We start from the raw sequence: 57,671 nt of genomic DNA, 5'->3' as shown, positions 1-57,671 counted from the left end.
ATGCTGATATTGATTGGGGTCTATACAAATATCGTCATCTAGTTGAAAACGTATTTGCGCGACTTAAACATTTTCGAGCTGTTGCCACAAGATATGATAAATTGAAGAGAAATGATGCGTCAATGCTCGCAATGGCTTGTTCCTATATTTGGCTACCAATGTAATCCGTGAAATTTAGGTGATATCATCGCATTGAGTCCAACACTCTGATCAAAACAAGGAAGCAAAATGAAGTCATTTTATGTCTATATTATGGCAAGCAAGCGAAATGGTACACTATACGCTGGTTCAACATCAGATTTAATTAAACGAGTCTGGGAACATAAAAACAACCTGATTCCGGGATTTACAGCTAAGTACAATGTACATATATTGGTTTATTATGAGGTTCATGAAACCTATATAGAAGCTGCTCGACGTGAAAAGCGATTCAAAAATTGGCCCAGGCAGTGGAAGTTACATTTGATTGAGAACCTAAATACAGAATGGCATGATCTTTATGAAGAAATTTGCCACTGATTAAGATCGGCTGGTTGCCGCGAACACGTCGCGGCACGTAGGCGGTGGGGATGAATTGTCAACACGCCCTAATATTTTACATTTAATTTTCAAAAAAAATTCTTTATAGTCATCTACCCAGGGCAGCCCCGGGGACGTATCATAGGGGATAGCCAGTTGTAAAAGCTAACGCAGAATCCACTCAATTTGTTGCTTTAAATCAATAGAAATTTCAGAAAGCTCCTCAAGTTCGTAATCCATATAAGGATTTTCAACTGTATTCGTCTCTTGATGCTGCCGTATTTTCTTATCGCGCTCCTGGTGTAACCATAAAATCTGCGGCTTAAATAAATGAAGTATCCCTTCAACCCAGTTGTCCAGTGCTTGCCAATAAGGATCATCCTGTAAGCTCATTTTGTAGCGTTTAAGCAAACGCGCACTGTGATCAGCAGGATACCAAATTTCGGAGGTTACCCAGCGATTAACAGTGAATAAGCGTATGGGTTGTCCTAATTGATTCATACCAATAGCGACTAAATGAGTCATTGGATTATCAATATATCTGTCCCAATCGGCTAAAGGTGCTGGTTTGATACTTTTAGGAATCTGTTTGTACCGTAAAAAACAATGAAAATGGCCGTGCTCAGTACTTTCATAGTTTTCTCTGTGGCAGTGATAAAAATATTGAGCCCCCGTTTTATGATCGATGCGATCTCCCTTAGGGTAATGACTCATTCGTTCGAAACGACGTTTTTTATTTAGGGCGTAATGAAGAATGTTTTTACCCTTATTTGTCGTCATCATTTGTTGTGATTCTAAAATTTGTTTGGCGTAATTCAAATAAATATTCTTATGCCACTTACTTAGTTCGGGTAAGGTAAAATCTGAATGGGTAATCATATTTCTTACTTCATGAAGGAATAATACGAAGAGGTAGTAAAAACTACCTCTTTTAGAGAATAAAGATTACAGATTACTCGCCAGAGCAACCACCGCAACCTTTACAACCTTTGCAGCCTTTACAACCTTTGCAGCCTGCACAACCTTTGCAACCTTTGCAGCCTTTGCAAGTGCTAGTAGTTGTAGAAGCGTCATCTGCATAAGCAACAGAAACTACAGGAGCTGCTAATACAGTTAATAGAGCAGCTACAGCTATTGTTGATTTTTTCATAATTTTACTTCCTTGATAGTTAATGATTTTTAACCCAATTAGATATTAGCAAAGAAATTGGAGTTTTTCTTCCTTTTTTTGAAAAAAGTTTATTTTTTCAGGCATTTTTATCGCATTCAATATGCTTAAATCAAGATAGCTCTTTTTTCGAAACCATTAAAAAGAATTTATCCAACATTCTTGCACTTAAAATCCATTTAAGAAAAATCATGAGATGAGCCGGAAATGTAACTGGATACTTGATCCTAGGTCTTTTAGATTCAATTGCATGAATAAATTTACTAATTACTGCATCGGGTTTGCGAGTAAAAACAGAGTCCGATTTTTTTTGTTTAAAACTTGTCAGCATTTTTTCATATTGTTTGGAGAAATAACTATTGTGCACATTAATATGACTTAATGATTTATCAACACTGTTATCTCGAAAATGGCTTTCTATTGGACCAGGCTCTATTGTAATGACATCAATACCTGATGATTTCAATTCAAGCCTCAACGTATCACTAATCCCCTCTACGGCATACTTTGAGGCATTATACGCGCCACGAAAGGGCAAACTAATAATACCTAAAATTGAACTTAAATTAATAATGCGGCCATACCCCTGCTGACGCATCACGGGAATGGCAAGATTTGTGAGCTCGACCAAGCCAAAAACGTTGGTTTCAAATTGTGCTCGTAATACATCGCGTGAAATATCTTCTAAAGCCCCTGCTTGACCATAACCCGCATTGTTGATTAAAACATCTAAACGTCCTTTTGTGATAGCAAGGACTTCAGTAAACGCACTTTGAATTGAAGATGAATCAGAAACATCCAGAACAACCGCTTCTATTCCCATATCCAATAATTTTTGAACATCATCTTTATTTCTGCAGGAGCCTATCACTCTGTGCCCTCTTTTTTTCAGAGCAAAAACAGCATCAAAGCCTATACCACTGGAACAACCAGTAATTAAAATGATTCTTTCCTTCATATATGAAATCCAAAAATTGCTCATGAAAATGATTTATAATCTATAATTCATAATGTAACAACAAAAAGATGGGGTTGCATGATGGAAAAGGTTAGCATCCAAAGTTACAAAATGGTTACGCGTATTCTACTCTCCGTTACCCTCCTTATAGGTTTTTTCTACAGCAGCCTGGTTAAAGCAGATTCGCCACCTTCACAACTACCCGGCCAGCAGCTTGCTTATTTTATTGGATATCATTCTGGCGGCTATTATGAACCACCTCCATATTATTATCATCGTCATCATAGGAATCTGGTCTGGACCCCCTGGAGATATGTAGGACATGGCTGTCGCAGAAGTTGTCTTATTGATCGCTGGAGTGGTCGTGTTATTCGTTGTAGAAGAATGTGCCGATAATAAAACGTTTTTATAAAAACAAGGTGTGCACAGAGCACATCGCCCCGAGAGTTAGCGTCCGCCATCATCCAGTGGCAGTGTTCTCATTCCTGGCATCCCGAGGGATCTCCATGCAGTAGCACCATGTTACGATAGTGGGTCTCTTCGCTACACTCGTGATCACGTGAATTCTTAGGCAAAATAATCGACTAATCCCTTAAGTCTTTCTTTACTTCTTAAGGGGGTTACTCCAACTTCCTCCTCAAATGGGTGATTTAGTTGCTCTTGGTCTTTATTATTTTGCTGAGAAAACTGACGTGGATTGGCTTCAGAATCAATTTGCACCTCAGATAAATTTAAACCTTGCTCAGCCATCATCGCCTGTAATCTAGGCAATGATTGATCAACAATGTCTCGAATATGATCATTATGGGTGATTATATTTACCGTAGCTGTATCATTTATCACCTTAATATTAATTTCTAGCGGACCTAAATCCTCAGGATGTATTTTAATTACAGCACTCTTAATTTCTTGTTGACCAAGCCAAATAATATGCTCGGAAAATTGTTTTGACCATTCGGGTTTATCTATTTCCATGGGTATCGTTAATGATTGAGGTGTCTTCTCGAGAGGGGCTTCCCTGTTTTCTATCTCCCTGGGTAGAGCAAAATGTACTTCATTTGTTAAGTTATGAGCAATGGATTGGTATTCCGTCCCAACAGCATTTTCACTTGTCAGTTTCGGTATAAGAAGAGGTAGTGTTTCTTCCTTTTCTTTAATTAGTGGTTGAAATGAAAAGAATTCCTCCGTTTTTTTAAGTTCTACTGGGTTTTCTAAATAGGTGAATTTAGCTTCTAACGGTAAATTTGATTTCATTAATTCTATATTTTTAAGATGAGATAGCGGAATACTTGAAGTATCTACTCCGTTTTCAACAGGTTCTTGAGACTTTAACATTGTATTTTTAATAAATGGATCACGGTCAGCATTTAAAATCTGATCGGTATCATTCAGTAGATTATCCTTAACTTCAACCAAAATGGGTCGTTGTTGCTGGATGTCACTTTCATGTTTATCTTGTTGTTTTATCTCTTCGAACAAAACATTATTTTTAGAACCGATTTCATCATGCAGTGTTTCAGTTTCTATAACTGGTACTAACTTGGGTAAGGTTTTTTCATCATCTTGCTTTGTGAGTGATGCGCTATTTAACAAATCCAATGGATTATCTTTCGGTTCTGCATTGCTCTGATTTATTTCAATTTCCTGCCGATAATAGTGAGAATTAATCCAAGAAACAGCAACATTATTTTCCATTTCAGTTATTGTTTCCTGTACATTTTTATCTTCGGAAACATCGTCTGATTCCGAATTAATTGTTTCTGATGGAGGCAGCTGAAGTTCTTCTGGAGTTGAAGAATTTTCCTGATAATTAGATATTTTTTCTACAACATGTGTTAATAATAAAATAAAGGCATTCGAATCATTGAAATCGATGGTTGACAGAGGATTTTGATTATCATTTTGATATGTTCCTACTGATTCTGCCAATATTTCGCCATTTATCGCAGTTTCACTTGACTCATTATTAGAGAAAAGGTCAGCAACACCAGATAAATTGGATAGTACATTATTCAAGTCGGTCATTCTAACGCTCTCCATAATTTTGATTATTGGAAAGCAATATTCGTACCAATTGATAACTTAAATTGTAATCATCAAAATTTTGTAAAAAAATATTTCTTGAGTGTAAATTCACCTAAAAGGTCTATTTTGGAACAAATCAATAATGCTAATCTACGCTCACTAATATTTAAAGGACAATGAACATGTATTCTAAGTCATTTTTTTCTAAAAAATACACGCATGAATTAGTTATGTTGGAAATCAAACAGGCGAAAGACTTATTGAAGAACAAAGCAAACACAGATAAAGAGGCTTTTTTTATCCTGCTAGAGGATCGAATCGTGGATTTTGAGAAGGCCCTCAGAGAAACTTCTGATCCTTATGAACAACAAAGAATAATCGATCAATATCATCGGTTTGCTAAAACGTTACTCGATTGTCTCTCCAAACCAAAAGAAACGCCTAATCATTTAAGAATTTACTTTGACTCTAAAAATTATTACATCGTAGGTGTTACTGAGGTAACTCAAGAGCCTATTCGGCACAACATATCACTTGCTGCGACCATTTTAGGTGCTGCGCTGATCTTGGCATCCATTGCAACACTTTTTGTGAATCCCCTGTTTACAGCTATCTTGCTCCCTATTGGTATTAGTATTTTGGCTCCTGGATTATTTTCTTTATTAAATCCAAATTCTCTTGACCCATCAACCAAAAAAGAGGAAGAGAAAGTAATTTTTGAAGCTGGAGCTCGAGTAATTGATCCAAAGTTTGATGAGGATCAACAATATACTCCTCAGTTGAGCACTATGGCGTTCTAAAAAGTTCAGGCCTAATTTCATCAGATCTCATGGAATTTTCTTAAAATTGAGCTATCATTCAGTTTTTGATTTTAGGAGCTCCTTAAATGAAAGTAGGTCGTGACAGCTTATCAACAAAATCTCAATTGCATGTAGATGGAAAAACATATCATTATTATAGCCTTAAAGAAGTCGAACAAAAAAACTTCAAGGGAATAAGTCGACTTCCTTACTCGCTTAAAGTCCTTCTTGAAAATTTATTACGTTTTGAGGACGATAACACAGTAACAACTAAAGATATTAAAGCGATCGCAGACTGGCTAGAAAATAAAACTTCCCAACACGAAATTGCCTTTAGACCCGCGCGTGTATTGATGCAGGACTTCACAGGAGTTCCAGCGGTAGTTGATTTGGCAGCAATGCGCAATGCCATCGCGCAACTGGGTGGAAACCCTGATAAAATCTCTCCTTTATCCCCTGTTGATTTAGTGATTGATCACTCAGTGATGGTTGACAAATTTGGAAGCACCGATGCGTTAACAGTGAATACTGAAATTGAGATGAAGCGAAATAACGAACGCTATGAATTTTTACGCTGGGGTCAAAAAGCTTTTGATAATTTTCAAGTCGTGCCTCCTGGAACAGGTATTTGTCACCAAGTAAATCTTGAGTATTTGGGAAAAACTGTATGGAGCAGTAGCGATAACGGAACTTTATATGCGTATCCAGATACTTTAGTTGGTACAGACTCTCATACAACGATGATTAATGGTCTAGGTGTACTGGGATGGGGAGTTGGTGGTATTGAGGCAGAAGCAGCGATGTTGGGTCAGCCGGTCTCCATGTTGATTCCTGAAGTGATTGGCTTCAAATTGCATGGCAAGATGAAAGAAGGCATTACCGCAACGGACCTGGTGCTTACAGTGACCCAGATGCTTAGAAAAAAAGGCGTTGTAGGTAAATTTGTTGAATTTTATGGCCCCGGTTTAAGTGATTTACCGCTTGCTGATCGCGCCACAATCTCTAATATGGCACCTGAATATGGAGCTACATGTGGATTTTTCCCAGTCGACAAAGAAACAATACGGTATCTTGAGCTAACTGGACGTGACAAACATACCGTTGCCTTGGTTGAAGCTTATGCTAAAGCGCAAGGAATGTGGTATGAAAAAGACAGCGAAGATCCTATATTCACTGACACTTTAGAACTTGATTTAAGTACCATCGTCCCCTCATTAGCGGGTCCTAAACGCCCTCAAGATAAAGTCACTTTAAGTACTTTACCTATTGAGTTTAATACGTTTCTCAAAGAAGCTGGAAAAGAACAAGAAAAAGACTCTTCTTTTGCAGTTAAAAATCATGATTTTAAAATGAAACACGGTCATGTAGTTATTGCTGCGATAACCAGTTGCACGAATACATCGAATCCGAGCGTCCTTATGGCTGCAGGATTAGTGGCTAAAAAAGCAATTGAAAAGGGGTTACAACGCAAGCCTTGGGTAAAATCTTCTTTAGCACCTGGTTCAAAAGTAGTAACAGATTATCTCAAACAAGCCGGGTTACAATCTTATTTAGATCAATTAGGGTTTAATTTGGTAGGTTACGGTTGTACTACATGTATTGGTAATTCTGGCCCGCTTCCTGATGCAATTTCTCACAGTGTTAGTGATAATGATCTCGTTGTTTCCGCTGTTTTATCAGGAAACCGTAATTTTGAAGGACGTGTACATCCTCAAGTTAGAGCAAACTGGTTAGCGTCACCTCCGCTAGTAGTTGCTTATGCTCTTTGCGGTACCACGACCATTGATTTAAGCAAAGATCCTATAGGTAAAGACAATAAGGGCAATGATGTGTATTTGAAGGATATTTGGCCTTCTAATGCCGAAATTGCGGCTGAAGTATCTAAAGTAACTGGTGGAATGTTCCGCAAAGAATATGCAGAAGTCTTTCTTGGTGATGAACACTGGCAAGCGATTAAAACAAGCAGTGGAAAAACTTATGAATGGGACGCTCATTCAACCTACATTCAGCATCCACCCTTTTTTGATAACTTAAAAATAAAGCCAGAACCAATTAAGCCGATTAAACAAGCGTATATTCTTGCTTTATTTGGTGACTCGATTACAACGGATCACATCTCTCCAGCTGGTTCAATTAAGGCTAACTCTCCTGCAGGACTTTATTTAAAATCCAAAGGAGTTGATGAAAAAGAATTTAACTCTTATGGCTCTCGCCGCGGGAACCATGAAGTAATGATGCGCGGTACTTTTGCTAATATCCGTATCCGTAATGAAATGACTCCAGGCCAAGAAGGCGGTATCACACGTTATATTCCTTCAGGTGAGGTAATGCCCATTTATGATGCAGCAATGCTTTATCAAAACGATCATCATGATCTTGTGGTCATTGCAGGTAAAGAATATGGTACAGGATCTTCAAGAGATTGGGCGGCAAAAGGAACCAATTTACTTGGCGTCAAAGCAGTAATTACTGAAAGTTTTGAACGTATTCACCGTTCGAATTTAATTGGCATGGGGGTTTTACCATTACAGTTTTGTGATGGGATGACACGTAAAACATTGGAGTTAAAGGGAGATGAGCGTATTAGTATTGATGTATCTGATTCTTTAAAACCTGGCTCCATGGTTCCAGTCACCATTGAACGAACCAATGGTCAAGTCGAACAAATTAAAGCATTATGCCGCATCGATACTGCAGACGAATTAGAATATTATAAAAATGGTGGTATTCTGCAATACGTTCTCAGAAATCTGTGTGCTTGATATGATCATGATATATTCTCAGTTGGGTCTTTGGCCCAACTGCTGCATCAGCAAATTATTTCGATATACTCACCGTTTGTTTGAGTTAAAATCCAATCCTATTTTTTTATTTAAATTTCATAAATGACAATAGCACTGGCATCCAAAGTTATTCGCGGTTTGGTTAGACCGCATTTGTTAAGGATTAATCATGAATCAACCTAAAAAGGTTCTAAGCGTTTTTTCTTTGGTAATGATTAACGTCATTGCTGTGGATAGCTTACGTACTTTGCCTATTAGTGCCAAACTCGGCCTTACATTAGTCTCTTATTATGTTGTTGCCGCATTTGCTTTTTTCATTCCTGTCTCTTTAGTGGCTGCTGAATTAGCCACTACCTATCCAGAAACAGGTGGAATCTATGTATGGGTTCGTGAAGCATTCGGGAAACGAGCGGCCTTTATTACTATTTGGCTTCAGTGGATATATAATGTGGTTTGGTATCCAACGATACTTGCCTTTATCGCGGCCACCCTATCCTATTTAATTGCCCCTGAATTAGGAAATAACAAGTATTATTTGTTAGGTACGGTACTTGCTCTGTTTTGGTTGTTTACGATACTCAATTGTTTTGGAATGAAAGTGTCAAGTATCATGAGCACAATTGGAGCCACAATAGGCACCATATTTCCCATGCTTTTTATTATCGTTTTAGCAATACTTTGGGCTGCTCAAGGAAAACCTATGGTTGTTGGCTATCCAAAAACATGGTTACCGGACTTCAGTTCTTTGGGTAATTTATCATTATTTGCCGTGGTTTTATTTGGACTTCTTGGGATGGAAATGTCCGCAGTTCATGCTGAAGAAGTAAAAAATCCCCAAAGGGATTATCCAAAAGCCCTTTTTTATTCAACTATTTTGGTCATTTCTACGCTTTCTCTAGGCTCCATAGCCATTATGGTTGTAGTCCCTAATGAAAGTTTAAGCGTTGTATCGGGTCTTATTGACGCTTATGCAGTTTTTTTTAATTCGTATCATATGCCCTGGATGACTTCAATTATTGCTATTTTAATTATTTTAGGTGGTCTCAGTGGGGTTTCAGCATGGATTATTGGCCCTACAAAAGGATTAATGGTTTCAGCACGTGACGGCTCTTTACCTGTTAAATTCGCCCATACTAATAAATATGGCGCTCCAACAACTATTCTTTTTGCACAGGCTATTATTTTTACCATTTTAAGCACGGCTTTTATTTTGTTAGATTCAATTAATGCAGCTTACTGGATGTTAAGTGATCTTTGTGCGCAAATGGCCTTATTGGTATATGTCTTTATGTTTGCTGCAGCCATTAAGTTGAGATACAGTAAACCAAACCTACATCGTGGTTACACCGTGCCAGGTGGTAATAAATTCATGTGGTTATTATGTATCATGGGAATTCTCTGTTGCATTACAGCAATTGTTATCGGTTTTGTACCTCCCGCTCAAATACCTATTGGTAATGTATTTATTTTTGAAAGCTTTTTAATCGGTGGGTTAATTATGTTCGTATTAATTCCTTGGTTCCTTGCTAAAAAACACTAGAGTATACACACTGATTTTATAAACCTCTCACATCCCCCTCACCCTAACCCTCTCCCCAAAGGGGCGAGGGGATAAAAAATAAATCAATAGAAATCCCCTCACCCACGTCGTTATAAGACATAAAATGGTGTGTACGAGAAAATGTAATCGTCGTTGCGAAGATGGTATTATTCCAAATAAATAAGATAGAAATTAAAATAAAGTGGGGTACAAGGAGTAGCTTGTTCATCAATTACTCCCTTAATCCTCATGTTGAAACTTCATGTTACATTATAAATAAAAGAGATACTTTAAAAGAGTGATTAAACTCGTCTTTAAAGTATCTCTTTTATTCGCATATCGATTAATCAGGCAAGGACATCAAACTTGCATTGCCTCCAGCTGCAGTGGTATCCACAGTATAAGTTCGTTCGTGACATAGTCGGACTAGATAGTTAGGTCCACCTGCTTTCGGACCTGTTCCCGAAAGTCCCTCACCGCCAAAGGGCTGTAAACCGACAACTGCCCCTATCATATTACGGTTCACATAACAGTTCCCTGCATGAACGTTCTGTCTGATGTATTCAACGGTCTCATTAATACGGCTATGGATACCCAGAGTTAAACCATAACCGGTTGCATTAATTTGTTTGATAACTTGATCAAGGTCTTTACGCTTAAATTGAATCACATGCAACACTGGGCCGAAAACTTCTTTTTCTAGTGCATTGATATGATCAATTGCAATAGCGGTTGGTGGCATAAAATATCCTGATTCAAGGGATTCATCCAATGGGCATTGGTAAATAATTTCAAAACGTTTTTTCATATTTTCCACATGATTTTTTAACGTCGACAATGCCGCTTTGTCTATAACAGGACCTATATCAGTAACCAGCCAGCGTGGATCTCCTACGACCAGCTCCGCCATGGCCCCTTTTAAAAGCGCTATAGTTCTTGGGTAAACCTCCTCCTGAACAAATAACACCCTCAATGCAGAACATCTTTGACCTGCGCTACCAAAAGCTGAATTAATAGCATCGACAACAACTTGCTCTAATAAAGCAGACGAATCAACGATCATTGCATTTTGACCACCGGTTTCAGCAATCAATGGAATAATTTCTCCGCCTCGTGTCGACAAGGTTTGATTAATCAGATTGGCAGTATCGGTTGAACCCGTAAATAACACTGCTTTAATTCGTTTATCAGCTACCAATGCAGCGCCAATAGTCTCGCCTGGGCCAGGAAGTAATTGTACAGCGCCGATAGGAATTCCTGCTTGATGCATTAATTTAATGGTATATGCAGCAATTAATGGAGTTTGTTCTGCAGGTTTTGCAATAGCACAGTTTCCTGTTACTAAAGCAGCAGCAATCTGGCCAGTAAAAATCGCTAAAGGGAAATTCCATGGGCTAATACAAAGCACTATGCCCCGTGGATGCAAACTCAACTCGTTTAATTCGCCTGTGTAACCCGATAAACGCAAAGGAGCTGCCAAAATTTGCTGTGCTTGAGTAGCATAGTAGCGACAAAAATCAACGGCCTCCCGCACTTCAGCAATACAGTCACTCATTGTTTTACCCGCTTCCAGACATGCTATAGTCATCAATTCGGCCTGGTTTTCCTGCAATAAATCAGCAAAACGATTAAGACATGCAGCTCTTTCTTTAACGGGCATAGCGGACCAAACTGGAAAGGTCTGCTCTGCTTTTGCTAAAGCCTGATCTACATCCCCAAGAGATGCATTTTGGACCGTTCCAACAACGTTTTCAATTTGTTGAGGGGATTCAATTCGTTGCTTTTCACCTATTAGGGCGGTGCTCCCTGCGATAATGGGTTCTGAAGTCCATTGCTGCAGCTTGAATTGTGCCATCTTCTGTTGCAACAGGGCGCGCTCAGCTCGATCGGTAAAATCAAAACCTTTAGAGTTTTTTCTATTGGGTTGAAACACATCATCAGGCAAGGGAATATTTTGATTCATCTTGTGCAATAATGACTTGGCTTTTTCAACAGGATCCTCAACCAAGGTACTTATAGGCGCGTTATCATCAACGATTCGGTTTACGAAAGAAGAGTTTGCTCCATTTTCTAATAATCTACGCACCAAATAAGGAAGTAAATCCTCATGACTACCTACAGGAGCATAAATTCGACAAGGAATACCATGACACTCAGCCGGCACGATTTGTTGATACAGTTCATTGCCCATTCCATGTAAACACTGAAACTCAAAATCTCGATAATCGCCAGTAATATTTAAAATCATCGCTACAGAATAAGCATTATGTGTCGCAAACTGGGGATATATGGCATCCGTCATGGTTAATATTTTTTTCGCACAAGCCTGAAAAGAAACATCAGTAAACACTTTACGCGTAAAAACAGGGTATTCTTTTAAGCCCTGCATTTGTGTTTTCTTAATTTCGCTATCCCAATAAGCGCCTTTAATCAAGCGCACCATAATTCGACGTTGTTTTCTTCTTGCTAGAGCGGCTACCCAATCCAGTACATAAAACGCTCGTTTTTGATAAGACTGGACTGCCAATCCAAAGCCATTCCATCCATCTAAACTGGAGTCATTAAAAACACGCTCCATTACATCAAGTGATAACTCCAAACGCTCAGATTCTTCCGCATCTACAGTTAGCGCGATGTCATAATCTTTTGCCAAACGAGCAAGAGCCAACAGTTTAGGTGGCAGCTCATCCATAACTCGCTCATGTTGGCTTTCATTATAACGTGGATGTAATGCAGAAAGTTTTATAGAGATCCCTGCCCGTTTATAAACATTTGAATTTTTATCAGCCTGTCTACCAATTGCTTCAATTGCTGCTTTATATGCTTCAAAATAACGTGATGCATCAATCGAAGTAAGCGCTGCCTCACCTAACATGTCATAAGAATAACGATATCCTTGAGCTTCTTTCTTTTTAGCACGGTTTAATGCTTCATCTATGGTTCGTCCCATGACAAATTGTTTACTCATAATTCTCATTGCTTTATCAACGGCTTTTCTAACTACCGCCTCACTACTGCGATTAACGAGTTTCATCAAAGATTTAGATAATGTCGTTTGGGCCTTTTCTGGGGTCAGTATTTTCCCTGTAAGCATCAGAGCCCATGTTGTGGCATTTACAAAAAATGAATCACTTTGACCTATATGGGATTTCCAATCGCCACCAGATAATTTATCTTTGATTAAATTATCAATTGTAGCGCTGTCAGGAACACGTAGTAATGCTTCAGCCAGACACATGAGGGCAATCCCTTCATCACTGGATAAGGCATATTCAGTTAGAAATGAATCAATCCCCGTACTTTTTTTTCTATCAGTTCGCACTGACTCAACAAGTTTTGTTGCACTATTTTTAATATCAATTAATTGCTGTGGCCCTAAGGTTGCTTTCTCACAAAGTTCTGTTATCAATGATAACTCATCAACACGATAGGCATGATTAATAGCAGCTCGTATTCCTTCAGGTAATTGTATGATCTGCTTTTCCAGCATAGCATTCTCCGAAATCAAATGGATAACTCCTCTTTATTTCCCAAGTCTCCCTTCAGGATCATTAAGTCAATGCCGGGTTAAAAAGAGTAGAAAAAGTATCAGCCAAGTATAATTTAGTGCCATATAAATTGGAATGGACTCACTATTATTTTGCTGTAGAATACAGTCTAGATCCGCTGTAAGCGCAGTAATTATACCTGGTTTTTAGCAAAATATCTGTATTTTATTTAACGTAATAGGATTAATTTTGAACTAATTGATTATTATTTATATTTGCAGATAGTCTTCATACAAATCAAAATGTATGTGTTTTGTACAATATCTTTTTTGAGTGCTCTTGTAAGTCCCTGAATTGATTCATATTTTTTCTTAATGAGCAAAGAAAAACCTTTAAATTTTACAATTACATGAATTGTTAATATAATCACCATTTTTCTGAAGAACTATAAAGGCAATTTACAAGAAGAAAGGAGAAGTATGAATACCCTATTGACTCTAATCTCAACCTTAATTTTAACCAGCAATATAACATCCAGTGCACCCTCATTTGCAGCAAGATCCGATACAGATATCAATACTAAATTGCAACATTTGAGTAGCAAGGCACCGAAACTAAATAGAAACGTATTAAAGCTTGCATTAACTGCATATAGAAATGCGAGCAAAAAAGGAGCTGTCAAAAAACCTGTGCTTACAGTGATTGATTACTCTTTACCCTCAAACAAGCAACGTATGTGGGTATTTGATCTCAACAGAGAGCGCCTCCTATATAATACTTATGTTGCACACGGGAAAAATTCAGGTGTGAATAAAGCAAATCATTTTTCGAATGTTCCCTCAAGCAAACAATCAAGTTTGGGCACGTATATTACTAAAGATACCTACATGGGTCATAAAGGATATTCACTCAATCTACAAGGGCTAGATAAAGGCTTTAACGATAATGCATTAAGTCGACGTGTAGTAATACATGGTGCATGGTATGTTGAACCTGATTTTATAAAACGTGCGGGTCGAGCCGGATTATCTTGGGGGTGCCCTGCAATTGCTCAAACCTTAGCAAAACCCGTAATTAATACCATTAAGAATGGTTCTGTAATTTTTGCTTATTTTCCTGATAAGAGATTTTTATCTAAATCAGGTTATTTAGTGGCATAAAAATAAAAAAGCCAGGGTCCCCCCTGGCTTTCGCAGTCATCCGTATAAGAACTTCCAGTTCTTATTATCATCCATGATAAACCATATCCGTATGATTACAATTCCATTTGTCTGACTCATATCCATACAAGTCATGATTAAAATGTAGCAATAGAAACTATGAAGTTCAAGCGTGTTTTACCCCCTGTCTCTTGATTTCTTTCTAGAAAACCAATCTATGAATTTTCAAATTTCAATTTAAAAACAATAATTTAGAAAAAGTGGTCAGAATTAATGCCTCCCAAAAAAGCCATTATCCTCCGCCCAATTGAGAAATATCTTACATGAAATCGAGCAAAAAAACTGCGTTCATATCCTCTGGGATCGAATGTAGGACCACAAAGTGTTCATTCTGGATGAGTCTGTATGGATGTTATAAGCAGAGCGGTGGTCTAATTTTGTGAGTAGCAAATTCAGGTTCATAAACATGCATCAAATGAAATAAGTTGGTACTAATGAATGGGCTCATCTATTACTAGGAGATATCTGAAAATAAAAGTTGCAAAATACGCCTCAAATGACGTTATTGCGTCTGGAGAAATATTTACGACACAAAAAGCTTAATGCGATGGACCTCAATAGCCCATCACACAACCATTTACTTAAAATCAAACCTATATAAATCACCCTTATCAGCAAAATCGGTCGTAGAAGTAGCGCAAGAAAAAAGGCTATTTCCACCTGGCAAGGGAGGTTCAGATGAGCGATCAACACATGGCTGTGGAGATGGCGGCATGTATTCTATTAGCAAGCGAGGGCTAGAATTAGCTTCTTTTTCCTGAGCAGGTTTCTCGCTAGTGGAGGAAGCGTTCCATTTACTCGTCGCCATTCTTACCAGATCTAATGTATAGATAGGTGCATTGAGAATAGCCAGTGTAGCTAATTTAATACCCACGAGAGTGAAACTGGCTGCAAGGAGAAAATATATATTCAAATCTTCTACCAACCCAACTGCAGCAGTTACTGCCAAGAATATAGGTGCCAATAAAATAGTTAGTGGACGGGCAATAAAAATAGATCCAATCATGCTGAAAAGTCCTTCGGGTAAAGGGGCAGTAATCCCGTTTACAACAGAAAGGAACTGCAATCGAAGTTCAGTCAAAATACCTAGGGAGTCATCACTTATCGACTCAAGTTTATATTTCTCGATTGTTTTGCTAAGCTGACCAGCAGTAATTAAATCGAGTATAAAATCATTACCGTTCCTCACTAAACTCATCAAGATTAAACAAGTTACGAAACTGAGTATGACAGCAATTTCAGCGAGAACCAAAGCAATGTTAATTGTCCACGATATGATATTAGTAAGAGACCGAAATGGCTGATAATAACGTTTGTATAGTGGAAGATGGTAAGATGATTTTGCCCAAATTTTCTCAACGAAGGCTTTGCCAGCTTTTACTGGATCAGACTTGAGACTATTAAATAAATCATCAGGCTCATTACGACCAGATATTATTTTAAAAATTTCATCATGTAGATTGCGCTTCTGTGTGTCTGGATTTGCCTCTGTCTCTAATAGGTTACGTTTCTCCAGAATTTCATACAGTTTTGGCTGAGTTTGCTTCATCTTATCTGGATGAAAGATTAATGCCAGTTTTTTATATAATTTTTTTTGTTCTTCTTTTTCGATAGAAGCAAATGCCCCATCAATATGCTGAGTGATTTTATTTAGCACAGATGTATTGTCAAGGTCATCATTTTCTAAATCGGTGGTGATTGCATCAAGCAAACCCTTAATCGTTTTATTTAGATCAGTCATAAATCCTACTTTTGGATAAAAAAGTCAAAGTGCGCCTCTATAAGGCATGGCGGGCGGCATTGTACTATACCGTACAAAAAAAATAATGATTGCGACATAGGAAATTATGTACTACAAACAAAATACCTACGGAATTTACATGAACGCATGTGCCCAATAATTCTCAATTTTTTATAAGACTAAAAAATAGGTTAATCATAAATATTTTGAACTTTTTGCTTTTCAGTAGTGCTCCAAGACTGTATGGCAGTTCCTCATCCTCTCTTTGAATTAAGTGCTTACCCTTTAAAATAACTAGGGTTAATACGTATGTTTGCATACAAGTGCTTGATTATGTCAAAAGATGTGGTAGTTTATTCTGCATCTTGATAACGTTTTAGAGCTATACAATGGACAAACAAACGCTAACTTCAGTTAAAAAAGATAAGTTACACGTTATAGATTGGCTTATTGAACACTTTCCAAATGCTTTTTTTAAAAAAGGAAATCAGATTAAACCCCTAAAAATTGGGATATTTGATGACATCATCGATTTCTATGAGCGTCTTGATTCCCCGCCATTCAGTAAAAAATCGTTGCGTGAAGCCTTAAGCTACTATAGTGCATCTCCAGCCTATCTAAATTGTCAAAAAGAAAACTCTGCACGAATTGATATTTACGGTAATGAGGTCGATGTGGTAACCCAAGAACAAGCTAAATATGCTCATCAACGATATTTAGAGCGCTACAGTAAGAATAAAAATTCGGAAGCATAAAATTATTTCATAACAATGAAGTCGAGTTTAAATCTCGACTTCATGAGCTTTCGCCTTACACTTTCTTTTTCAGAGCAGGATGCGACATTTATTGTAAAGCCATCAAATAGTTAACTCTAATGTCAGATCCTAACGAAGCTTTCCTTAAAAAAGGGTTGTAATCCATTCCTTTGAGATCAATCAAGTTAAAACCCCAGGGTCGAGCCATGGCAAGTAACTCACTTGGCTTGATAAATTTTTTATAATCATGTGTTTGTTTAGGTAAGAGATTTAATATATATTCTGCGGCAATAATTGCAGTAGCATAGGCCTTAATAGTTCTACTAATTGTTGATACAAATAAAAAACCTTGTGGTTTAAGAAGTCGTTTACAATGCTCAAAAACCAATTCAGGGTTTTCTACGTGCTCTAACATTTCCATACAGGTAATCACATCAAAACGCTGTTCGTCATATTCTTCTATTGAAGTAGATAGATAATTAATTTTCAGATGATTATTTTTTGCATGTTCTTGAGCCACCACAATTGCCTCAGATGCGGCATCAATCCCCGTCACATGAGCCCCAGCGCTTGCCATAGCCTCACACAAAATACCTCCACCACACCCCACATCCAAAACAGTTAAATCATTCAAAAGAACATGTTGCTTGATAAAATCAAGGCGCGTTTGATTAATGTCATGCAGGGTTTTCAAAGGTCCCTCAGTATCCCACCATAAATTGGCATGCTGGGCAAATTTATTAATTTCGTTAGGATTAACCGTTGATTCAGTATGACTCATATTGTAATAAATCCAGAGGTTTAAAAAAATCAATAACAGATTGATTGGTAATAAAACTTACATTATAAGGATGTTCTGCGCTAAGTCCTATAGGTAATTTACTTTGGGCTGCAGTTTCTGCAATTTTACCTAACAAAATCAGTTGGATGGAGGGCTTAATTAAGGCCAATTGACTAAAAAGGCTTTGTATGAAAGGTTTCCATTGACGTGCATGATAAGGAACCTTACCCTCGCTATAAACTAAAGAAGCATTGAGTAACAAGATACCCTTCTTCATCATTCCTTCAAATAATTGCTGTGCTGTTTGTACCAAAAATTTTTTATCCAATAGTGCAATATTGGCTTGTGACGTATTCGAATCTAATTCACCGCGGGCAACAAGTAGCATTTTAATCAAGTTACGCAAAGAAGTGGCTCGATTAACTGCTTTACTTAACCCATTCATACTCCATAAGCTCCCAACCGTATTATCCCAAAAAGCATATCCATTCGCCGAATCTTGGCGTGGATAAGGAGATTCACCTAATAAAATATATTGAGTCTTAGCGAGTGGCAAACTAAAAGCCGCAAATAACCGCTCCTTGCCTGGCAACCACTTTTCATCATGTATTAACTGATGCAAATAGTTCGAGTCCATAGCTTCTAGTGCTTTAACAACAATGTCCTTCCAATCAGAATGGCAATGAGTTAGTAAAAATTGCTTTTCCTCTTTCATGCTCGGTGAAGAGAATTCTAATGACACTTCCACTCTGCCTCCTTAAATGAGCTTATACATACAGATATTAAAGATTTTTTGTATAATCAATGTGATTACCGCACGATGCCCTAATCGTAACTGCTCTTGCTGGTTTCTTCAATTAATACCTAATAATAAAACACATCATTCGATAAACTCAGTCAAATAGGGCTACTGCACCTCAGAAACCATTTTATACAGCAAACAAGTTGAATATAGGGAATGCTAGAAATCGTATTAATTTTTACCCAATTCAGCACAATTGAGTCATCTACTCTATATTGTTTTAAATAACTCCAAAATATCAAATTTTTACTTGCTTATTTGGGTTTTTGTGGTTAAAAATAGAATTTACAGGGAGATTCTTAAACACAGGGAGTGTGGTGTATGTCTACTAACGAACAAGAACTTGATACCTATATTAAAAGAGATACTAATCTTTCTAATGCGAATAAAGTCATTATTGAAAAAGCTTTGGCCCAGATGAGTTTTTCTGATGCAGCAAAACAAATATTATTAGATCCAAAATCTCCTCCAGCTGATTTAGATAGTTTACAAAGCATTGCTTTAACCCAAGAGCATCTAATCCAAGTCAAAAAAAGTCTAGGCGCAATAGTTGACAGCTTACAAGCTAATCCAAGTCTTATATCACAAGCGGCTGCTTTTTGGGGTGAGCTGCCTTTATGGCAAAGAATTCTCGGTGGTGTCGCTCTATCAGGCCCAACCCTAATTATTGGAGCGGCAGCCCATATCGGTATTTTAGTCACAATCAGTGGCGTCAGTGCTTTAGCTTACACCACAAGTGGTATTGTGCTCGATGACCATCATTACCATACCAAAAATATTACTCAAAAATTAAAAGAAGGAATTTTTGGAGTTGCAGAAATTCTTGAATTAACTATTGGCGCATTAGATTCCATCCGTAAAAAACTTGCCGCTGAAATTGATAAATTTAAGGCGGAGAATGAGAAACTCGCCCACAATATTACACGTTTGAATGAGGAAGTTGAGACTTTGAGTGCTCAAGTAGAAGTTTATGTTGAAACGGAAAAATTACTCCGTAAAACAAAGGAAAAACTTGAAGAAACAAACTCCGCCTTAAAACAAGATCTTCAAAAACAAAATGAACAATTTCAAGCCAATCAAAAAGCGCTTTTAATAGCTCAAGATGAGCATTCAAAATGTCTATTGCTCTTATCCCAGAAAACTTCCGAATTATCAGATGTGAGGCAATCTATGGGGGCTGAACTGGAAAAAGCAAAAAAAATTGCCACTTCTTTGGAAGGAACGGTGAAAGTATTATCCTCTGCAGCCATCAGCGACTCCAGTCAAAGACAAGCCTTTCAAGAAAAACTCAATAACTTTTTAACGGATAAAGCCGCCAATTTTGATCAAGTAGCCGAACGAATGAGCAAAGCAGAATCTGAACTTTCTATGGTTAAATCGGAATTAAAAGCAAGTACTGAGCGTTTTAATAAATTATTAGAGCTTCAAGAAAAGCAGTTGCAACGCTTACAGGGACTTGATCGACGGGTTGATGCGAGCATTCATCCAGAACAACATTCAACTCAAGGTGAAGAACAAGTAAAATCAGAGGGATTATTGAGTAAATTAGGCCTTATGGCTTTACCCCAAATATGGCCATTAACCAACTCAACGCAACCTGCCAAACAAAATTCTCCCATGAATCCTGTACCTTAAACGAAATATTCAAGTTCTCATGTCCTCCGAGTTCGATTACTTGGAGGATTTAATCTGTTTTTTTATTTGGTTATACCAACATTGTGAAGCACCCTAATTTCGGCTATTCTGTATTTTTAACTTTAAGTTAAAAGCCGTGATTAAATCATACAATAAGCTGATAAAAATAATAAAAAATAATCAGGAAACGATGGTGAAGCAACTTCACCAGTTTTGTGAGATTAACTCGGGTACAACTAATTTAGAAGGGTTAGCCGAAATGGCTAATCTACTGCAAACAACCTATAGTTCTATAGCAGATACCATTCAAATCAAAAAACTTCACCCATTTTCAGTTATGGATATATCTGGTAATACAGTAATACAAAACTGTGGTGATGCATTGTTTATTAGAAAAAGGCCTCATTTGAAACGACGAGTTTTACTCTGTGGACACATGGATACTGTTTATGCCAGAGATAATCCTTTTCAGAAATTAACTTATATTGATGATAATTGTATTAATGGGCCTGGTGTTACCGATATGAAAGGCGGTCTCATTGTGATGTTGCACGCTTTATCCGCCTTCGAACAAGATGAGTGTGCCTCAGAACTCGGTTGGGATGTTTTAATCAATACTGATGAAGAGATTGGCTCACCAGCATCCAGCGCGCTTTTTGATGAGTTAGCAGCTAATTATCAATCAGCGTTAGTCTATGAGCCTACTATGACGCCAACAGGTACCTTAGCAAAAAATCGCAAAGGAAGTGGAAAATTGACGCTTATTGCGACTGGAAAAGCGGCGCATGCTGGACGTGCTTTCTCAGAGGGTCGAAACGCAATCTGTTATTTAGCTGAGGCGATATGCGCTGTGCATGCACTTAATGGAAAGCGTGAAGGAGTAACAATTAATGTAGGAGCAATTGCAGGCGGTGAAGCGCTCAATGTGGTTCCTGACCGAGCGGTAACACAACTTGACATTCGGATTAGTCTACCTGAAGATGAGTTTTGGGTGCGTACTGAGCTGGATGAAATTATTAGTCGATTAAAACGCCAAGGTTATTCTTTAAACGTATATGGTGTTTTTGGTAGACCAGTAAAACGTGTATGCTCAGGTACAAAACGCTTGTTTCATCGTATTCAACATTTAGGACAAAAGCTAGGTCTATCTATAGATTGGAAAGACAGTGGTGGCTGCTGTGATGGAAATAATTTAGCTCAACATGGTTTACCAGTTCTAGACACACTTGGGGTTAGGGGTGGTAATATTCACAGTTCAGAAGAGTATATATTGCTTGATAGTTTATCCGAACGCGCAGCACTCAGCACCCTACTTTTGCTTGATCTAGCTCAAGGTGGTTTAGAGGATCTAAAAAATGATGCTATTTCGTAGTGCTCGTGATACAGATTTGGATGCTATTCATCATTTGGCTGAGGAAAGTGGCGTAGGAATAACAACGCTTTCCAAAGATAAAGAAATCTTAGGAAAAAGACTTCGCTGGTCTACTGACTCCTATAAAAAAATTATCGTAAAGCCGAATAATGAATATTATTTATTTGTTTTAGAAAATCCAACAAATAAAAAAATAATAGGTGTTTCAGGAATAGAATCATGTACTGGACATGAGGCTCCTTTTTATTCTTACAAAATATCTAAGCGAACTCGAATTTGTCGTTCATTAAATATACGCAGTGATTATGAGGTTTTAAGTCTAGTAAATGATAATCAGGGACGAAGTGAAATCTGTACCCTTTTTTTAGAACCAGAATATAGAAAAAATCAAAATGGTTTATTACTTTCCAAAGCCCGTTTTCTGTTTATCGCGCAACATACAGAACGTTTTGCTTCGACTGTAATCGCTGAAATGCGCGGTATTTCAGATGCAAATGGTATATCACCTTTTTGGGAGAATGTAGGAAGCCATTTTTTTCACATGTCTTTTGCTGAAGCAGATAGACTCACCCTGGCCACTGACAAACAGTTTATAGCAGACTTAATGCCTCGTAATCCTATCTACGTTAAATTACTGTCAACAGAAGCTCAAGCAGTCATAGGTCAAGCCCACCCCTCGACACAAGCGGCAATGAACATTTTATTAAAAGAAGGTTTTCGCTATAACAAGTACATTGATATTTTCGATGGGGGTCCAACACTCGAAGTTCCATTATCCAAAATCAAAACCATTGAACTCAGTCGAGTTGTCACCATTAAAAACATTAGTGATGAAGTGAGCAGCACGAACTATTTATTAGCAAATACTCAATTGGATTTTCGTGCAACGATTAATAGCGCTCTAATCAACAGAGAAAATAATACGTGTATTATTAGTAAAAAAACAGCTAACCTCCTTCAAGTTAAATGTGGAAATCAACTGCGTGTGGCTCCGGTATTATTTGATAATGGAGTGTTAAATGATTAAATCATCAATATTGAATGGTAAAGGACACTATATTAGTGGTCAGTGGCTTCAAGGACAGGGAACTACGCTGGAATCACTAAATCCTGCTTATGGTACATTATTTTGGCAAGGGACACATGCAACTGAACAAGAAATTTCCGCTGCCTATCATGCTGCTCATCAAGCCCTTTTCCCCTGGTCTACACTCGATTTCGAAACGCGTGCCAATTACATCCAGAAATTTGCGAAACAAATTGAAAAAAATCGTGATCAATTAGCGCAGCTCATTGCATTAGAAACTGGAAAACCTTTATGGGAAGCACAGACCGAAGTCAATGCAGTTATAGGAAAGATTAATTTATCCATCCAAGCCTATCAGGAAAGAACAGGAACAAAAATAAGCAAAACAACAGAAGCAAATGCCTGCCTTCGGTTTAAACCCCACGGCATTGTAGTTGTTCTTGGCGCATTTAATTTCCCAGCTCATTTGAGCAATGGACATATAGTCCCTGCTCTGCTAGCAGGAAATACGATTCTTTATAAACCAAGTGAACATACGCCTGCAGTGGCCGAGTTTGTCATGCAATGTTGGCATGAGAGCGAACTGCCTCCAGGAGTAATCAATTGTTTACAGGGTGATGCTACCTGTGCAAAAGTTTTACTTGCACAAGACATTCAAGGTGTGTATTTCACGGGTAGCTATGCCACTGGGTTACGTATTCACCAACAATTCGCGGATAAGCCTGAAGTAATTTTAGCTCTTGAAATGGGTGGAAATAATCCTTTAGTCATTGATGAAGTTACTGATCTTCATGCGGCTGTTTACCATACATTACTCTCTACCATAATTACTGCTGGTCAACGTTGCACTTGTGCGCGTCGTGTCATTATCCCTGATTCCGCTCAAGGTGATGAGTTTTTGCAACGTTTTATAAAGATGTGTTCATCAGTCAAGGTAGGACCATTTGATCAAAAACCAGAGCCATTTATGGGGCCAGTTATTAGCTATGTGCAAGCTCTTAAACACATTCATAGCCAAAAGAAACTGACTGAATCAGGTGGTATTTCTTTATTGTCCATGACATTACTTGCTGAGTATACAGGTTTACTATCACCAGGCATCATCGATATGACACATTTTGAAAATCCGCCCGATGAGGAAATTTTTGCGCCTTTAGTGCAAATATATCGGTACACAAACTTTGAACACGCAATTTCTCTCGCGAATCAAACTCGTTATGGTTTGGTCGCAGGTTTATTCAGTAATAATGAGCAGAATTATCAGCAATTTTATCAACATGTCCGAGCTGGTTTAATTAATTGGAATAGACCCACCACAGGCGCAGCCAGTAGTCTTCCTTTTGGTGGGGTCGGATTAAGTGGAAATCACAGACCAAGTGCTTACTTTGCTGCAGATTATTGCGCTTATCCAGTAGCCAGTATGGAACAATCTTTTTTGACGATGCCTGAACAGATAGTGCCAGGTATTAGCGAGTTGGGTGTATTGTAGCCGAATTGCGATACGCTAGTCCGGGCTACAATTTAAAATGGAATATAAAATGAATGTTTATGAGTTAAACATGGATGGCCTTGTTGGCCCTACCCACAATTATGCTGGTATTGCACCGGGTAATCTTGCATCTTTTTATAATGCAGCGGCAATTTCCAATCCACAAGCGGCCGCACTGCAGGGTTTAGAGAAGATGCGCTTACTGTACAAAATGGGCCTAAAGCAAGGATTATTTCCACCCCATCAGCGTCCGAATCTAGAGCTACTCCATCAATTAGGTTTTTCCGGCACGCCAAAAGAGCAAATTAATAAAGCTTATAAAAAGGCACCAGAACTTCTTAGTGCATGTTACTCAGCTTCCAGTATGTGGGCAGCCAATGCAGCTACCGTTTCTCCAAGCACAGATACATGTGACCATAAAGTTCATTTTACCGCCGCAAATCTCATAAGCAATTTACATCGCCATCATGAGGCAGATTTTTCAAAAAGATTACTGGAGCTTATTTTTTTTAACCCAAATTATTTTCATCATCATGCGATTCTTCCACGGTCAACGATAACTGGAGACGAAGGTGCAGCAAATCACAGTCGTCTCTGTCAAAACTACAACCAACCAGGAATTCATCTTTTTGTTTATGGAAAAAAAACTTTAGGGAAAAATCAATCAAATATTGGTCCAATAAAATATCCAGCTCGTCAAACTCGAGAAGCATCTGAGGCGATTGTACGTCAACATCAGCTATCGGAAAACCAAGTTGTGTTCGCATGCCAAAATCCACTTGCTATCGATCAAGGTGTTTTTCATAATGACGTTATTTCTGTAGTCAATGAATCAGTTTTTCTAGTCCATGAACATGCGTTTTATCAGCAAAATTCCATACTGAACGAATTAAGGGAAAAAGCTAACTTTCCATTAATTATCATTGAAATTCCACAAAAGGAACTTAGTGTTGTCGATGCAGTTGCAACCTACCTTTTTAACTCACAAATTATTAGTTTAAAAAAATCAAACTCCATGATGCTTATTGCTCCCTCTGAATGTCAAACTAATCCTCGTTCTAACGCATGCATTGAGAGAATACTTGCTGATGAATCGAACCCCATTAATTCGGTACATTTTCTTGATTTGAAACAAAGTATGCAAAATGGAGGTGGTCCTGCTTGCTTAAGATTACGTGTTCCCTTGAATGAAGAGGAACTTGGAGCCATGCATCAAGGTGTATTAATCGACGATAAAGTATTAACAACTTTAGAAATGTGGGTTTTAAAGCATTATCGTACTGAGTTAGTTCCTAAAGACTTAGCTGATCCTCTGCTTATTGAGGAATGTTTTTGCGCCTTGGATGAATTAACTCAAATTCTAAAACTTGGTTCTGTTTACCCTTTTCAAGTAGAGAATACACGCTAAATGTGGAAAACGAAGTTCGGTAGATGCATTCATACATCCCCTTCAGGTTATAAAGTATATCAAAATTTATGCTATCGTTGGCTTACATTAGGAAGTACAGCACTCCAAACAGTAATTAATCGTTATCAACCGCAGGAGCCAGTTTTGTATTATCTTCCTGCACTTACATTAATGGCTCGAAAATATCCCGGAGTTACCTGTATGTTGGGATTAGGCGGTGCTGGGGTTGCGTGGATGTTGAAAGATGTTACCTTAGTAGCTGTAGATAACAGTGAAGAAGTGATTAACATAGCAAAACGCTTTTTTATGATAGACCACTTAAAAAAGTTAACTGTCGTCCATGACAATGCTAAGGATTACATACAAAAATGCAAAAAAAAATACAATCACCTCATCATTGATCTATATAACGCCAACCATTTTCCACCTGAATGCGCTCATGCTCATTTTTTTGCCTCATGCAAAAAAATAATGACCGAAGATGGTTTATTGGCAATAAACTTGGCCAATATAAAAGAGCAAGATCCTATTTTTCAATTAGTTAGAATCCAATTTAAACATACCCTGGTTATTCCAATACGTAACAGTTCGAATATGGTAATTTTTGCTACCAATGAAAGCAAAGAATCGTTCATGAATAAAATAAAGCAAACGTGTGCCTTTAAACGCATTATTTGGGTTGAATCATGGGGTTATGTTGGCGATTATATACAAACAAATTGGCAACGATTAGCAGCTTTTTTTAAAAAAAACTATCTATGACCTTCTTTCATCCCATATAACTCACTTTATTAGCTATACTTTAACAGAGATCTAATAAGGAAATTAATATGTCTACAGGTCATTATAATAATGAAGATATTTCATTAGGATTTGGATACAAACACTTTAAAGACGGTGCTCATGCCTGTCTTATTTATCGAGATGAAGCTGAAAGACGTAGAGTTATATCCAAGTATATAGAGTCGGGAATGATCAATAATGAACAAATAGGTTATTTCGTTGATACAATGACACCAGAAGAAGTAAGGGTTTGGTTAGCGGAGCTCGATGTGGAGTTACCGAAAAGCAAGCAAGTTGAAATTACTCCTGCGGTTTCAACTTATTGCCCAGATGGGAAATTTATACCTGAACAAATGCTATCTTGTCTTAAGCTTCACTATGAGCATGCTATCGCAGCGGGTTTTTCTGGTTCTCGTATTTCAGGTGAAATGTCCTGGGCTTGCAGAAATATTCCTGGTTCAGATCAATTGATAGTCTATGAAGCCTTAATAAATACTGTTATTGATACACATCCAGTTAAAGTAGTTTGTCAGTATGATGTCAGTAAATTTGATGGTGGCTTAATTTATGATGTCTTGCAGGTTCATCCTTTTATGTTTGTACATGGTCAAATTGTCAAAAACCCTGCTTATATAAAACCGGATGAATTTTTACATAATTACAAAAGTAATATGGAAAAATGAACAATCATAAATTTTCAGACAATGAAAAAATTCTCTTTAGACTGTATGCTGCCCATAGTGTACTTTTTATTTTTACACGTACAGAACAGTTTACACCCTACCTTGAGAAGACTATTGGCAGTATACCCGGTGTACAAGAGTGTGAAGTGTGTCTTATCAAAAATATTGATCGAAGCGATAAAGAATTACACTCAAGATTTATTGGAACAATCGATCTAAAAAACGGGATGTTTAGCATATCTGATTTTTATCAACTTAGTGAGTCGTTTGAAGAAAGAAAAATTCAAGTTTATCCTTTATTTGCGAGAGAATTTTTTTACGGACTAATTGTTGTAAAAATTAGTGATTTTAATCATTTTAACTCATTTGACCCCATCGTTAATAGCTTTACAATTTCTACTTCTATTATTTTCGAGAATTTGTTCCAAAAACATATGCTTGAAAGGAAAAATGAGGAATTGATAATGCATAGAGAACATTTGTCTGTTTTAGTGAAAAATAAGACTAATTCTCTATGGCAAGCAAAACACACTCTCCAGGATATGTTAGAGAAAGCAATTGAATCATTAGCATTAATTGCAGAGCAGCGCGATCCATATACAGCAGGTCATCAATTTCGAGTAGCTAAGCTTTCTGAAGAAATAGCCAAGGGTTTAGGCTTAAGCTCTAAAAAAATACATGAAATCTATTTGGGCGCCTTAATCCATGATATAGGTAAAACTCGAGTCCCCATGGAAATTCTAGTTTCACCTGCAAAACTTACCGAATTAGAATATCGTTTCATCAAAATACATCCCGAAGTAGGTTATCAGATTGTAGATAGAGTCGCATTTGGAGAAACAATTACTGATATTATTTTGCACCATCATGAACGTTTAGATGGCTCTGGATATCCGGATGCATTAAAGGCTGATGAAATTCGTTTTGAAACAAAAATTGTGTCGGTTGCAGATGTGTTCGAAGCCATGAGTTCTCATCGCCCATACCGCCCTAAAAACTCAGTAGAAGCGACCCTAAATGAATTATGCGAAGGTTCTGGAATACGCTACGATAAATCTGTTGTTGAATGTTGCATCAATCTCATTACCAAGAAAAATTTTGAATTTCCACCACTTCCATATAATCGTGTGAATAGTACTATGTATACCTAGCACTCGCAGTAATGACTACAAGAAATAATCCCGCGACATGATAAGTAATAGATTATTAGTGAGTCTTTACCAACAGAATACTGCCAAAGTTAACGTTTCTGACTATAAAATAACAGCTGTATTCCAAGAGGATACTTCAGCAGTAAAATTATCAAGTGCCGCCTTTTCTTTAGAAGTCTTAAATAAACCATATGCAGTAAGGTAAGCGCTCCAAGAACCACAGGCTTACAATTTACAACTTAGGGGTATAATCTAAGCCAATATTCCAAGGCAACAGTTTTTCATAATCATCAACACTGTTGCAAAGAGGAGCGTTCTTTAACAACATGACATAGTAATGATAAGGGTCGAGATTGTGTAATTTAGCCGTTCTGATGATACTGAAGTGTAAACACAAGGCCTCAGCACCTTCAACAGAGGCGCAAAACAAGAAGTTCTTTCGAGCAATGACCAAGGGTTTGATTTCTTGTTCAGTAAGATTGTTATCGATTTCCAGACGCCCATCATCTAAAAAGCGCATCAGTCCATCTCTATATTTAACACAGTAATTGAGTGCTTTCCCAAGCGGTGATTGGGGCAAAGTTGTAGGATAGACCTTATCAACCCATGTATTAAAGGCTTCCATGAGTGGTTTGGATTTTTCCTGACGCAACTGGTGACGTTGGTCTGGATTCAGTTGATTATTTTTAGCCTCACGCTCTATTTTATAAAGCTCTTTAAAAAAGCGCATGGCTTCTTTGGCAATGCCTTTGCCTTTATTAGATTGGGCAATAGGTTCAAATTTTCTGCGCGCATGCGCGTTGCAATTGACAATGTGCGCATTGCTGCTACCCACAAGTTCAAAAAAATTGTCACCATCGACATGTAAATAGCCATTGAATCCGACAAACCAATCGTAAATAAATTGTTTGTGCTCCACATCGTTGTAGTCATAAAGAATAACGGATTTATCCGGTGGTCCACCCCGAATGCAATACACATAGGATTTGGTTTCTGCTTTTCTTCCAGGCTCATGCAAGACCTGCAAGGTCGTTGCATCACAACTGGCCACATCATACTCAATCACACTGTCTTTCAACAGATTATAAATGGGACGCAGTGGTGTCATTAACTCAATGAGCCAGCGCGCCATGGTTTGGCGTGAGCAATCAATACCATGTCGTTCGCTGAGTTGTCGCTCCAGATGGTACAGTGGTTGCCTGTCATCCAGCTTGCTGACCACCAGGAATGATAAAAACTCTTCTGTTGCTTTAATTTTGGGGAGAATTTGTTTGGGCGCTGCTGCGGTTACGATTTGATTCTCGCATCCTTTAGTGCAAGCAACTACTTCACGTCGTTGCTCCACAATTTCGATGACGCAAGGTTGGTAATGCAGTAGCTCTTTGGTTTCATAACGAATCACTGTTTTGCATGCACCACAGGCACATTGCTTGTCTTCATCAGATACCGGAATAATTTCAATGCGACGGGGTAGTTCTTTCTGCGCTTTTTTATTCTTCTTTCTTGTATGGGCAGCCACTGGTGTCATTTCTTCGGTCTGCTCACCGCTTGCTTCAGCCTGAGAAAAAATGCTCTGATTATTTTCAAACAAAGACAGCTGAGGATTTTCAGGGTCAATATAACGCTCAGAGCGCTTGCCAAAACGGTGACGGCGTAGCTCCATGATTTGTGCTTTTAAAGAATCATAGGCTTCCGCGTAGTGTTCATTGCGTGCTTGAGATAGAGCAAGCTCTGCTTTTAATGCGAGTATTTCGTTACTTAATTGCTCTATTTTTTCTTCGTACATCATGTTGAAATGGCACCTGTTTGCTGAGTCAATTATATCACATTACGTTGATTTTAAAAACAAATTAATCGTTTTTTGTAAATTATTTCTAATAGAAATTCGTAGCCAATACTTCCGGCAACAATGTGTGTTTTGCAAAATCCAATCCTGAGAGCAGCCAGCTTAATTGGTCATTGGTAAGGCTCATGACCGCGTCATCGTGTTTGGGAAATTTTAGTTTTCCTTGCTCCAATCGCTTATAACAGAGCCAAAACCCATTTCGCTCCCACCACAGCATTTTTATTTTATTGGCTTGGCGGTTTCTGAAAAGAAAAATTTGCCCTGATGTGGGGTTCAACTGAAGATGGTCGGAAATCAACATCACCAGTCCATCAATTTGTCGCCTAAAATCAATAGGCTTTGGATAGAGCCATATGCTTGCATTAAATGATAAAAACATGGCTAACCCCACAAGGACAACAACATTGGCAATAAAGTCTGGTCGTGAATTTTTAGCTCATGCCCATTGTTCAATACCAAGGTGCATACTGTCTCTGGAGCTCTTTGTGTCAGCTTATTTAATTGAATCGGTACTAATTTGGATGAAGCTATTTCTTCCCGATACTTTCGCTCCCAATAGCCAAATTGATGGTAGTTTAATTGATGCTTTCGACAGTACGTTACTCGCGACAAACCACTTTCTTTTTGATGCGTTACATGCTCCATCCATCTCTGTTCTTTCGTGCCATCTGTTTCTTGGGGGGATATAATTTGTGGGGATATATTCATCGTACTCTCCTCTCTAAATTGATGTTGCAGAGTATGACGAAACGGAGATAATTATTAAATTATGTAGTTGCTGGCGCGCTTACAATTATCAAGTGCCGCCTTTTCTTTAGAAGTCTTAAATAAACCATATGCAGTAAGACCTCCTGCAATAACCCCTGACGCTAGACTTGAAGAAGCTACAGTTACCGCAGCAGTATAACCACTTAATATTCCGGCAAAAAAAGCTCCTGGACCAGTCCACCAACTACACGCAACACCAATTGTAAAGCCAATTAGTGCGGTTGCAATCAATACAATGGCTGCTGCAGCGACTGAAAGTGCTGCTTTAAGGATATTAGGATTCTCACCCTCTAAAATGATTTCACTATTCTTTATAAAACTTTCAATGGCCTTAGCTTTATTCTTTGGGGTACTTTTTGAGTCCAATACAATTTTTGACAGTTCATTCAGTTCAATATCCATCAAGCCTTTTTTTCTTTTTGGCAGATTTTTTATATCCTCTTTTAGTTTTATAACAGCCTCATCCCACGAGAGTAGGAGTTTTGCTTCACAATGAGAGCGGATCAGATTAAAAAGCTCCTCGATATTCTCTCCATCTTTTGCTGAAGTAGTAATGAAATTGGCAAATAATTCTTTTGATTTAATTTTTTTTAATGCGTCATGATTTGCTTTAGGAGAGTCTGATTTTGTGCCAACACAAATAATTGGAGCAAGGGGAGCAAATTTTCGAAATTCTTGGATACTTTTAATAAGTTCTTGCTCGTGAATTTCTTCTGTTAGATCAACACAAAATAAACCTACATCAGCCCCTTTATAATAATAGGGATTAAATTGTTTAAATCGCGCTTCTCCAGATATATCCCATAAGTCTACAACATTATTAGAATCCATTTGCCGAGAGAAAAATTCAGCACTTAAGGTAGGAGAAGTCTCTTCTGCAAAATCAATTTTTGTTTGAGCAACTTTATGAGCTAGTTTAGTTTTACCACTTTTGCCAAAAATAACAACTTTATACTTCATAAGGAACCTCCAAAAATTATTTTCAGAAGCATTTAAGAGAAATTTATTAAGTTTTTTTCTATTAATAAAGAAAAAACTTAATGGAAATTCTTTATCATGACTAAATTAACAAATTAAATAAAGTAATTTGTAGTTTTTTGAGTAAGAATTGCAATAAAAAAGAATTATTACAACTTGAGGTTATTCACCTCAAGTTGTCTCTTGATTTAAATTTCCATTAAATCTTTTTCTTTTTCAGCCAATAATGCATCTACTTCTAGAATATATTTGTCGGTTAGTTTTTGAATGACTTCAGTTGCTCGACGCTCATCATCTTCAGAAATAGCCTTATCCTTAACTAATTCTTTTAATTGATTATTTGCATCTCTTCTGATATTACGAATGGAAACCTTTCCTTGCTCGCCTTCATTACGAACAACCTTGATTAACTCTTTTCTTCGTTCTTCAGTCAAAGGTGGCATAGGGACACGAATCGCAGAACCTGCTGTAGCCGGATTCAAACCTAAATCTGAGGTTAAAATTGCCTTTTCTACAGCTGATACCATGGATTTTTCCCATGGGGTAACTAATATTGTACGAGAATCACTAGCGGTAATATTAGCTACTTGACTCAATGGAGTCATCGTTCCATAATAGTCAACTTGCACATGATCAAGTAAACCAACATTCGCCCTTCCTGTGCGAATTTTTGTTAGGTCTGTGTGCAATACTTCAATAGTTTTTTTCATTCGCTTTTCTGAATCTTGCTTAATCTCATTAATCATGATTAGCTCCGACTATAGTTCCTACGCGTTCTCCAGATACAATTCTTTTCAATGCATTAGGTGCAGTCATATCGAAAACCTGCAATGGCATGCCTTGATCTTGACAAAGACAAATTGCAGTAGAGTCCATTACTTCTAAGCCTTGCGTTAATACTTCGATATAGGTCAAATAATCATATCGTTTGGCATTAGGGTTTTTAAAGGGATCTTCTGAGTAAACACCATCGACTTTTGTTGCTTTTAATACCACATCAGCGCCAATCTCAATGGCTCTTAAGCAAGCAGCTGTATCCGTAGTGAAAAAAGGATTTCCTGTTCCTGCTGCGAAAATAACAACGTGTCCGGTGCGCAAATGTGTAATTGCCTTACGGCGATGATAAGGGTCAACGACTCCCAGCATGGGAATAGCTGACATAATACGCGCTGGCATATCAATTCGTTCTAAAGCATCTCTCACCGCTAAAGCATTCATTACTGTAGCCAGCATTCCCATATGGTCACCAGTTACACGTCCAACCCCAGCTTGAGAAAGTGCCTTACCACGAAATAAATTACCACCACCTAATACAAGACCAACTTCAACGCCCATCTTAATTAATTCGGCAATATCCCTGGCTAAAGTATCCAAAACCGAGGGATCAATACCGAATTGTGACTTGCCCATAAGGGCTTCGCCACTGTATTTTAGTAAAATACGTTTATATTTTAATGTTGGGTGACTTTCATTCATCATGTACGAACCTGAGCCATCACTTCTTCAACAAAGTTGTCTTCTTTTTTCTCTATACCTTCACCAACTTCATAGCGTATAAAGGAAAGTACTTCAGTATTTTTTTCTTTTAAAAGTTGTCCAACTTTAATGTCAGGGTTTTTAACAAAAGGCTGGCCTAATAAACTGACTTCATCAATAAATTTATTGATTCGACCCTCAATCATTTTATCAATAATTTCTTGTGGTTTGCCACTTTCTTTTGCTTGAGCTGTAAAAATTTCACGCTCATTTTCAATAGCTTCAGCAGAAACTTGATCTCGACTTACAACAATTGGCTTGCTGGCAGCAATATGCATCGCAATGTCTTTGGCAAGTTCTTCATCACCTGTTTTCAGAGCTGCGATAACACCAATTCTTGAGCCATGTAAGTAATAACCAATTACCCCAGTGTCACAAGACATGCGCTCTAGACGTCTTAATTTAATGTTTTCGCCAATTTTCGCTACTAATTCTTGACGAGCTTGTTCTACGGTATTTCCAGATGAAAGAGTAATTGCAGACAATTCGGCAACTTTAGTAGCAGAGCTATTTAATGCCGTTTCAGCGACCTTGCTAGCAAAGTTAGTAAAGTTCTCATCACGAGCAACAAAATCGGTTTCACTATTAATTTCAAGCATTACTGCACTACGTCCATCTGCGGAGCGTGCAATAACTACTACACCTTCAGCGGCAACACGGTCTGCTTTTTTATCTGCTTTTGCTTGACCTGCTTTACGCATTTCAATAATTGCAGCCTCAATATCACCATTGGTTGCTATTAGAAATTTTTTACATTCCATCATGCCAGCACCGGTACGTTCACGTAACTGCATGACTAAACTCGCACTAATTGACATTTTCATTTCTCCGTATAGCAAAAAGGGGGCAAATTGAGGTGTTCTGACACCCGGCCCCCTATATTTTAAATTTTAATTATTCCCCAGCTTTTTCTGCATCACTGGTTTGTTCAACTACTTCAACAAATTCAGCATCAGAAGAACCTACTCCTACTGTATTACTGCCTTTAGCATCTAAAATTGCATCAGCAACACAACGAACGTAGATATCAACTGCTCTCATAGAATCATCATTACCAGGAATAATATAATCAATATTTCTTGGGCTATTGTTTGTATCAACAATACCAATAACGGGGATTCTTAAACGGTGAGCTTCTTCAACGGCAATATGTTCGAAACCAACATCAACAACAAATAAAGCATCAGGCAAACCGCCCATGTTCTCAATACCGCCCAAGCCTCTCTCTAATTTTTCAAGTTCACGAGTCAGCATTAATGCTTCTTTCTTAATCATTCCATTGAATAATCCCTTTTCTTTCATTTCTTTTAATTCTTTCAGGCGAAAAATAGACTGACGTACTGTTTTATAGTTGGTTAACATACCGCCCAGCCAACGGTGATCAACATAAGGCATGCCACAACGTTTCGCATGTTCGCGAATACTTTCTTGCGCTGCTCTTTTAGTACCTACAAACAGAATTTTTGCTTTGTTAGATGCCAATCTGCCGACATAGTTTACTACGTCGTTAAGCATCACCATGGTCTTTTCAAGGTTGATAATATGGATTTTGTTACGAGATCCAAATATATACTCACCCATTTCAGGATTCCAAAAACGAGTTCTGTGTCCAAAATGAGCACCTGCTTCGAGTAATTCACGCATACTTACATTCATTTTTTATCTCCAGGGTTATTCCTCCACGTTTCCCATACGAAACCCTTTTTGGGACCCTATCGTATGTGCCGAACCGTGTGTGTATTTAAAGCGCGACATTTATACCATATTAGATGAAATTCATCAATCGAATTTAGTGACAAATCTTTTTTTTTAACTTGTGCTAAGCTTTTTATTAATGGCTCTGTTTTCGTTGTAATGAAATATAAAAGAACTGGCTTTTTATATGCGGTAATTTATTGAACTCAAAAAATAAAGAATAAAAATGTATCAATATAACCCAAAATTACATGTAAAAATCTGGTTAAGCAATAATCCAAACGCGTTTATGAATTTGGAGAATCAAATTCGTCTTATTGAAATGCGTGAAAAAAATATCAACGATACTATTCACTTGGTATACGAATCCAGCTTACTCACTCAGACATCAGTTAATGCGCTACACGAATTTTGTAGAGAACATCGTATTAATTTCATTGATGCAAACTCAATTCACTCCTCTCTTCTAACAGATAACGAAAAAAAATTGTACCAATTTTATAAAGACGAAATTTATAATTTAAAAATGGGGGGCAATTTAGCTGTTGCCAGTGATATTTTAAGATGGCTTTCCCCAATATTTAAAAAAGGAACTTATACCGATTTTGATTTTCCAATTGATACAACTCATCTTCCTCAACTTATTCCAACTGAAATGCCAATATTACTCAATATTGGCAGTTTAAGAATGGGGAGAAAAGAATTTATTCTCGCAAATAATGATTTTGTCGCTATAGTAGACTCCATAGCAGCACAAAAAGATATTGATCGTGTACAACGTGGGCTTATTGCCCGTCTATCTCATTATGATACTGACTTCATCGAGCGCACAGAAGCTGAATTAAACGAAGACAGCTTTATAAATCGTTATCTCTTAAAATTCATGAAAAATCGCTCTGAATCACTCTATATAGCAAAATCTAAACATATTAGTCCACCCGATACATCTACTTCTTCATTAAAAATCAGAAAATACATTAATGAAGTGATGGCCGATAAAAATAAATTTTTAGATTTTAATAAAATATATCCCCAAGAAACTCACGAAGAAGTGATAAAAAGATTGAGAAAAGACCTGCAGGTTCAACTGAATTTAATAAAATACCTATTTTTTAGTAAAGAATATTCCTTAATTAAACGAATTTTAGAAACAAATGATGATAAGTTTTTAACTTATTTAATGAAAAAAGAACGGGATCTTTATCTTAAATCCATTGTCGTATGTACTACGGGGCCCATACAGATATCGAATGCTCTATTTCATGGCTATGTGGTTGATGCTAATAAATTCAGCAAAGAAATCCAACCCCACTCGTTTAATCATTATGGCTTGCAAAAAGCCTTTTGCTCACAAAATTCTATTCCTTTGCATGAAAATGTTTTGGGGATGCTCAAGTTTCTTGGTGTTGATGAGGGCGAATTAAATGATTCTTCCTGGTTAGATTCTGGAAAAAAATTACAAAGTTCACGCTCGAAATTACTTGCTGCCCGACAAAAGGAACTTGCTTTAAGCTTACCGGCTACTTTTTTAAAGGTTAAAAGAGAAGTGGAAGAAAATATTCAAAAAATACCTCAAATCCCTTATCGATCATTTTTCAGAGATAAGAATCATTCCAAAAAAGAAGACCTTGAGCTTATTTTGAATTGTTTTACTCACGAAAATGAATTTAATATCCTTAAATTTAATAATATTTTACTGAATATTCAAAATCATAAACACGATGACTGCACGCAGAGATTAATCAAAGAGCTTAAAACGCTTTGTCATGAAGCACTAATTTTTAGTCTTGCAAAAGATAGAAAAATAAAATTAGCTCATCCTTCTTCTCAATCGCCCCAATCATGTCCAACACCCCATTTAAGGAAGAAAATTAGGGGGATTAGCCAATACATGCATAACCTGATTACCTGGCAAAAATAGATGCAGATTCTCCTATTTAAATTAACGCTAACATACTGTATTTATTCACTCTATAGTCTATACTCCAATAAGGTCATCCTATTGACATAAGATAAAACAGGAAAGTTGGTATAATTATTATGAGGAATGGATAATGAGTAAAAAAATTCTCTGGTTATCAACCGTCGTATTTGTACTAACATTTGGTCAACCAAGTTTTGCGTGTATTGGTGGATCCAAACACTGTAATTCGCATCACCGATTGGATGGATTAGCCCAAGAACTGAACCTCACTGCTGATCAAAAAGCTAAAATTAAAGCATATAAAGAAAAAGCTAGAGCTGCATTCAAAGAAAACTACGGTCAACTGAGATTACTACGCAGTCAAATTAACTCTATGATTCAATCAAATAAAATTGATGAAGCAAAACTTGATTCTTTAATAGAGAAAATAAGTAAAATCAGAGGCTCTATGTTAAAAAGTAGAATAATGATGCAACATCAGATGTTTTCGCTCTTAAATGAAAAACAAAAAGCTAAATTTCTTGAATTAAAGAAAAAATGGTATTTAAAGCGTAATGCTTGGTAGTGTTTAAATAACTGTGTCATCTCTTTTAATTTGTTTATAATTTAACACTTAAAAGAGGTAGATATGAATAAAAAGAAAATAGATTTATCGAATTTTGATTTCAATGAGTTCAAATTAGAGGCTTTGACCCAGTTAAAGTCTGGCCAATCTCTCACTGGAAAAGACGGCATACTGACCCCCTTAATAAAAGAGCTATTAGAGGCGGCATTAGAAGGTGAAATGGATTCTCATATGACTGATTGTCATGAGACAGGTATTTCAAACCGTCGCAACGGCAAAACGACTAAACAATTAAATCAACAACTGGAGTTTTTGATTTAGAAACACCTCGAGATAGGGATGGCAGCTTTGAACCCGAGCTTGTAAAAAAACGTCAAACGGTACTAAGCGATCCCTGGATAATAAAGTCCTAGCCCTCTATGCGATAGGCATGAGTTACGAGGCGATAAGCGAGCATTTATCTGAGATGTATGGACTAGAAGTCTCGAGTGCTAAAATCAGCCTGATTACTGACAAACTATTACCCCTGATTACCGAGTGGCGTAATCGCTCCCTAGAATCTGTATACCCAATCGTTTTTCTTGATGCCATGCACTTTAAAGTACGTGTTGAAGGTGACCTATCCCCCAAAAATAATGCCATGACATAGATGAGATTTCCGATAAACTAAACCAAAAGGAGATCTCAAAGTGAAAAAGCGTTACACAGAAGAACAAATTATAAAAGCAATCAAATCGCATGAAGCAGGTATAAAGGTCGAAGAGATATGTCGAGACTATGGAATTTCGTCAGGCACATTTTACAATTGGCGAAGTAAGTATGCTGGCCTTGAAGTGAATGAGGCCAAGCGTCTTCGTGAGCTTGAATCAGAGAATGTTAATCTTAAAAAACTGTTGGCAGATAAGCTCCTGGAGCTAGAGGCAATGAAGGATGTATTATCAAAAAAGTGGTGAAGCCAGCAGCAAGAAAGTCGATCATCGAGCACCTAATATGTTTCTTTAAGTTGAGTGAGCGAGTAGCTTGCAAGCTGGCAGGATTAAGCCGCACAGCATTTCGTTATCAATGTAAACCACGTACGGATGAGAAGGCCAGAACACGACTCAAGGTTTTAGCCGCACAATATCGCTTTATGATTGTTTTAATTCTTCATGGACTAACAAAACTGAAGGCTTGGTTCAAAATAAGAAGCATGCTGTCAATTCTTATACACAGGAGGGACTTCAAGTTCGAACAAAGAAAAGGAAAAACTGACTCGTCCTCGCCAACCAATACGTTCGCTTCTGCACCAAACCAGCGTTGGTCGATGGATTTTATCGGATCAACTTGGCAATGGGAGACGATTTCGAATATTGAATGTAGTGGATGATTATTCTCGTGAAATGGTTAGCCAACTAATATCTACCTCATCCGATGGCAAACAAGTGGCTCGCTTTTTAGACCAACTTATTGAGCAAAGAAATAAGCCTGTTAAAGTGATTTGTGATAATGGTACAGAATTTACTAGTAAAGCGATGTTTTTCTGGAGCAAAGAAACGAATGTCACTTTAGGGTTTATTCAACCAGGAAAACCAACTCAAAATGCGTTTGTTGAGAGCTTAAACGGGAAATTCAGAAATGAATGCCTTAATCAGCACTGGTTTCGAACAATGGAGGAAGCACGATTTGAGATTGAACAATGGCGTAAACACTACAATAATGTTCGACCTCATAGCTCTCTAAATTATATGCCTCCTGTTGAATACGCAAGAAAGGTGGCATAGGATAATGAATCTCATCAAAGAAGTGGTACTAATTTAGGGGATAGGTCAAAGGTAAGGTCATAAGTAGAGCATTTTACACCGTCCTTGCTGTAAATTCAGAAGGTAAAAAAGATATTCTAGGGCTCTATTTATCTGAGGCAGAGGGAGCTCGTTTTTGGCTTAGTGTATTAAATGACCTTAAAGCTCGTGGTGTAGAGGATATCCTTATAGCAAGCATCGATGGACTTAAGGGATTTCCTGATGCCATTGCTGAAGTTTTTCCTAACACCGAGATCCAGCTTTGTGTCGTTCATCAAATTCGCAACTCATTAAAGTATGTGGTTAGTAAGGACCAGAAAGCCTTTATGGCCGATTTAAAGCTGGTTTATAAGGCTTCAAGCAAAGATATGGCTTTGCATCATCTACTTGAGTTGGAAGAGAAATGGGGCAAAAAATACCCGGCGGTGATGAAATCCTGGAATAACAACTGGGAAGCTCTATCACAATACTTCAAATACCCAGAAGAGCTAAGACGCATCATTTACACTACCAATATTGTTGAAGGCTTTCATCGGCAAATTCGCAAGTACACTAAAAATAAAGGCGCTTTCACCAGTGAAAACGCCCTTATTAAGCTTATTTATTGTGCTTGCCAGAAAGTACTGGAAAAATGGAATCAGCCCATGCACAATTGGGGGTAGTGTTTAAATAACTGTGTCATCTCTTTTAATTTGTTTATAATTTAACACTTAAAAGAGGTAGATATGAATAAAAAGAAAATAGATTTATCGAATTTTGATTTCAATGAGTTCAAATTAGAGGCTTTGACCCAGTTAAAGTCTGGCCAATCTCTCACTGGAAAAGACGGCATACTGACCCCCTTAATAAAAGAGCTATTAGAGGCGGCATTAGAAGGTGAAATGGATTCTCATATGACTGATTGTCATGAGACAGGTATTTCAAACCGTCGCAACGGCAAAACGACTAAAACAATTAAATCAACAACTGGAGTTTTTGATTTAGAAACACCTCGAGATAGGGATGGCAGCTGAACCCGAGCTTGTAAAAAACGTCAAGCAGTACTGTGAATAACAATAATAAAGTCCTAGCCCTCTATGCGATAGGCATGAGTTACAGGCGATAAGCGAGCATTTATCTGAGATGTATGGACTAGAAGTCTCGAGTGCTAAAATCAGCCTGATTACTGACAAACTATTCCCCTGATTGCAGGGCGTATTAAACACAAGTCTCATATACCAATCATTTTCTTGATGCCATGCACTTTAAAGTACGTGTTGAAGGTAAGGTCATAAGTAGAGCATTTTACACCGTCCTTGCTGTAAATTCAGAAGGTAAAAAAGATATTCTAGGGCTCTATTTATCTGAGGCAGAGGGAGCTCGTTTTTGGCTTAGTGTATTAAATGACCTTAAAGCTCGTGGTGTAGAGGATATCCTTATAGCAAGCATCGATGGACTTAGGGATTTCCTGATTAGCATTGCTGAAGTTTTCACAACACCGAGGATCGAGCTGTGTCGTTCATCAAATTCGCAACTCATTAAAGTATGCTGGTTAGCAAGGACCAGAAAGCCTTTATGGCCGATTTAAAGCTGGTTTATAAGGCAAGCAAAAGATATGGCTTTGCATCATCTATTGGAGTTGGAAAGAAGCCGGGGCAAAAAATACCCGGCGGTGATGAAATCCTGGAATAACAACTGGGAAGCTCTATCACAATACTTCAAATACCCAGAAGAGCTAAGACGCATCATTTACACTACCAATATTGTTGAAGGCTTTCATCGGCAAATTCGCAAGTACACTAAAAATAAAGGCGCTTTCACCAGTGAAAACGCCCTTATTAAGCTTATTTATTGTGCTTGCCAGAAAGTACTGGAAAAATGGAATCAGCCCATGCACAATTGGGCGCTTATCGTGTCCCAGTTACAAATCTATTTCGAAGACAGACTAACCCTGGGACTTAGATAATGACTGAGGTGACACAGTTGGATGAACACTCTCCAATTGGGCGCTTATCGTGTCCCAGTTACAAATCTATTTCGAAGACAGACTAACCCTGGGACTTAGATAATGACTGAGGTGACACAGTTGGATGAACACTCTCTAATGCTTAGTCTATTCGTCAATCACGAGCATAGCGAGAGATCTCCATCGTTGAGCACCGAGTTATGATGAAGATCTCCCAGAAGACTTGCGCAGGGTTAATCACCCCTAGTTTCTTTATTAAATTAAGTCTGGAACACTGTCCAGACTGTAACTTTATGATTCAATTTACTGTAATGCAGTTATTTTTTAAGTACAGCAACTGCTTTAAAGTTTATGGTCACTTCATTTTTTATTTCACTAGTACTTGACCAATCACCCTGACCTATACCAAAGTCTAATCGCTTCACTGTGGTATGTCCCTCAACAACCAAATGATCTTTAGGTGATTCAACTGCTGTAAAAGTAAGTACTACGGGCAGTGATTTATTTTTTATAGTTAATGTTCCCGCAGCTTCATAATTTTTATCATCCTTTTTAGTAAACTTGGTTGATTTAAATTCAGCTTTGGGAAATTCTTTGGAATTAAACCAATCAGCACTGAGTAATATTGAAGTTATTTCGGCGTAGGACATTGTGAGTGAGTTAGTATTCACTACCACATCGACATTACTGTCTTGATAATGTGCAGGATCAGCATTTATTGTTGCAGTAAACTCTTTAAATGAACCAGTAACGGGTGCATTATTTTGTGTTGCTGTAAAACTTATACTGCTTTCACCAGGAACAAGTGACCATTCAGGTAAGGCATTTGCATAAGCACTATTCAAAAAAAATAAAACGAAAATAAACTTTATCATTTTCATGGGAACATTCTCCGTAATATATCATCCTTATTAATAAAATGATGTTTTAGAGCAGCTGCACTATGCATAAAAATTGCTGCAATGAGCGCGTACCCCAACCATTCATGGATCCATTCAAATAATATTCTTTTACTGTCATCAGGAGCTATAAGATTAGGTAAAGTAAACAATCCAAAGAATGATGCTGGTAATCCAGCAGCTGAAGTAATTAACCAACCAGTAATTGGCATGGCAAACATAAACAAGTAAAAAGCCCAATGCATGCTGCGAGCAGCAATTTTTTCCAGCAAAGGCAAAGCAAGCTCTGGTTGTTCATTGCTCAGACGCCAAATAATTCTAAAAACAGCCAAAAAAAGGACCAACAAACCATACTCTTTATGCCATCCATAGAATTTCAATCTTTGGGGATTCCATGGTAAAGAGACCATGTACAACCCCAGTACTAACAACCCAATAATTAACAAAGCAATAACCCAATGAAATACTATAGTAACAATACCAAAGTGAGTTGCACTATTTTTGATTTGCATAAGAAGTCCCTATTTCTTATCCTGATATGCTTCTGCCCCAATTGAAAGGGTTACTTTATCACCTACAGAAGGCAGGAAAGCATTTATCCCAAAATCAGAACGATTTATAGTGGTAGTAGCTGTAAAGCCAACTGACATCTTGTTACTAATTGGATTCATTCCCTCTTTATTTAAGGTAACATCCAATACCACAGGTTTACTCACACCACGCAAAGTTAAGGTACCATCAACAGTTGCTTTATTATCACCTTTGGGAGTTACCTTATTACTGACAAAAGTTGCAGTAGGAAAATGTTCCGTATCAAAAAATAACTTACTTTTTAGATGTTTATCCAACTCTGGAATACCGGTAACCATATCCGCAACATCAATCTTAACGTTGACTTTACTTTGACTTGGATTGTCTTTATCAAGAATCAGTTGACCTGTTCCATACCATTTACCATATTGGGTTGAAAAGCCTAAGTGATCGATGCTCCACAACACAAAAGTATGGTTTTTATCCAGTGTATAGGTTTCTGGTGCTGCATGAATTGGCGACGTAGAAAAAGTGAATGTCATAAACAATAATGAGGACAAGCCTCCTAAAATTTTTTTCATTGTTAACTTCCTTTTTTTAATGAGAATTTTAAATAATTTATTTTAAATTTTTACTCAGGCTTAAGACTACCACCAACTATCCGCTCACAGAGTCCTTTGGGTAGCAAAATAAAAGCGTCTTTTTGTTTATCTTTGGTCGCGGAGGAAGCACATGAAGCGGTTGCAGTGGCACAGTCATTCATCCCCTTTTTAGCAATTCCATAACATTTTTCAGTTGTAGAATTTGTATCATTGTTGTCAGCTGCCGAACTTCCTGTCGCAACTAAAACAAAAAAAGCAGTCATCACTGATTGCACTAATTTATCCCGTATTAACATAGTTATCCCTTTCATTAATGAATGTCTTAATTAACATACAATAGTGTCATTGAAACAACAAGTAAAAGGGAAAAAAACGACATCCTAGGTAAACCAGGTATTAATCTGAGCTATTAAAATTCAATCATTGTAATGTCGCCAGCAAATGATAGTTCTGCCAAAAGAGGGGCAGTCAGTTTTTGCTTTAATGTGTCAATATTAGCTGATAAAGCTTGCATGTTTGGGTCAAAGCAATTTGCAATCCAGCCCGTGCATTCAATGTTATTTGCATGCAACACAGCTTCTGTTAACAACGCATGATTAATACATCCTAATTTCATGCCAACTACTAAAATAACAGGGATCTTAGTAATCTGTAAAAAATCAATCCATGTTTCATTGTCATTTAGCGGCACCATTAATCCACCCGCACCCTCAATGAATAATGTTTCAATACCCTCCAGCTGCAAATTAAGGCAATAGTCAGCTATTTCAGTGACGCTTAAACATACTCCTTCATTCTGTGCCGCAATATGAGGGGAAACAGGCGCTTTAAATCGCCAGGGATTTATTACATCCATAGGGATTCTTGTCTTGCTGTTTTTTTGTAAATGCAACGCATCACTGTTCACCAGTTTATTTTCTATTTCCATGCATCCACTTGCTACCGGTTTAATTGCTGCTGCCGATGGAAAATAGTGTAACAGACTCGCTGTTACATAGGTTTTACCGCAATCTGTATCAGTACCTGTAATAAAAAATCGCTTCATTGAATAAATCCTCGGATTTCTTCGATAAATAAATCCATATGAGATAAAAAAGGCATGTGTGCCGCTCGTTTGAATAGAATATAATGAAATTTGGGATAATTCAGTTGCATGGAACTCATTGTTTTAATTGAAACAATGGGATCAAGGCGACCAAACATAAAACATGTCGGTTTAGTAAACTGTTTCAGCTCCTCTCGTAAATCCCAATTTTCTAGAATTTCAAGCCCCAATTTCAACCCTTCTGGAGATGGGAGTCTATCAGGTAGATGGTTCAACCTATCATTAGTAGTTAATCCATTGAGTTCCATAAATTCGTTTAAGGTACTCTGTGGCTCCTCTAATAATTTTTCGTAAAATTTTTTAAAAACATCCTGAGAAACACCTGACCATAGATCCGCATGTAAAAATCGGGGTGATGAAGTCACGTTAATAAGAGACCTTACTCGTTCAGGTGCTTCAACTGCCAAACGCATGGCATATAACCCACCCATAGACCAACCTACTAATGCAAATTGTTGGGGTAATTGTCTCAGTAAAAACTTTTTAAATGCATCCCAGTCCATGATTGGACTATGACCAAATCCTGGCAAGTCAATTAGTATAAGCTGATAATCCATGGACAGTTTAAGCACTAGTGGCAACCAAACTCGACTGTCAAATCCCCATCCATGTAGAAACACAATAGGGAATCCTTTTCCATAACTATTGATTTTTATATGCATAAATGACACTTAATTGATTAAATAACTCCTGGATCTGTTCTGGAGTATGATTGTAATTCAAAATGACACGCAAACCGGATGCTTTTGTACTGACTGTAGGCCTTCTTATTGCACAACAGCTAATTCCATTTTTCTTCAATTCACGAGCATAATATAATGCTAAATGGGGACAGCCTAATTGAAGTTGTTGAATTGGAGAAATAGAATCAGACCACTTTAGAGGAGATTGTTTAATATAAGATCGAAATAAAGCAATGAGTTGTGTTAATTTCGACCTTCTATCTTCCGCATTAACTACACATTCCAAAGCATGCAACAAGCCATAACTTAAAGCTGGGCTTATTGCGGTTGAATAGATAACTGAGCGACCGGCTTGTAATAAAGCATAGATCCACTCTGCTTTACCAGCAACCAGTGCACCCTGAGCGGCATACGCTTTTCCTAGAGGAATAATCCTTAACGGAACTTCGTTTTGAGTTAAACCATGATAAGCTACAGCCCCCCTTCCCTGAGCGCCTAAGAGTCCAAAAGAATGAGCCTCATCAACTAAGAGTGCACTTTGGTTCCTGCTACACAGAGAGGACATTTTTGCCAAAGGAGCCATTTGGCCACTCATGCTAAAAACTCCCTCCGTAATTAATGCGGAGCTATTGGCATAAGTTATTAATTTACGGTCTAAGTCAATTAAATTATTGTGCAGATAGCGTGTATAGTTTACTTGTGATAGAGCTAAACCATCGTAAATGGATGCATGTATTTCTTTATCTATAAAACAATGGACCTTTAATTGACCAAGTAAGGCAGTAACGGCAAGATTTGCTGCATATCCTGAAGAAAATAAAATACAATCATCCACAGCCAATAAGTTAGCGAATGCCTCTTCTACTGCCCGATGATTGGGGTGATAACCACTTAACAACATTGAGGCACCACTTCCACAAGGATACAGAGCATAGCCTCGCTGGTATCCTTCCGCAATACGTTGATCCCTAGATAGCGACAAATAATCATTACTGTCAAAATGAATTAATGACGAATCATCAGCGCTTATTATCCTATTCCTTAATAGGCCTTCTTGAGCTAGCTGATTCGTATAATCCTTAATCTTGTGACTTATAGGCATTTAAACCATCTCAGTTAAACCTAGCTTGCTAAAAAGGGCTTTATCTTTTAGTCGTTGAGGATTTTCTTCTGTTAATAATTTATCACCAATAAATACAGAGTTCGCTCCAGCAAAGAAACAAAGTGCTTGTAATTCATCACTCATTTCAGTTCTTCCAGCCGTTAAACGAATGACGCTTTTAGGCATTAGTATTCGCGCAGTTGCAATCGTACGTGCTAACTCAATCCCTTCGACTGGCTGAGCTTTCGCAAGAGGCGTACCTTCTACTGGAATTAAACGGTTTATAGGAACACTTTCAGGAGGTGTTTCCATGTTAGCTAGAGTTAATAAAAATTCAATGCGATCTTCGCGTGTCTCTCCTAAACCTAAAATACCACCACAACATACATTGATTCCGGCTTCTCGCACATTATTCAATGTATCCAATCGTTCGCTGAATTTGCGGGTCGTTACTACTTTCTCATAATAAGAAGGTGATGTGTCTATATTATGATTGTAATAGTCCAACCCGGCTTCTTTTAGACAAGCGGCCTCTTCTTGATTTAACATTCCTAAAGTCATGCATGTTTCCAAACCTAAAGACTTCACCCCTCTAATCATTTCTTGTAATTCATTCATCGCCTTATCAGGTGGACAACGCCAAGCAGCTCCCATGCAAAAACGTTTGGCACCGCCCTCTTTGGCTTCCTGAGCAGCTTTTAATACTTCAGCAACTGACATTAAATTTTCTTTTTCTACATGAGTCTTATGATGCCCGCTTTGTGAACAATAACCACAATCCTCTGGACAAGCACCTGTTTTAATACTGAGCAGGGTAGCAAATTGTAATGAATTAGGTTGATGATATTCTCTATGTACTTCATGCGCCTGGTGCAACAAGTCATTAAATGGTTGCTCATAAAGCGCTGTAATTTCAGAAATAGACCAGTGCTTCTTAGTTTGGGTCACAACAGTTCCTCCTATTAAGGAAATTAAAACAATGTAGCCTTGATGGAGCACAGATAAATCCGGTCATCCGCATCTTAGCCTGTGATTTCGTATCGCAACATTGTGCTACTACGTAGAGCTCCCACGCTGCACTTGGAATGACGGACACAGCACCAAATAATAATCCGGATAAAAATGATGCTCCTCTATTTTAGGCAAAGTGAAGCAAAATCCAGCTACATCCATATTTCTCATTTTATTTACATAGCGAACATGATAAAGTGCCGCCTAATCTTGTCAACCAAAATTTTAAAAATGGTTAACGTTCATCAATTAATTAGTAGAGATTTGAAACATTTTTGGCATCCTTGCACCCAAATGAAGGATTTTGAAACCTGCCCTCCACTGCTTATTGAGAAAGCGCAAGGCAGTTATCTTTACACCAATAAAGGGCCTTTGATTGATGCCATTTCCAGCTGGTGGTGTAAATCATTAGGACACGGCCATCCCGCTGTAATGGCAGCAATAACAGACCAGCTAAATCATTTTGAACATGTTATTGCAGCAAATACAACACATCCCCAACTTGTTGAGTTGGCGGAAGAGCTTGCAAAAATCACAAAAAAACAACATGTTTTCTTTGCCAGTGATGGCTCTAGTGCAGTTGAGATAGCAATGAAATTGGCAATTCATGCAAGTCAAATTAAGGGGTTTACAGAGAAGAATCAATTTATCGCTCTTAAAAATGGATATCATGGAGAAACATTAGGTGCAATGAGTATTAGTGATTTAGGGATTTATAAATCACCCTATACTTCATTTGGTCTAACGTGTCATTTTATTCAAAATATTCCTTATATTTCTGGCAAAGAAGATCTTTTATGGAATAATTGTGATTCGTATTGGCCTGCCGTAGAAAAGGAATTAGAAGCGGTTAGCGACAAAGTCTGCGCCATTATTGTTGAACCGTTGATTCAAGGCGCAGGAGGAATGTTGTGTTATAGCCCTGACTTTCTTAAAAAACTCTCATCCTGGGCTAAAAGCAAAGATATTTATCTTATTGCTGATGAAATAATGACAGGGATGGGCCGTACAGGCGAATGGCTGGCCTCAAACCATGCAGGTGTAGAACCGGATCTGATTTGTCTATCCAAGGGATTAACTTCGGGATCCATTCCTTTAAGTTGCATCATGATTGACAGCTCTATTTTTGAGCTTTTTTACTCTGATTATGCCAGTGGTAAATCTTTTCTTCATTCACACACCTATAGCGGCAACGCACTCGCTGTAAGCGCAGCATTGGCAACCATTCGGGTAATGCATGAAGAAAAAATACTGATGCATGCGCAAAACCTTGGGGAATACATGTTTACTACTTTGACTGAAATAGCACAAATTTCAGGCAGATTAAGCAATATACGAGGAGTTGGGGCAGTTGTCGCAGCGGATCTTGAAGAGATAGGACATGATCGTATAGGGAATAAAGTTTACCAACAGGCATTAAATCATGGTGCATTAATAAGACCAATTGGCAACACGCTTTACTGGCTACCTCCATTAAATACAAGTCATGAAGTAATTGGGAAATTAGCAGAAATCACACTACACTCTATAAAGGGAGCCTATGTAACACCATAATTATGCGAAAAGTATGCAGAAACCTGACATTTTTTGTCTACAAACGATTCAAATTATTCTGGATATTTTTCACCATTGTTTTGCTCGCAGTCTTTTCATATGTCAATTGGCATAATAACGTCACCAATTCTCTTACCTTAGTTACAGAAGAAAGCAATAAACTTTCACAAAAGGTCGATCACTTTATAAATGATATATTTCAAAGCGCATATCAAATTCCATCTGATCAAAAGAATAAGCTATTGTGTTCTGCCGATTTTATTCCTTATTTACAACACATCGTTATCAATCATCCACAAATCTCTGGATTAGCCATACGGAATCTAAAATATCAAATTATATGCTCCACCTTACCTTACAATCAGACCTTTCTCCTAAGTCGTAATCTACATCAGATGATTATTGGGCCATTAACGACACCTATGTTTAATCATCCAATTTATGCAATACAAAAAAAAATTGGTGAATATCAGGTAGAGGTAGTTATTATGTCCTCGATGCTGGAAAATATATTGAAAACGCCAGATAGTGTTTCACGCACAGTCACTCTCTATGATGTCAATACGAAAAAAGAACTGATTCAAGTAGGAAAAGTAAACAACGAATCGTGGATCAGTCATTTATCATATGACTCATCTTTCGCATCAGAAAGAGTATTTGCCACAGCCAAATTATCAAGTCTTAATGGAGTTTTACTCATAGTATCTGAACCCAAGCAAGTAATGATGAATAGTCTATGGTTTAATCAAATCTTGCTCGCTCTCGATGTTTTGGTATTTTCAATTTTTTTATACTTTGTGATTAAGAATATTTTTACTCAACATTATTCTTTGCATGGAGCAATAAAACAAGCGCTTCGCGGCAGACAATTTTACCCTGTTTACCAACCATTATTTGATGCAGAATGCGGAACCTATTCAGGAGCTGAAGTCCTATTAAGATGGCAGGATAATTATGATGAAATTATAATGCCTGATCTGTTCATAGAAGAAGCTGAACATACAGGGTTAATTGTCCCGATAACATTACAAATTATTGAAATAGCATTTAAAGAAGCTAAAAATATCTTAAAAAATCAGCCTACGTTCTATTTATCTTTTAATATTTGTGCCCTACATTTTACTGATAGTCATTTTTTTCCCAAGTTTTATAAACTTGTACAGCACTATTCTATTTCACCCAAACAAATATTATTGGAAATAACAGAGCGTTATTTACTTGATATGAATAATAAAATTTACATCAACAGGATGCATGAGCTTAGAAAAACCGGTTATTCATTGGCTATAGACGATTATGGAACAGGACATTCAAGCATCAGCTATCTACAATATTATCCTTTTAATTATCTTAAAATCGACAAATTATTTATACATGCTATTGGTACTAAGGCCATCGCAGAAACATTAAACGATGCAATAATTCATTTAGCAAAAAAAATTAATTTAATTATTATTGCAGAAGGTGTAGAAACCAAAGAGCAACACGACTATTTATTACAAAACGACGTTCGATTCCTTCAAGGTTGGTTTTTTTCAAAGGCCTTGCATGTGGAACAATTAATTGAACTGCTTCAGGGGGAGAAAAATGAATAAGAACATAGGATGGTATTTTTTGCTGCTTTTAGGAATCTCAGTATCAAGTTTTGCTGAACCATTAGATGCAGAAGGTAATTATTGGCAATGTTTCGCTCATGATGCGACTCATGCCAAATGGTCTTCACAAAGTCCTTATCAAAAAATTGCTTTAAATCTTTCTTATGCTGAATGTAAAAAAAACAGCAAAGCGCCAGCAACCTGTAAAACAACTAAGATGAGCTGTATACGATTCATTAACGGTATCAATGTCATGCCCATGTGGCGATGTACCGCTTTTGACCGGGAAGCATTATCATGGCGAAGTAATCTTTATCCAAATCGCGAAGATGCTGCATTGGCTGCTCTAGCATTCTGCAAACATAGAAGTCCAGTACCTTATACTTGTTATATGAATGTAGTAACATGTATTAATCACAATGAGATATAAAATATGGTTTATTGTGTTGGAATAACAGGTGATATAGCGAGCGGGAAAACTACTGTTGCTGAACTTTTTTCGAAATTCGGTATGGAAGTAATTTATGCTGATAAAATTTCGAGGGAACTAACCCAAAAGAACAAAGACGCATACACAAAAATTCTTGAGCATTATGGTTGTAGTATTCTTAAAGAAGATGGCGAATTGGATCGTAGTAAATTAAGAGAAATCATTTTTTCTAACCATAAAGAGCGGTATTGGCTTGAACAACTATTACATCCTCTTATACGACAAGAAATTAAAAAGCGGGTTGATGAATGCACCACACCTTATTGTGTCATAGAAATTCCCCTGCTTATCACAAAACAAACTTATCCTTATATTAAGCGAACGTTGCTTGTATGTGCGCCCAAAGAAACACAAATATCACGGCTAATGCGACGAGATCAATCCAGTAAAGAACAAGCTCAGGCTATTTTATCAACTCAACCCGATTCGGATAAACGTTTGGAAAATGCAGATGATATTATTATTAATAATGTAGGTTTCGAAGAGTTAACTAGAAGAGTACACGATTTACATTATAGATATCTTCAGGAATCTAAAAGGGAACAATAAATATTTTACCGTCGCATACGAGTTAATGAAAAGTCCAAACAAGTCTCAATCGCTGTGGTAAAATATATAGAGTATAACGAATGCAAGGGACTCAATGCTCAATGAAATTAATTACTTTAAATTTATGGGGAGGACACATAAGAAACCCCCTTTTAAAATTTATCAATGAACATCGTGATGTTGATGTATTTTGCCTACAAGAAGTGTATTACAACGCTCACCGAAAAATAACTGAGGAAGATAGAGAACTTAGTTTAAATATTTTTGCCGATCTACAACGACTTCTTCCTAATCATTTTGCTATTTTTAAGCCTGCTGTAGAAAATGTATATGGCGTTGCGATGTTATTAAAAAATAATATTGATATTTTAGGAGAAGGAGATATCAATATTCATCAAAAACAACATTATCCAGGAATAGGATTAAACCATCCTAGAAACTTGCAATGGGTTGAATGCGAAATCAATAAAAAAATTTATTCCATTCTTAATGTACATGGTCTCTGGAATGGGCAAGGAAAAAAGGATACTCCTGAGCGAATCAATCAGTCATACCGCATCCGTCATTTTATGGATACCATCAATACGCCTAAAATTTTATGTGGCGATTTTAACTTAAGACCAGACACAGAAAGCATGCACATAATTGAGCAGGGAATGAGCAACTTGATTACGATGAATAATATTAAATCGACAAGAACTCGTTATTATAAAAAAGCTGAGAAATATGCGGACTACATTCTGACCTCACCAGACATTGTAGTGAATCAGTTCATTGTCATGAATGATGAAGTTTCTGATCATGCTCCATTGTTTCTTGATTTTAATTAAGATTAGTTGCTTTATATGCCGGAGTTACTCCTCACCAAGACTACAGATAACGAGGGGTAAATAGACTTGTTATGAAAATAAAAGATAGTCTACCCCTTGCTTATACCTTCGAATATAAAGCTATTTTATAAGCCATAATCTAGGTCTGGTAATCTGGAACAAAATTCAGGAAAAATAAGAGCTATTCCGAATTGGTTTATTAACTCCTGCTCTCACAGAATGGCTTATCCACAAGTCCATAGGCCAGTAGAGCCTTCATCGTCTCGGATAGGCCTGTGGACCCTGTGGGTAAGCCATGACACACCGAACTATGTTTTAGAAACCGTACTAGGGTGTCCGAAATACACTTGAGCTGGTGTTAAATATCCAAAAGACTGATGGAGTCTTCGGTTGTTATAATATTCAAAATACTCAGCTAATTCCAGCTCTATCTCTTCGATTGTTTCGAAATCATACCGATAGAGTTTTTCTTGCTTAACACTGCGCCATAAACGTTCTATGAAAATATTATCGAGGTATCGGCCGCGCCCATCCATACTGATAGAGATTTTGTGGGCCTTCAAGGTATTGATCCAATCATTAGACGTGAACTGAGCACCCTGATCGGTATTAAAAATATCACACCGCCCCTGTAATAACGCGTTTTTTAGCGCCTCTACACAAAATTCTGCTTCTAATGTTGGGGACACCGCCCATTGAAGCACATACCGACTATACCAGTCCATGATGGCAACCAAGTAAACATGGCCTCCCTTCATACGCACGTAGGTAATATCAGCAGCCCAGACCTGATTAGGCTTAGTGATATCGATGTCACGTAATAGATAGGGGTACACGGTGTGCTCTTTATTGGGAACGCTTGTATTTGGCTTTGGGTAGACGGTTTCTAATCCCATAGCCTCCATGAGTCTCTTGATGCGTCGTTTACCAACAGGATAGCCAACTTCAAGGGACAACCATTGTGCGCGCTTCACTTTACCTTCACATGGATACTGGAGATAATGCTCGTCTAACAGCGCCATGAGCCGCTCGTCCTCTGCTGATATAGGAGACGCTTTGTAATAATAACTGGAAATACTCAATCCGAGTAGCATGCATTGTTCTCGGATTGATATTTCAGCGTTGCTATCAATCAGCTTACGCTTTTCATCCAAGCTCAGTGGCAGTCTTTTTTTTTAACCATGATAATTGGGCTTGAAGTCGACCAATTTCCTCATACAAAGCACCAACAAGCTCGGCTTGCTCTTTTTTATCCTTATCATGAGAATTGGAAAAAGCATCTGAAATAGCCTGCAATGCTGTTTGCTTCCATGCTTTAATTTGGGTAGGATGCACACCGTATTCGCTGGTCAGTTGAGCCTGAGTCAATTTTCCTTCAATTGCCGCAACTGCTATCTTTGATTTTTTTGATGCCGTGTAATAGTTTCTTTTTTTGCTCATTCTATTCTCCTCTGTTACTTAGAAGAATAGCTCTTAAAAATTACCTTTTTTCGTCCAAAAAACCGCGCCTATATCAAAGTTCTGGTTTCCATTCAGATAGGCTTAAGGTAACGATTAATTCGGAATTTGCAAAAGACGCAATTGCGGTGCTCAAAAAGGAATATCCAGGATTAACAATACGAAACGAAGAACAACTTGACCGAGTGAACGAACATAATTACAAATCCAATTAGGTATTATTGCGCTTAGAAAAAATGGAGTTACTTAATATCTAATTTACTTGAAATAGCTCGTAGCATTTTAAATGATGCTACGAGCTATTTATCTTTATGAAATATCTCTACTGAACAAAAACAATTAATTCTGCATTAGTTTAAAGATTTTTTTAGTGATAATAGTTTACAAGTTAACAGAATAAATTCATTATTTTGTTCCGAGAATTTTGATATAGGCGCGGTTTTTTGGACGAAAAAAGGTAATTTTTAAGAGCTATTCTTCTAAGTAACAGAGGAGAATAGAATGAGCAAAAAAAGAAACTATTACACGGCATCAAAAAAATCAAAGATAGCAGTTGCGGCAATTGAAGGAAAATTGACTCAGGCTCAACTGACCAGCGAATACGGTGTGCATCCTACCCAAATTAAAGCATGGAAGCAAACAGCATTGCAGGCTATTTCAGATGCTTTTTCCAATTCTCATGATAAGGATAAAAAAGAGCAAGCCGAGCTTGTTGGTGCTTTGTATGAGGAAATTGGTCGACTTCAAGCCCAATTATCATGGTTAAAAAAAAAGACTGCCACTGAGCTTGGATGAAAAGCGTAAGCTGATTGATAGCAACGCTGAAATATCAATCCGAGAACAATGCATGCTACTCGGATTGAGTATTTCCAGTTATTATTACAAAGCGTCTCCTATATCAGCAGAGGACGAGCGGCTCATGGCGCTGTTAGACGAGCATTATCTCCAGTATCCATGTGAAGGTAAAGTGAAGCGCGCACAATGGTTGTCCCTTGAAGTTGGCTATCCTGTTGGTAAACGACGCATCAAGAGACTCATGGAGGCTATGGGATTAGAAACCGTCTACCCAAAGCCAAATACAAGCGTTCCCAATAAAGAGCACACCGTGTACCCCTATCTATTACGTGACATCGATATCACTAAGCCTAATCAGGTCTGGGCTGCTGATATTACCTACGTGCGTATGAAGGGAGGCCATGTTTACTTGGTTGCCATCATGGACTGGTATAGTCGGTATGTGCTTCAATGGGCGGTGTCCCCAACATTAGAAGCAGAATTTTGTGTAGAGGCGCTAAAAAACGCGTTATTACAGGGGCGGTGTGATATTTTTAATACCGATCAGGGTGCTCAGTTCACGTCTAATGATTGGATCAATACCTTGAAGGCCCACAAAATCTCTATCAGTATGGATGGGCGCGGCCGATACCTCGATAATATTTTCATAGAACGTTTATGGCGCAGTGTTAAGCAAGAAAAACTCTATCGGTATGATTTCGAAACAATCGAAGAGATAGAGCTGGAATTAGCTGAGTATTTTGAATATTATAACAACCGAAGACTCCATCAGTCTTTTGGATATTTAACACCAGCTCAAGTGTATTTCGGACACCCTAGTACGGTTTCTAAAACATAGTTCGGTGTGTCATGGCTTACCCACAGGGTCCACAGGCCTATCCGAGACGATGAAGGCTCTACTGGCCTATGGACTTGTGGATAAGCCATTCTGTGAGAGCAGGAGTTAATAAACCAATTCGGAATAGCTCTTATTTTTCCTGAATTTTGTTCCAGATTACCAGACCTAGATTATTCATCTCTTCTATTAATTAATTTCAATCAAGCATAGAACATGACGGATGTGGGGGGATCACCACTTATAATAAAATGTTAATAAAATCAGGTTATAATCCTGGCAACAAGTATAAAAAACCGAGCTCCCCCAACATCACTTGAATAAATTTAATTCAATATGTAATATATTGTTTGCTTTTATTGAGAACAAAATGACTACATTAAATTTAAAGTATGCTACAAATGGTTTAGGGCTCTTTACTCAAATTCAAAGGGCAAATTCAATTATTCGTGAAACTAAGAAAAATGATTTAACTTTTAATGCTGGAGATGAGAAAGAAATTTGCCGAAATACAAGCTATGCCGCTTTTCCAGAATTGAGAGGCAGAAATACTAAAATAACTTTAGATAGTTTTCGAGGTTGTTTAAATGATAGAGGCATTGCAGATGCAGCATTTCAAAATAAAATTTTACATATGACATTGCAAAGCCGAGTAGGGATTCATTTTGCAATGAATAAAATAGTTGAGTCATTACTCAATTCGGAAGCTGACTATCCTGTTTGGATGTGTCCAGACTTGCCCGAGTATAAAATAGAATTAGAAGTTGTTAATAACAATAGTGTTGATTTTATATTTAAAAGCATTTGGCAAACTCTAGCTCCGGATGACCCAACAGGAGAAACCGTGAATGCGGTTGAGGCCTGTATTAAAATAAATATATCTCGCGATGTTGTAGCGATCACTTCTTTTGAACTTTCAAAATTGTCAGACATGCCAAATGTAACCCATGCTTTTGAGCGTCTTGAAGCAAATCAGCAAAATATTCTTATGAAACTTATTACGTTCATACGACACATACTTGGATACAATAGTGAGCTCAGATTGGAAGAACAAGAGGAGAATGATCGGAGTTGGGCTCCTGCTATATAAGTTTTTAATCAATATTCTTTGTTAAGCAAAATAAGCAGGCACCGCGCATGAAGCGCGGTACATATTGTCACATCAAATCATCTATGCTTCTTCAGCACCGGCCGTCACATTTCCCATAGTGTAGGAGTATGCTCCCGTACCGGCTAGTCTGCCTTTATCTACAATAAGATAAACATCACGGATAGGACGTCCTTCTAACCAACACTCTAAAATCTCCCGAGTACCTGCAGCATAACGCGCTTGAGCAGACAAGGAAGTTCCCGAAATGTGTGGAGTCATGCCCTGATAAGGCATTGAGCGCCAGGGGTGATCTTTAGGGGCAGGTTGTGGGAACCATACATCACCCGCATAGCCTGCAAGTTGTCCATTTTCACAAGCCTGCACAATAGCCTCACGATTGCATATTTTTCCTCGAGCAGTATTAATTAAGTACGAGCCGCGCTTCATTTTATTAATCAATCGCTCATCAAACAAATTTTCTGTCTCAGGCGTCAGAGGGCAATTTATAGTAATTACATCACATGCTTTTACTAAAGACTCTACATCATGATGGAATACAAGACCTAATTCCTTTTCAGTTTTTTCGGGTAAACGATGACGATCTGTATAATGCAACTTAACATCAAAGGGTTTTAAACGTTTCATGACTGCCAAACCTATACGTCCGCATGCTACGGAACCTACAGTCATTCCTTCCAAATCATAGGAACGCACAACGCAATCAGCAATATTCCAGCCTTTTTGAACAACCCACTGATGGGAAGGAAGATAATTACGTACTAAAGAAAGAATCATCATCACCACATGTTCGGCAACACTGATACTGTTTGAATAAGTGACTTCAGCTACAGTAACGTTATTTTCCTGAGCAGCTTGCAAGTCTACATGGTCCGAACCGATACCTGCAGTAATGACTAATTGTAGTTTTTTTGCTTTAGCAATTCGTTCAGCAGTTAAATAAGCCGGCCAAAAAGGTTGGGAAATCACCACATCAGCGTCGGGTAGTTCTCTCTCAAAAACTGAATTAGGGCCTTCCTTATCTGAAGTCACTACGAATTGGTGTCCCTGTGCTTCAAGAAATTGGCGTAAACCCAATGCACCAGAAACAGATCCCAGTAAAGTTCCTGGTTTAAAATCATAATGCTTCGGGGTAGGGACACTTTGTCCATCAGGATAGTGTTCTATTTTTGGAAGTGTGTCTCGTGCATAATATTTGGGATATCCATTAATCGGATCCTCATAGAGAACACATAAAATTTTAGCCATACATTTTTCCTTAAATAAAATGGTTAAATCGAGGCGAAGCGTTCAATTTTATCTCATCTATTGTGAACGGATAACAGATCGCCAAATTTAGCATCAGGCTCCTATTTGCTAAA

General features: G+C 37.7%; 54 protein-coding genes and 5 pseudogenes (1 of these 59 running past the window's edge). 31 read left to right on the top strand and 28 right to left on the bottom strand.

Annotation, left to right across the window (positions count from 1 at the left end):
• Positions 1-164 (top strand): annotated as a pseudogene (locus OQJ26_RS16095) (transposase); its annotated part reaches 91 nt to the left of the window's first position; the annotation flags it as partial.
• Positions 165-228: 64 nt separating this feature from the next.
• Positions 229-519 (top strand): GIY-YIG nuclease family protein, encoded by a 291-nt coding sequence (locus tag OQJ26_RS16090; protein ID WP_265704371.1) that lies wholly within the window; start codon positions 229-231, stop codon positions 517-519.
• Between the two features lie 165 nt (positions 520-684).
• Here OQJ26_RS16090 and OQJ26_RS16085 read toward each other — a convergent pair whose 3' ends face one another.
• The 3 genes from OQJ26_RS16085 to OQJ26_RS16075 all read right to left on the bottom strand — a co-directional run bounded on the left by OQJ26_RS16085 (position 685) and on the right by OQJ26_RS16075 (position 2,645).
• On the bottom strand, positions 685-1,398 hold the full coding sequence (locus tag OQJ26_RS16085) for a DUF6969 family protein (RefSeq protein ID WP_265704741.1): 714 nt from the start codon (positions 1,396-1,398) through the stop codon (positions 685-687).
• A 73-nt stretch (positions 1,399-1,471) separates the two neighbouring features.
• Positions 1,472-1,669 (bottom strand): hypothetical protein, encoded by a 198-nt coding sequence (locus OQJ26_RS16080; RefSeq protein ID WP_265704740.1) that lies wholly within the window; start codon positions 1,667-1,669, stop codon positions 1,472-1,474.
• 130 nt (positions 1,670-1,799) lie between these two features.
• Positions 1,800-2,645: an SDR family NAD(P)-dependent oxidoreductase gene (locus OQJ26_RS16075; RefSeq protein ID WP_265704739.1), complete on the bottom strand. Its 846-nt coding sequence runs from the start codon at positions 2,643-2,645 to the stop codon at positions 1,800-1,802.
• Between the two features lie 78 nt (positions 2,646-2,723).
• Here OQJ26_RS16075 and OQJ26_RS16070 point away from each other — a divergent pair, with 78 nt between their 5' ends.
• Positions 2,724-3,041 (top strand): hypothetical protein, encoded by a 318-nt coding sequence (locus tag OQJ26_RS16070; RefSeq protein WP_265704737.1) that lies wholly within the window; start codon positions 2,724-2,726, stop codon positions 3,039-3,041.
• Positions 3,042-3,212: 171 nt separating this feature from the next.
• Here the strand turns inward: OQJ26_RS16070 and OQJ26_RS16065 are convergent, their stop codons facing one another.
• Complete coding sequence (locus OQJ26_RS16065) at positions 3,213-4,670, bottom strand: flagellar hook-length control protein FliK (RefSeq protein WP_265704736.1); 1,458 nt, start codon at positions 4,668-4,670, stop codon at positions 3,213-3,215.
• Between the two features lie 182 nt (positions 4,671-4,852).
• On the opposite strand from OQJ26_RS16065, the gene OQJ26_RS16060 reads away from it, so the two are divergent.
• From OQJ26_RS16060 to OQJ26_RS16050, 3 genes are all read left to right on the top strand, one after another.
• Positions 4,853-5,470, top strand: coding sequence for a lpg1689 family Dot/Icm T4SS effector (locus tag OQJ26_RS16060; protein ID WP_265704735.1), 618 nt, complete (start codon positions 4,853-4,855; stop codon positions 5,468-5,470).
• Positions 5,471-5,556: 86 nt separating this feature from the next.
• Complete coding sequence (gene acnA / locus OQJ26_RS16055) at positions 5,557-8,232, top strand: aconitate hydratase AcnA (protein WP_265704734.1); 2,676 nt, start codon at positions 5,557-5,559, stop codon at positions 8,230-8,232.
• Positions 8,233-8,422: 190 nt separating this feature from the next.
• Positions 8,423-9,793 (top strand): APC family permease, encoded by a 1,371-nt coding sequence (locus OQJ26_RS16050; protein ID WP_265704733.1) that lies wholly within the window; start codon positions 8,423-8,425, stop codon positions 9,791-9,793.
• A 43-nt stretch (positions 9,794-9,836) separates the two neighbouring features.
• On the opposite strand, the gene OQJ26_RS16045 is transcribed toward OQJ26_RS16050, so the two are convergent.
• Together OQJ26_RS16045 and putA are read right to left on the bottom strand one after the other, a co-directional pair.
• Entirely contained in the window at positions 9,837-10,022 is a 186-nt protein-coding gene (locus OQJ26_RS16045) for a hypothetical protein (protein WP_265704732.1), read from the bottom strand.
• Positions 10,023-10,136: 114 nt separating this feature from the next.
• On the bottom strand, positions 10,137-13,283 hold the full coding sequence (gene putA / locus OQJ26_RS16040; protein ID WP_265704731.1) for a bifunctional proline dehydrogenase/L-glutamate gamma-semialdehyde dehydrogenase PutA: 3,147 nt from the start codon (positions 13,281-13,283) through the stop codon (positions 10,137-10,139).
• Positions 13,284-13,760: 477 nt separating this feature from the next.
• On the opposite strand from putA, the gene OQJ26_RS16035 reads away from it, so the two are divergent.
• Positions 13,761-14,441 carry a murein L,D-transpeptidase catalytic domain family protein gene (locus OQJ26_RS16035; RefSeq protein WP_265704730.1) on the top strand — a complete coding sequence of 227 codons (681 nt, stop codon included), beginning with the start codon at positions 13,761-13,763 and terminating at the stop codon, positions 14,439-14,441.
• A 637-nt stretch (positions 14,442-15,078) separates the two neighbouring features.
• Here the strand turns inward: OQJ26_RS16035 and OQJ26_RS16030 are convergent.
• Positions 15,079-16,242 (bottom strand): hypothetical protein, encoded by a 1,164-nt coding sequence (locus OQJ26_RS16030; protein ID WP_265704728.1) that lies wholly within the window; start codon positions 16,240-16,242, stop codon positions 15,079-15,081.
• A gap of 389 nt (positions 16,243-16,631) precedes the next feature.
• On the opposite strand from OQJ26_RS16030, the gene OQJ26_RS16025 reads away from it, so the two are divergent.
• Positions 16,632-16,997 (top strand): ProQ/FinO family protein, encoded by a 366-nt coding sequence (locus OQJ26_RS16025; protein WP_265704727.1) that lies wholly within the window; start codon positions 16,632-16,634, stop codon positions 16,995-16,997.
• Positions 16,998-17,085: 88 nt separating this feature from the next.
• Here OQJ26_RS16025 and ubiG read toward each other — a convergent pair whose 3' ends face one another.
• The gene (gene ubiG, locus OQJ26_RS16020) at positions 17,086-17,778 is read right to left on the bottom strand and encodes a bifunctional 2-polyprenyl-6-hydroxyphenol methylase/3-demethylubiquinol 3-O-methyltransferase UbiG (RefSeq protein WP_265704726.1); all 693 of its coding nucleotides are present in this window, start codon (positions 17,776-17,778) and stop codon (positions 17,086-17,088) included.
• Positions 17,765-18,493, bottom strand: a complete 729-nt coding sequence (locus tag OQJ26_RS16015; protein WP_265704808.1) for a uracil-DNA glycosylase family protein — start codon at positions 18,491-18,493, stop codon at positions 17,765-17,767. The genes ubiG and OQJ26_RS16015 overlap by 14 nt, the downstream gene beginning before the upstream one ends.
• 408 nt (positions 18,494-18,901) lie before the next feature.
• Between OQJ26_RS16015 and OQJ26_RS16010 the strand changes: the two genes are divergently transcribed.
• The 8 genes from OQJ26_RS16010 (at position 18,902) to OQJ26_RS15975 (ending at position 28,128) form a co-directional block, all read left to right on the top strand.
• Positions 18,902-20,215, top strand: coding sequence for a LegC2/C7 family Dot/Icm T4SS effector (locus OQJ26_RS16010; protein WP_265704724.1), 1,314 nt, complete (start codon positions 18,902-18,904; stop codon positions 20,213-20,215).
• A gap of 136 nt (positions 20,216-20,351) precedes the next feature.
• Positions 20,352-21,587 (top strand): hydrolase, encoded by a 1,236-nt coding sequence (locus OQJ26_RS16005; protein ID WP_265704722.1) that lies wholly within the window; start codon positions 20,352-20,354, stop codon positions 21,585-21,587.
• A complete protein-coding gene (locus OQJ26_RS16000) occupies positions 21,571-22,614 on the top strand; it encodes an arginine N-succinyltransferase (protein WP_265704721.1) in 1,044 nt (347 codons plus the stop codon). Before OQJ26_RS16005 ends, OQJ26_RS16000 begins: the two co-directional genes overlap by 17 nt.
• Positions 22,607-24,103: a succinylglutamate-semialdehyde dehydrogenase gene (gene astD / locus OQJ26_RS15995; protein WP_265704720.1), complete on the top strand. Its 1,497-nt coding sequence runs from the start codon at positions 22,607-22,609 to the stop codon at positions 24,101-24,103. Before OQJ26_RS16000 ends, astD begins: the two co-directional genes overlap by 8 nt.
• Positions 24,104-24,152: 49 nt before the next feature.
• On the top strand, positions 24,153-25,511 hold the full coding sequence (gene astB / locus OQJ26_RS15990) for an N-succinylarginine dihydrolase (protein ID WP_265704719.1): 1,359 nt from the start codon (positions 24,153-24,155) through the stop codon (positions 25,509-25,511).
• Positions 25,512-26,273, top strand: a complete 762-nt coding sequence (locus OQJ26_RS15985; protein ID WP_265704718.1) for a spermidine synthase — start codon at positions 25,512-25,514, stop codon at positions 26,271-26,273.
• 68 nt (positions 26,274-26,341) lie between these two features.
• Positions 26,342-26,977, top strand: coding sequence for an MEDS domain-containing protein (locus OQJ26_RS15980; protein ID WP_265704717.1), 636 nt, complete (start codon positions 26,342-26,344; stop codon positions 26,975-26,977).
• Positions 26,974-28,128 (top strand): HD-GYP domain-containing protein, encoded by a 1,155-nt coding sequence (locus OQJ26_RS15975; RefSeq protein WP_265704716.1) that lies wholly within the window; start codon positions 26,974-26,976, stop codon positions 28,126-28,128. Before OQJ26_RS15980 ends, OQJ26_RS15975 begins: the two co-directional genes overlap by 4 nt.
• Before the next feature lie 232 nt (positions 28,129-28,360).
• Here OQJ26_RS15975 and tnpC read toward each other — a convergent pair whose 3' ends face one another.
• The 8 genes from tnpC to rpsB form a co-directional block, all read right to left on the bottom strand.
• Complete coding sequence (gene tnpC, locus OQJ26_RS15970) at positions 28,361-29,917, bottom strand: IS66 family transposase (RefSeq protein WP_265702303.1); 1,557 nt, start codon at positions 29,915-29,917, stop codon at positions 28,361-28,363.
• Between the two features lie 85 nt (positions 29,918-30,002).
• Positions 30,003-30,353, bottom strand: a complete 351-nt coding sequence (gene tnpB / locus OQJ26_RS15965) for an IS66 family insertion sequence element accessory protein TnpB (protein WP_265702305.1) — start codon at positions 30,351-30,353, stop codon at positions 30,003-30,005.
• 2 nt (positions 30,354-30,355) lie between these two features.
• Complete coding sequence (tnpA, locus tag OQJ26_RS15960) at positions 30,356-30,682, bottom strand: IS66 family insertion sequence element accessory protein TnpA (protein WP_265702306.1); 327 nt, start codon at positions 30,680-30,682, stop codon at positions 30,356-30,358.
• Between the two features lie 54 nt (positions 30,683-30,736).
• Positions 30,737-31,702, bottom strand: coding sequence for a GTP-binding protein (locus OQJ26_RS15955; protein WP_265704715.1), 966 nt, complete (start codon positions 31,700-31,702; stop codon positions 30,737-30,739).
• Positions 31,703-31,908: 206 nt separating this feature from the next.
• Positions 31,909-32,466 (bottom strand): ribosome recycling factor, encoded by a 558-nt coding sequence (gene frr / locus OQJ26_RS15950; protein ID WP_265704714.1) that lies wholly within the window; start codon positions 32,464-32,466, stop codon positions 31,909-31,911.
• Positions 32,459-33,199 carry a UMP kinase gene (pyrH, locus tag OQJ26_RS15945; protein WP_028380479.1) on the bottom strand — a complete coding sequence of 247 codons (741 nt, stop codon included), beginning with the start codon at positions 33,197-33,199 and terminating at the stop codon, positions 32,459-32,461. Before pyrH ends, frr begins: the two co-directional genes overlap by 8 nt.
• Positions 33,196-34,074: a translation elongation factor Ts gene (tsf, locus tag OQJ26_RS15940; protein ID WP_265704713.1), complete on the bottom strand. Its 879-nt coding sequence runs from the start codon at positions 34,072-34,074 to the stop codon at positions 33,196-33,198. Before tsf ends, pyrH begins: the two co-directional genes overlap by 4 nt.
• Before the next feature lie 76 nt (positions 34,075-34,150).
• A complete protein-coding gene (gene rpsB / locus OQJ26_RS15935; protein ID WP_265704712.1) occupies positions 34,151-34,912 on the bottom strand; it encodes a 30S ribosomal protein S2 in 762 nt (253 codons plus the stop codon).
• A 265-nt stretch (positions 34,913-35,177) separates the two neighbouring features.
• Between rpsB and OQJ26_RS15930 the strand changes: the two genes are divergently transcribed.
• From OQJ26_RS15930 to OQJ26_RS15895, 7 genes and pseudogenes are all read left to right on the top strand, one after another.
• Positions 35,178-36,872 (top strand): glycosyltransferase family 88 protein, encoded by a 1,695-nt coding sequence (locus OQJ26_RS15930; RefSeq protein ID WP_265704711.1) that lies wholly within the window; start codon positions 35,178-35,180, stop codon positions 36,870-36,872.
• 133 nt (positions 36,873-37,005) lie between these two features.
• Positions 37,006-37,440 carry a Spy/CpxP family protein refolding chaperone gene (locus tag OQJ26_RS15925; RefSeq protein WP_265704710.1) on the top strand — a complete coding sequence of 145 codons (435 nt, stop codon included), beginning with the start codon at positions 37,006-37,008 and terminating at the stop codon, positions 37,438-37,440.
• A gap of 63 nt (positions 37,441-37,503) precedes the next feature.
• Positions 37,504-38,071: pseudogene (locus OQJ26_RS19490) on the top strand (transposase); the annotation flags it as partial.
• A 58-nt stretch (positions 38,072-38,129) separates the two neighbouring features.
• Positions 38,130-39,200: pseudogene (locus OQJ26_RS15910) on the top strand (IS3 family transposase).
• Positions 39,201-39,250: 50 nt separating this feature from the next.
• Positions 39,251-39,880, top strand: a pseudogene (locus tag OQJ26_RS15905) (IS256 family transposase); the annotation flags it as partial.
• A gap of 63 nt (positions 39,881-39,943) precedes the next feature.
• On the top strand, positions 39,944-40,231 hold the full coding sequence (locus tag OQJ26_RS15900) for a transposase (protein ID WP_416209966.1): 288 nt from the start codon (positions 39,944-39,946) through the stop codon (positions 40,229-40,231).
• Between the two features lie 224 nt (positions 40,232-40,455).
• Positions 40,456-41,163: pseudogene (locus OQJ26_RS15895) on the top strand (IS256 family transposase).
• Between the two features lie 317 nt (positions 41,164-41,480).
• Here the strand turns inward: OQJ26_RS15895 and OQJ26_RS15890 are convergent.
• The 8 genes from OQJ26_RS15890 to bioB form a co-directional block, all read right to left on the bottom strand.
• A complete protein-coding gene (locus OQJ26_RS15890) occupies positions 41,481-42,044 on the bottom strand; it encodes a YceI family protein (protein WP_265704707.1) in 564 nt (187 codons plus the stop codon).
• Positions 42,041-42,574, bottom strand: coding sequence for a cytochrome b (locus OQJ26_RS15885; protein ID WP_265704706.1), 534 nt, complete (start codon positions 42,572-42,574; stop codon positions 42,041-42,043). Before OQJ26_RS15885 ends, OQJ26_RS15890 begins: the two co-directional genes overlap by 4 nt.
• 9 nt (positions 42,575-42,583) lie before the next feature.
• Entirely contained in the window at positions 42,584-43,174 is a 591-nt protein-coding gene (locus tag OQJ26_RS15880; protein WP_265704704.1) for a YceI family protein, read from the bottom strand.
• Between the two features lie 50 nt (positions 43,175-43,224).
• Complete coding sequence (locus tag OQJ26_RS15875; RefSeq protein WP_028380471.1) at positions 43,225-43,491, bottom strand: BufA1 family periplasmic bufferin-type metallophore; 267 nt, start codon at positions 43,489-43,491, stop codon at positions 43,225-43,227.
• Between the two features lie 113 nt (positions 43,492-43,604).
• Positions 43,605-44,240 (bottom strand): dethiobiotin synthase, encoded by a 636-nt coding sequence (gene bioD / locus OQJ26_RS15870; RefSeq protein WP_265704703.1) that lies wholly within the window; start codon positions 44,238-44,240, stop codon positions 43,605-43,607.
• Positions 44,237-44,962 (bottom strand): alpha/beta fold hydrolase, encoded by a 726-nt coding sequence (locus tag OQJ26_RS15865; RefSeq protein WP_265704702.1) that lies wholly within the window; start codon positions 44,960-44,962, stop codon positions 44,237-44,239. Before OQJ26_RS15865 ends, bioD begins: the two co-directional genes overlap by 4 nt.
• Complete coding sequence (locus OQJ26_RS15860) at positions 44,943-46,085, bottom strand: aminotransferase class I/II-fold pyridoxal phosphate-dependent enzyme (protein ID WP_265704701.1); 1,143 nt, start codon at positions 46,083-46,085, stop codon at positions 44,943-44,945. The genes OQJ26_RS15865 and OQJ26_RS15860 overlap by 20 nt, the downstream gene beginning before the upstream one ends.
• Positions 46,086-47,033: a biotin synthase BioB gene (bioB, locus tag OQJ26_RS15855; RefSeq protein ID WP_265704700.1), complete on the bottom strand. Its 948-nt coding sequence runs from the start codon at positions 47,031-47,033 to the stop codon at positions 46,086-46,088.
• Between the two features lie 294 nt (positions 47,034-47,327).
• On the opposite strand from bioB, the gene bioA reads away from it, so the two are divergent.
• The 5 genes from bioA (at position 47,328) to OQJ26_RS15830 (ending at position 52,114) form a co-directional block, all read left to right on the top strand.
• Entirely contained in the window at positions 47,328-48,650 is a 1,323-nt protein-coding gene (gene bioA / locus OQJ26_RS15850) for an adenosylmethionine--8-amino-7-oxononanoate transaminase (protein ID WP_265704806.1), read from the top strand.
• A 2-nt stretch (positions 48,651-48,652) separates the two neighbouring features.
• Positions 48,653-50,245 (top strand): EAL domain-containing protein, encoded by a 1,593-nt coding sequence (locus OQJ26_RS15845; protein ID WP_265704699.1) that lies wholly within the window; start codon positions 48,653-48,655, stop codon positions 50,243-50,245.
• Positions 50,238-50,675 (top strand): hypothetical protein, encoded by a 438-nt coding sequence (locus OQJ26_RS15840; protein WP_265704698.1) that lies wholly within the window; start codon positions 50,238-50,240, stop codon positions 50,673-50,675. Before OQJ26_RS15845 ends, OQJ26_RS15840 begins: the two co-directional genes overlap by 8 nt.
• 3 nt (positions 50,676-50,678) lie before the next feature.
• Positions 50,679-51,284: a dephospho-CoA kinase gene (gene coaE, locus OQJ26_RS15835; RefSeq protein WP_265704697.1), complete on the top strand. Its 606-nt coding sequence runs from the start codon at positions 50,679-50,681 to the stop codon at positions 51,282-51,284.
• A gap of 101 nt (positions 51,285-51,385) precedes the next feature.
• Positions 51,386-52,114 carry an endonuclease/exonuclease/phosphatase family protein gene (locus tag OQJ26_RS15830; protein ID WP_265704696.1) on the top strand — a complete coding sequence of 243 codons (729 nt, stop codon included), beginning with the start codon at positions 51,386-51,388 and terminating at the stop codon, positions 52,112-52,114.
• Positions 52,115-52,422: 308 nt separating this feature from the next.
• On the opposite strand, the gene OQJ26_RS15825 is transcribed toward OQJ26_RS15830, so the two are convergent.
• Both OQJ26_RS15825 and OQJ26_RS15820 read right to left on the bottom strand, forming a co-directional pair.
• Positions 52,423-53,268 (bottom strand): IS3 family transposase, encoded by an 846-nt coding sequence (locus tag OQJ26_RS15825; RefSeq protein ID WP_082650874.1) that lies wholly within the window; start codon positions 53,266-53,268, stop codon positions 52,423-52,425.
• A complete protein-coding gene (locus tag OQJ26_RS15820) occupies positions 53,261-53,554 on the bottom strand; it encodes a hypothetical protein (protein ID WP_065235619.1) in 294 nt (97 codons plus the stop codon). Before OQJ26_RS15820 ends, OQJ26_RS15825 begins: the two co-directional genes overlap by 8 nt.
• A 519-nt stretch (positions 53,555-54,073) precedes the next feature.
• Between OQJ26_RS15820 and OQJ26_RS15815 the strand changes: the two genes are divergently transcribed.
• The 3 genes from OQJ26_RS15815 to OQJ26_RS15805 all read left to right on the top strand — a co-directional run bounded on the left by OQJ26_RS15815 (position 54,074) and on the right by OQJ26_RS15805 (position 56,292).
• A complete protein-coding gene (locus OQJ26_RS15815; protein ID WP_065235619.1) occupies positions 54,074-54,367 on the top strand; it encodes a hypothetical protein in 294 nt (97 codons plus the stop codon).
• A complete protein-coding gene (locus OQJ26_RS15810) occupies positions 54,360-55,205 on the top strand; it encodes an IS3 family transposase (protein ID WP_082650874.1) in 846 nt (281 codons plus the stop codon). The genes OQJ26_RS15815 and OQJ26_RS15810 overlap by 8 nt, the downstream gene beginning before the upstream one ends.
• A gap of 367 nt (positions 55,206-55,572) precedes the next feature.
• Complete coding sequence (locus tag OQJ26_RS15805; protein WP_265704695.1) at positions 55,573-56,292, top strand: hypothetical protein; 720 nt, start codon at positions 55,573-55,575, stop codon at positions 56,290-56,292.
• 81 nt (positions 56,293-56,373) lie between these two features.
• Here the strand turns inward: OQJ26_RS15805 and OQJ26_RS15800 are convergent, their stop codons facing one another.
• Positions 56,374-57,558 carry an NAD-dependent formate dehydrogenase gene (locus tag OQJ26_RS15800; protein WP_265704694.1) on the bottom strand — a complete coding sequence of 395 codons (1,185 nt, stop codon included), beginning with the start codon at positions 57,556-57,558 and terminating at the stop codon, positions 56,374-56,376.
• Positions 57,559-57,671 lie beyond the last annotated feature (113 nt).

It is taken from the genome of Legionella sheltonii, from assembly GCF_026191355.1.
In the GTDB taxonomy this organism is placed as follows: domain Bacteria; phylum Pseudomonadota; class Gammaproteobacteria; order Legionellales; family Legionellaceae; genus Legionella; species Legionella sheltonii.
This window is presented reverse-complemented; position numbering and strand designations above follow the sequence as displayed.

Excerpts from the sequence above, each read along its gene's own strand:
- OQJ26_RS15860 (WP_265704701.1), bottom strand. The coding sequence starts at position 46,085 with ATGCCTATAAGTCACAAGATTAAGGATTATACGAATCAGCTAGCTCAA.
- pyrH (WP_028380479.1), bottom strand. The coding sequence starts at position 33,199 with ATGATGAATGAAAGTCACCCAACATTAAAATATAAACGTATTTTACTA.
- OQJ26_RS15875 (WP_028380471.1), bottom strand. The coding sequence starts at position 43,491 with ATGTTAATACGGGATAAATTAGTGCAATCAGTGATGACTGCTTTTTTT.
- OQJ26_RS15865 (WP_265704702.1), bottom strand. The coding sequence starts at position 44,962 with ATGCATATAAAAATCAATAGTTATGGAAAAGGATTCCCTATTGTGTTT.
- OQJ26_RS15955 (WP_265704715.1), bottom strand. The coding sequence starts at position 31,702 with ATGAAGTATAAAGTTGTTATTTTTGGCAAAAGTGGTAAAACTAAACTA.
- coaE (WP_265704697.1), top strand. The coding sequence starts at position 50,679 with ATGGTTTATTGTGTTGGAATAACAGGTGATATAGCGAGCGGGAAAACT.
- OQJ26_RS16030 (WP_265704728.1), bottom strand. The coding sequence starts at position 16,242 with ATGACTGATCTAAATAAAACGATTAAGGGTTTGCTTGATGCAATCACC.
- acnA (WP_265704734.1), top strand. The coding sequence starts at position 5,557 with ATGAAAGTAGGTCGTGACAGCTTATCAACAAAATCTCAATTGCATGTA.
- ubiG (WP_265704726.1), bottom strand. The coding sequence starts at position 17,778 with ATGAGTCATACTGAATCAACGGTTAATCCTAACGAAATTAATAAATTT.
- OQJ26_RS16050 (WP_265704733.1), top strand. The coding sequence starts at position 8,423 with ATGAATCAACCTAAAAAGGTTCTAAGCGTTTTTTCTTTGGTAATGATT.
- OQJ26_RS16080 (WP_265704740.1), bottom strand. The coding sequence starts at position 1,669 with ATGAAAAAATCAACAATAGCTGTAGCTGCTCTATTAACTGTATTAGCA.
- OQJ26_RS15800 (WP_265704694.1), bottom strand. The coding sequence starts at position 57,558 with ATGGCTAAAATTTTATGTGTTCTCTATGAGGATCCGATTAATGGATAT.
- OQJ26_RS16085 (WP_265704741.1), bottom strand. The coding sequence starts at position 1,398 with ATGATTACCCATTCAGATTTTACCTTACCCGAACTAAGTAAGTGGCAT.
- OQJ26_RS16090 (WP_265704371.1), top strand. The coding sequence starts at position 229 with ATGAAGTCATTTTATGTCTATATTATGGCAAGCAAGCGAAATGGTACA.
- tsf (WP_265704713.1), bottom strand. The coding sequence starts at position 34,074 with ATGTCAATTAGTGCGAGTTTAGTCATGCAGTTACGTGAACGTACCGGT.
- OQJ26_RS15930 (WP_265704711.1), top strand. The coding sequence starts at position 35,178 with ATGTATCAATATAACCCAAAATTACATGTAAAAATCTGGTTAAGCAAT.
- OQJ26_RS15830 (WP_265704696.1), top strand. The coding sequence starts at position 51,386 with ATGAAATTAATTACTTTAAATTTATGGGGAGGACACATAAGAAACCCC.
- bioA (WP_265704806.1), top strand. The coding sequence starts at position 47,328 with ATGGTTAACGTTCATCAATTAATTAGTAGAGATTTGAAACATTTTTGG.
- OQJ26_RS15805 (WP_265704695.1), top strand. The coding sequence starts at position 55,573 with ATGACTACATTAAATTTAAAGTATGCTACAAATGGTTTAGGGCTCTTT.
- OQJ26_RS15885 (WP_265704706.1), bottom strand. The coding sequence starts at position 42,574 with ATGCAAATCAAAAATAGTGCAACTCACTTTGGTATTGTTACTATAGTA.
- OQJ26_RS15925 (WP_265704710.1), top strand. The coding sequence starts at position 37,006 with ATGAGTAAAAAAATTCTCTGGTTATCAACCGTCGTATTTGTACTAACA.
- tnpC (WP_265702303.1), bottom strand. The coding sequence starts at position 29,917 with ATGATGTACGAAGAAAAAATAGAGCAATTAAGTAACGAAATACTCGCA.
- OQJ26_RS16070 (WP_265704737.1), top strand. The coding sequence starts at position 2,724 with ATGATGGAAAAGGTTAGCATCCAAAGTTACAAAATGGTTACGCGTATT.
- OQJ26_RS16060 (WP_265704735.1), top strand. The coding sequence starts at position 4,853 with ATGTATTCTAAGTCATTTTTTTCTAAAAAATACACGCATGAATTAGTT.
- OQJ26_RS16000 (WP_265704721.1), top strand. The coding sequence starts at position 21,571 with ATGATGCTATTTCGTAGTGCTCGTGATACAGATTTGGATGCTATTCAT.
- OQJ26_RS15815 (WP_065235619.1), top strand. The coding sequence starts at position 54,074 with ATGAGCAAAAAAAGAAACTATTACACGGCATCAAAAAAATCAAAGATA.
- OQJ26_RS16065 (WP_265704736.1), bottom strand. The coding sequence starts at position 4,670 with ATGACCGACTTGAATAATGTACTATCCAATTTATCTGGTGTTGCTGAC.
- OQJ26_RS15985 (WP_265704718.1), top strand. The coding sequence starts at position 25,512 with ATGTGGAAAACGAAGTTCGGTAGATGCATTCATACATCCCCTTCAGGT.
- OQJ26_RS16015 (WP_265704808.1), bottom strand. The coding sequence starts at position 18,493 with ATGAAAGAGGAAAAGCAATTTTTACTAACTCATTGCCATTCTGATTGG.
- tnpB (WP_265702305.1), bottom strand. The coding sequence starts at position 30,353 with ATGTTTTTATCATTTAATGCAAGCATATGGCTCTATCCAAAGCCTATT.
- OQJ26_RS16025 (WP_265704727.1), top strand. The coding sequence starts at position 16,632 with ATGGACAAACAAACGCTAACTTCAGTTAAAAAAGATAAGTTACACGTT.
- rpsB (WP_265704712.1), bottom strand. The coding sequence starts at position 34,912 with ATGAATGTAAGTATGCGTGAATTACTCGAAGCAGGTGCTCATTTTGGA.
- OQJ26_RS16075 (WP_265704739.1), bottom strand. The coding sequence starts at position 2,645 with ATGAAGGAAAGAATCATTTTAATTACTGGTTGTTCCAGTGGTATAGGC.
- putA (WP_265704731.1), bottom strand. The coding sequence starts at position 13,283 with ATGCTGGAAAAGCAGATCATACAATTACCTGAAGGAATACGAGCTGCT.
- OQJ26_RS16035 (WP_265704730.1), top strand. The coding sequence starts at position 13,761 with ATGAATACCCTATTGACTCTAATCTCAACCTTAATTTTAACCAGCAAT.
- OQJ26_RS16010 (WP_265704724.1), top strand. The coding sequence starts at position 18,902 with ATGTCTACTAACGAACAAGAACTTGATACCTATATTAAAAGAGATACT.
- OQJ26_RS15840 (WP_265704698.1), top strand. The coding sequence starts at position 50,238 with ATGAATAAGAACATAGGATGGTATTTTTTGCTGCTTTTAGGAATCTCA.
- OQJ26_RS15845 (WP_265704699.1), top strand. The coding sequence starts at position 48,653 with ATGCGAAAAGTATGCAGAAACCTGACATTTTTTGTCTACAAACGATTC.
- OQJ26_RS15820 (WP_065235619.1), bottom strand. The coding sequence starts at position 53,554 with ATGAGCAAAAAAAGAAACTATTACACGGCATCAAAAAAATCAAAGATA.
- bioD (WP_265704703.1), bottom strand. The coding sequence starts at position 44,240 with ATGAAGCGATTTTTTATTACAGGTACTGATACAGATTGCGGTAAAACC.
- OQJ26_RS15890 (WP_265704707.1), bottom strand. The coding sequence starts at position 42,044 with ATGAAAATGATAAAGTTTATTTTCGTTTTATTTTTTTTGAATAGTGCT.
- OQJ26_RS15980 (WP_265704717.1), top strand. The coding sequence starts at position 26,342 with ATGTCTACAGGTCATTATAATAATGAAGATATTTCATTAGGATTTGGA.
- astD (WP_265704720.1), top strand. The coding sequence starts at position 22,607 with ATGATTAAATCATCAATATTGAATGGTAAAGGACACTATATTAGTGGT.
- OQJ26_RS15900 (WP_416209966.1), top strand. The coding sequence starts at position 39,944 with ATGAATAAAAAGAAAATAGATTTATCGAATTTTGATTTCAATGAGTTC.
- tnpA (WP_265702306.1), bottom strand. The coding sequence starts at position 30,682 with ATGAATATATCCCCACAAATTATATCCCCCCAAGAAACAGATGGCACG.
- OQJ26_RS16045 (WP_265704732.1), bottom strand. The coding sequence starts at position 10,022 with ATGAACAAGCTACTCCTTGTACCCCACTTTATTTTAATTTCTATCTTA.
- frr (WP_265704714.1), bottom strand. The coding sequence starts at position 32,466 with ATGATTAATGAGATTAAGCAAGATTCAGAAAAGCGAATGAAAAAAACT.
- astB (WP_265704719.1), top strand. The coding sequence starts at position 24,153 with ATGAATGTTTATGAGTTAAACATGGATGGCCTTGTTGGCCCTACCCAC.
- OQJ26_RS15880 (WP_265704704.1), bottom strand. The coding sequence starts at position 43,174 with ATGAAAAAAATTTTAGGAGGCTTGTCCTCATTATTGTTTATGACATTC.
- OQJ26_RS15975 (WP_265704716.1), top strand. The coding sequence starts at position 26,974 with ATGAACAATCATAAATTTTCAGACAATGAAAAAATTCTCTTTAGACTG.